A 55,552-nucleotide genomic window follows, 5' to 3' on the forward strand; every position below is an offset into this window, starting at 1 on the left:
GTTGTGTACGGCCTTGCCCGCTTATTTGCGCAGAGGGATGGCCATGGCCCGGTCCACCGGCACGGCGGTCACGCTGTTCTGCGGCGAGCCGTCGATGAGTTTTTCGGAGTAGGTGAGGTAGACCAGCGTGTTGCGGGCCGGGTCGACCATGCGCACGATGCGCAGGCGCTTGAACAGGATGGACATGCGTTCGCTGAACACCTCTTCCTGCTTCTTGAGCGGCTCGGGGAAGCTGATAGGCCCCACCTGGCGGCAGGCGATGGAGGCTTCGGCGCGGTCTTCGGCCAGGCCCAGTGTGCCCTTGATGCCGCCCGTGCGTGCGCGCGAGACGTAGCAGGTCACGCCCAAAACGCCGGGGTCGTCATAGGCTTCCACGAGGATGTCGTGGTCGCGGCCGATCCACTGGAAGGCGGTGTCCACCGTGCCGATTTTTTCGCCGGGCGCTGCCTGCGCACTGCCAGCCACGCCCATCCAGGCGGTGGCTGCGGCCAGGGCCAGCAGCGCCGAGGTGGCCGCTTGCTTGAGGGCCATCACGCAGCGGCCCTGGCTTCGGTGCAGCGCTGGGACAGGTGGGCGAGGGCTTCTTCGACCTGGTCCACCAGTACCAGGCACAGGTCGCCGGGCTGCAGGCGCGCCAGGGCGGCGTCGATGGCGATGAACTCACCACGAATCTCTTCGACGTGTGTGGTGCGCGATGCGCCCGCCAGGCCCTCACGCAGCAGGGCCATCACCTCGCCATCGGCGCGGCCGCGCTGGGCAGCGTCCTGGTACAGGATCACGTCGTCAAATGCGGCGCCCAGGATCACGGTCTGGTCGCGGATATCTTCGTCGCGGCGGTCGCCCGCGCCGCTGATCACCACGCTGCGGCGCTTGGCGGGCAGGGCGTCCACGGCACCCACCAGGGCGCGCATGGCGTCGGGATTGTGGCCGTAGTCGGCAATCACGGTGGCGCCCCGGTAGTCCATGATGTTGAAGCGGCCGGGCGCGTTGTCGCTGTCGTTCACAAAGCCTGACAGGCCCCGGCGGATGGTCTGCCAGGGCATGCCCACACCCCAGGCGGCGGCCACGGCCGCCATGACGTTCTCGACCTGAAAACCGATCTTGCCGTTGCGTGTGATAGGTACGTCGCGCAGGTGGATGGTCTCGCGCCACGAGCCTTCCGAAGCCACGATGGAGTCGCCATCCACATACACGGTGCGGTGGCCCTGCGCGCGGTGCGTGGCCATCACGGGATGGTGGCGGTCGCTCGCAAAGAAGATGATCTTGCCAGGGCAGGCGGGCGCCATGGCGGCCACGATGGGGTCGGCCGCGTTGAGCACGCCGTAGCCTGTGGTGGCCACGTTCTGCACGATCACGCGCTTGAGCACCGCCAGGTCTTCCACCGTGGTGATGTAGTTCAGGCCCAGGTGGTCGCCCGCGCCGATGTTGGTCACCACGGCCACCTGGCAGCGGTCAAAACCCAGGCCTTCGCGCAGGATGCCGCCGCGTGCGGTTTCAAACACGGCTGCATCCACCTCGGGGTGCAGCAGCACGTTGCGGGCGCTCTTGGGGCCGCTGCAGTCGCCACTGTCGATCTGGCGGCCGTTCACGTACACGCCGTCGGTGTTGGTCATGCCCACGCGCAGGCCCTGGGCGGTGAACAGGTGGGCGATGAGGCGGGCCGTGGTGGTCTTGCCGTTGGTGCCAGTGACGGCCACCACCGGGATGCGCCCATCGTCGCCATGGGCGTAGAGCTTGTCCACCATGGCCTGACCCACGTTGCGGGGCTTGCCGTAGCTGGGCGCCAGGTGCATGCGCAGGCCGGGGGCGGCGTTCACTTCCACAAAGCCGCCGCCTTGCTCTTCGAGCGGGCGCAGCACGGTCTCGGCCACCATGTCCACGCCGCAGATGTGCAGGCCCACCATCTGGGCGGCGGCCACAGCGCGTGCGGCAACCTCGGGGTGCACATCATCAGTCACGTCGGTGGCGGTGCCACCCGTAGAGAGGTTGGCGTTGTTGCGCAGGACGACGCGCTGGCCCTTGGCGGGCACCGAGTCGGGCGTCAGGTCTTGCATGGCCAGGCGGGCCACGGCAATGTCGTCGAGCCGGATCTTGGTGAGCGAGGTGGCATGCCCCTCGCCCCGGCGTGGGTCGAGGTTGACCTGGTTGACCAGCTCACGCACCGTGTGCTGGCCGTCGCCCAGCACCTGGGGCGGCTCGCGGCGTGCAGCGGCCACCAGTTGGTCGCCGACCACCAGCAGGCGGAAGTCATGGCCCGGCAAAAAGCGCTCGACCATCACGGTGCCGTATTCGGCGGCGTTTTTGTAGGCTTCTTCGAGCTGGGCGCGGTCAGTGATGTTGACCGTCACACCCTTGCCCTGGTTGCCATCCTGTGGCTTGACCACCACGGGCAGGCCCACCTTCAAGGCCACTTCCCAGGCTTCGTCCACGCTTTCGACCGGCTTGCCCAGCGGCACGGGCACACCGGCCGCATGCAGCAGGCGTTTGGTCAGGTCCTTGTCCTGGCCGATGGATTCGGCCACGGCGCTGGTCGAATCGACCTCGGCCGCCTGGATACGGCGCTGCTTGGAGCCCCAGCCAAACTGCACCAGACTGCCACGCGTGAGGCGGCGGTAGGGGATGCCGCGCGCCACGGCGGCGTCCACGATGGAGCCGGTGCTGGGGCCCAGGCGCTCGTCTTCATCGAGTTCGCGCAGCTCGGCAATCACGGTGTCGGCATCAAAACTGCCTTCGCCTTGCGCTGCCTTGATGAGTTGCTGCGCATACTCAAAGGCTTTGCGGCCCACGGCCTCTTCGCTGTATTCCACGACCACCTGGTACACACCCGCATCGGTGGTGGCGGTGGTGCGCGCAAATGTGACAGGGCAACCTGCCTGAGCCTGCAATGCCAGGGCGGCAGTCTGCAGCACATGGGCCAGCGAGACATCGCCGCCCCCGGTTTCGGGGTGCAGCGCGCCGATGGCGGGAAACAGGGCCCGCAGGCGGGCTTCGAACCCGGCCATCTGGCCCACGGCGCGCTCGTTTTCGGCGCAGGTCACCACGGCCTCGATGGCCATGTGGCGGCTCCAGAGGTTGGGGCCACGCAGGGCCCGGGTGCGGGATACATCCATGGAAGTCTCTTTCAGTGGTCCATCAGGGCGCTGAGGCCCTGTTCAGGTCGTGGGATGCGAGGTCAAACAACAAACTAAAGCTAATGCGCGAGGTGCCATCACGACCGCAGTGCAGCGGTGGGGACCAGTTCGGGCTCAAAGGTCTTGATGCCAGCGCCGATGAGGTCGGGGGCAATGTTCAGCGCCCAGGCCGTGCCGATGGCAGCCAGCAGGGCGTCGGTGTCGGGCGCCACGGCATTGCGGCCAAAGGTCAGGTCTGCCAGCGAACCGAGCACATGTTCTGCACTGCCCGTGGCCAGCACCACGCGGCCGTTCTTCACGACCACGGCGCGGCCGTTGTCCTTGGCGCGGTGTTCCACGATGACGGGCAGGGTGGCGTCCTGGGCATACAGCACCACGGCACCGTCCGACAGCGGCGCCAGGTCGGCCACTTGCGGGATGGCAGCGTTGAGCACCGCTGCTCCTTCCGACAGCACCACGTCCACCTGGGTGCGCATCACCTTGGTCATCTGGTCCTGTTCGTGCACGTCGAATTCGGCCAGCGTTTCCACGCCGTCCATGTCGGTGACCACACCCACCTGGCAGCGGTCGTAGGCCAGGCCGTCGCGCAGGATGGTGCGCGCGTCGCTTTCGATCACGGCGGCCTGCACGGTCTTGTTCATCAGCAGGCGGTGGGCGGCTTCCCAGTGCGCGCAATCGGTCGATTCGACGCAGCGGCGGTCCAGGAACAGCCCTTCGCGACAGGCCAGGCCCGTGTGGTGGCCGCTCAGGTGCAGCAGCCAGGCCACGACCCGTGCGATGGTTGACGTGCCACGCGTGCCCGCCACGCCCACCAGCGGAATGCGGCCTGCCTGGCCCGCATCGTCTTCCGACGGGAACAGATGCTCTGCAATGGCCTGGCCCACAGGGCGCGGTGCACCCACGGCGGGCTTCAGGTGCATCAGCAGGCCAGGGCCTGCGTTCACTTCGACAATGGCACCGCCCTGGGCGTGCAGGGGTTTGGAGATGTCCTTGGCCACCAAGTCGATGCCGGCGATGTCCAGCCCCACCACCTTGGCCGCCAACTGGGCGATGTAGGCCACCTCGGGGTGCACGTCGTCCGTGCAGTCCACGGCCACGTTGCCGTTGCGCTGCACCACCACCTGGCGGCCAGCGGCGGGCACCGAGTCGGCGCCGAGGTCCTGGCGCTTGAGTTCGAGCTGCACCTTGGTGTCAGTGGCCAGGTCGATGATTTCGAGCGGGTACTCTTCTTCGTAGCCACGGCGCGGGTCGGAGTTGAGCTGGGTGTCGATCAGCTCCTTGACGGTGGAGCGGCCGTTGCCGGTGATGGTGACCACTTCACCACGTGCCGCTGCGACCACTTTGCCGCCCACCACCAGCAGGCGGTGCTCGTCGCCGGGGATGAAGCTCTCGACCATGACGTCGCTGCCCTCGGGGTAGGCCACGTGGTAGGCGGCCTCGATGTCTGCCTGCTTGTGCAGATCCAGCGTCACACCCCGGCCGTGGTTGCCGTCAGAGGGCTTGACCACCACAGGCAGGCCAATGTCCTGGGCGGCTTCCCAGGCTTCCTCGGGGCTGTTGACCACCTGGCCCTCGGGGATGGGCACGCCGCAGGACTTGAGCAGGCTCTTGGTCAGGTCCTTGTCGCTGGCGATGCCTTCGGCGATGGCGCTGGTGAACTCGGTCTCAGCCGTCCAGATGCGGCGCTGGCTGGCGCCATAGCCCAGTTGCACCAGATTGCCGTCGTTCAGGCGGATGTGCGGGATGTCCCGGTCGGTGGCGGCTGTGACGATGCAGGCGGTGCTGGGGCCAAGGTACTGGTCGTCCACCTCGGTGCGCACACGGGCCACGGCGGCAGCCACGTCAAACGGCTCATCGTTGATGGCGGCCATGATGAGCGCGTGGCCCTGGGCCAGCGCCACGCGCGCCACGCTTTCGTCGCGCGCCCGGAACACCATGCGGTATACGCCACGCTGGCTGGTGCTGCGGGTCTGGCCAAAACCGGTGGGCATGCCCGACAGGTTGAGCAACTCGATCACGATGTGCTCCAGCACATGGCCGCACCAGGTGCCTTCCTGCAGGCGCTGCAGGAAACCACCGCGTTCGCCCACGCCGCAGTGGTGTTCGATCAGTGCGGGCAGCCAGGCGGTAAGTCGGTCGTTGAAACCGGGCAGCAGGTTGGAGGGGTAGTCCTCCAGCTCGCCCAGGTCCAGCCAGACTTCCAGTACAGGCCGGTAGGTCCAGATATTGGGGCCGCGCAGGTAGTTGATGCGAAGCAGTTGGATGTCGTTGAGTTTCGCCATGGATTGCAGCGGGTGAGTTGGTCCGGCCGGGTAAGGGCTATGGGCTATGCGGGAGAGGAAGAAACTGTGAAAGGAAACTTTTGTGGACGAGGATTGTGCTCCAGTCCTGGGGCTGTGCGCAGTGTCAGCCAAATGAGCGTCAGAGGCGTTAAATGAGGATGCCGTCGCACCGTGGCATGCAGTATCGGGGAGAATTCGCGCTTTCGCGAGATCGGTCACCGCAGGCAGCCGGGGGCGGAAAACCCAACCAAAAATGCAACATCACCATTCTGTGGACGCCTCGGGTGTCTTTTCTGGCCCTTTGGGGGCCGATTTGCGGGCCATGCTCGCTTCCAAGGAAAACGTACTGGCAGCGCTTCAGGTTGACCTGAGCACGGCGCTGCGCTTTGCGGCAGGCTGGGTGGTGGTGACGTCTGAACGGCTGCTGGCCTGTGATGCGGGCACCACGGCCTGGCGCAGCTGGCCCCTGGGCGATGGCCTGGCGCTCAAGCTGCAGGACCATGGCGGTGTGGGCTCGCTGGAGCTGCACAGCCCTTCCGAGCGCTTGGCGCTGTGGCGCTTTACCCTTGCGCACCACGCCCAGGCCCTGCGTCTGCTGCAGCGTTTTGAGCAGCAAAGCGCCCGGGGTGACAACGGCGCCGAGGACGAGGCCGACGAACCCGCCTGTCCCACCTGCCACACGCCCCTGCCGCCCGACACCGATGAATGTCCGGCCTGCGCCCGCGCCCAGCCGCCCCAAACTTCCACCTGGGTGCTGCTGCGCCTGTGGCGCTTTGCCCGGCCTTACCGCAAGCAACTGGCCGCCGGTTTTGCGCTGACGCTGGCGTCCACCGCCGCCACACTGGTGCCGCCGTATCTGACCATCCCGCTGATGGATGACATCCTGATCCCGTTCCAGAACGGCAAGCAGATCGAACCCGGCCTGGTGCTGCTGTACCTGAGCGGCCTGCTGCTGTCGGCGCTGGCGGCCTGGGGCCTCTCCTGGGCGCGCACTTACATATTGGCGCTGGTGTCCGAGCGCATCGGCGCCGACCTGCGCACCACCACCTACGAGCACCTGCTGCGCCTGTCGCTGGACTACTTTGGCGGCAAGCGCACGGGTGACCTCATGGCGCGGATTGGCTCGGAGACGGACCGCATCAACGTCTTCCTGTCCCTCCACGCCCTGGATTTTGTGACCGACGTGCTCATGATCATGATGACGGCGGCCATTCTGTTCTCAATCAACCCATGGCTGGCGCTGGTCACGCTGGTGCCGCTGCCCTTCATTGGCTGGATGATCCACACCGTGCGCGACCGCCTGCGCACCGGGTTTGAAAAGATCGACCGCGTGTGGTCCGAAGTGACCAACGTGCTGGCCGACACCATCCCGGGCATCCGGGTCGTGAAAGCCTTTGCGCAAGAAAAGCGCGAAGCCCAGCGTTTTCGAGACGCCAACCAACACAACCTGGAAGTCAACGACAAGCTCAACAAGACCTGGAGCCTGTTCACGCCCACCGTGTCGCTGCTCACTGAAATTGGCTTGCTGGTGGTGTGGGGCTTCGGCATCTGGCTGGTGTCGCGCAACCAGATCACGGTGGGTGTGCTCACGGCCTTCATCGCCTACATCGGCCGTTTCTACGGGCGGCTGGATTCAATGAGCCGCATTGTCTCGGTCACGCAAAAGGCCGCCGCTGGCGCCAAGCGCATCTTCGACATCCTGGACCATGTGAGCAACGTGCCCGACCCGGCCCAACCCGTGAAGGTGGACAAGGTTCAGGGCGCGATCACCATGCAGGGCGTGGGCTTTCGCTACGGCAGCCGCGCAGTCATCAAGGGGCTGGATCTGGATATCCGCCCCGGCGAGATGATCGGCCTGGTGGGCCACAGCGGCTCAGGCAAGAGCACGCTGGTCAACCTGATCAGCCGTTTTTATGACGTGAGCGATGGCTCCATCCAGGTCGACGGCATCGACATCCGCCGTTTCGCTGTGGCCGACTACCGCCGCCACATCGGTCTTGTGCTGCAGGAGCCCTTCCTGTTCTTCGGCACCATTGCCGAGAACATCGCCTACGGCAAGCCCGAGGCCACGCGCGAGGAGATCGTGGCGGCGGCCCGCGCTGCGCACGCCCATGAATTCATCCTGCGCTTGCCCCATGGCTACGACTCACTCGTGGGTGAGCGTGGCCAGGGCCTCTCGGGCGGCGAGCGCCAGCGCATTTCCATTGCCCGCGCATTGCTGATCGACCCGCGCATCCTGATCCTGGACGAGGCCACCTCGGCCGTGGACACCGAGACCGAGAAGGAAATCCAGAAGGCGCTCGACAACCTGGTGCAGGGCCGTACCACGATTGCCATCGCCCACCGCCTGTCCACCCTGCGCAAAGCCGACCGCTTGGTAGTGATGGACCGGGGCGAAGTGGTGGAGGTCGGGCCGCACGACGAACTCATGGAGAAGCAGGGCGCCTACTGGCGGCTCTACGAAGCCCAGGCGCGCCGTGCCGAAGAAGACGCCCAGGCGGCCGGCGTCATCATCGACAGCAGCCTGCTGCACCCCGCCCACCCTGCGGGCAACCCGTGATGACTGCACTGCAGGAAAACGCCATGAACACCCCTTCCTTCCCGCAATCGCCGTCCACCGCCTCCGCCACGTTCACCTTGGCGCGCAATCCACACAGTCGGCTGGTTCTGACCCTGGCCGACGGCACGGCCCACGAGGGCGTCACGCCTGTGCGGGCCTTCCCCATCGCGGCACCCGCCGAAGGGCTCTCGCTGATCGGATCTGACGGCCACGAACTGCTGTGGATCGACCGGCTGGACCAGCTGCCAGCCCCCGCCCGCCAGCTCATCGAAGAAGAGTTGGAAGTGCGAGAGTTTGTGCCCACTATCGAAAAAATCATTGCAGTATCGAGCTTCTCCACCCCCAGCACCTGGCAGGTGGAGACGGACCGGGGCCCTGCCAGCCTCGTCCTCAAGGCCGAGGAAGACATCCGCCGCTTGGGCGGACGCACCCGCCTGCTGATTGCCGGGGGCGACGGCGTGCAGTTCCGCGTCAAAGACACCACGGCGCTGGACCGGCATTCGCGCCGGTTGCTGGAACGCTTTCTCTGATCTGACCCTGTACGGGGTCCTCCCGGTGTCTCCACCGGCAAGGCACAACGGCAGTGCCAAGCCCTGCCGTGCCCGCTCCCCCCACAAGCCAGTAGCTCCAGACCCGGTGCGGGAATGAGTGCAATCGGTCGGCTGTGAGCCGATCCGGCCCCCGCATGCACCCAAAAGGGTGACAAAGATTAGGGAAAACCCTAAATTTGAGCCAATCGGTGAAAAAGACCTAAATTTCCCCTTCTTTTTGCCGTAATAGATTACGAAGACGGCGAAAAATCCTCTGCACTTCGAGCATATCTATTCATCAACCATTGGGGCCACTGCCATGCAAATGCCACCTGTCGACCGATCGCCGAGTTGGCGTCCTCAGGGCGCTGATTTGTATTCCACTGGCGCCTCTGGCGCGCCGCCGGTGCGGCCCATCAATGCATCCAATCCCGTCGAATCCATGGACCGGCTGGGCGAGGGCGCCATCGTGCGCGAGCCCGACAAGCCCTCAGCGCCCGATGTATCAAACCGGGACTGGACCGAGGTCAAGAAAAAAGACACCGTGGAAGAACCGCCCGAGCCCCCCAAGGAGCCGATCTACAAACAACTGCTGGAGCTGATCCAGTCGATGTGGCGGGCCAGTGGCAGTGCGGTGGAGGTGGCGCAGGACATCAACAAGATGACCCTGCAGGAGCGCATGGCCCAGCAGGTCAAGAACGAGCCGCTGACCTACTCCGACCCCAAGATCAAGCGCACTGGCGGCTTGTGAGGGTTTTGCTCCTAAAATTATAGCTGTTTGCGCATAACTGATAAGCGCTGGAGCCTTATTTCATTCAATTTCCCCCCCATTCTGGCCTCAAGGCCGGGGTGATGAAGCGGGAGCCGCCTGGGCAGCCCGCTGTTGATCCCGCTCCGCGCGGTACTTGGCGGCAAAGGCCCGCACTTCCTCGTACGACACATAGCCATCCTTGTCTGTATCCGCATCGTCGAATGCGGCGGCCAGCCGGGGAAAGAGCTTGACCTCGGTGCGGCTGAGCTTGCCGTCCCCATTGAAGTCCAGCATCTTGAACTCGCGCATGGCCTTGATCTCGCCTTTGGTCAGGGCTGCCTGGGATTCAGTGGGGGCGCTGGCGGCGGGGGCTGGTGGCGCTGGCGCAGTTGCAGGGGGCATGGCCAGTGCAGTGGTGCCCAAGGCTGCCCCCAGGGTGCTCATCACGCAGGCGGCCAGGGAAAATCTGATGCGCAAAACAGGCTCCTTCTGTGGACTGGCAACGATGTTGGCACAGCTGGGCGTGCGTGGGCGGAATGCAACCCAAGGCTTGCAGTTTTCACCGGGAGTTGCAGGGGATTGCAAAACTTTTCGAAGGAACGCGGGTCCGTGCCCGGCCCCGGGTTAATCGCCGGCAGGGCGCAGGGGGTTGGAGATACCGCTGTTCACATGGCCGGCTGGCACATGACGGGCGGCTGAGGTCACATGGCCTGTCTGGTCGTCGAAGAAAAAGTCGGGTTCGAATTCGCGCAGGAATTCGCCCTTGGGAAGGCCACCCAGGAACATGGCTTCGTCCACATCGATGTTCCAGTCCATCAGCGTGCGGATCGCGCGTTCGTGCGCCGGGGCGCTGCGCGCCGTGACCAGTGCGGTGCGGATGCGCATGCCGGTGGTGCCGCCGGCCTCTCCGGCGGATTGCAGTCGGTGCAGCGCCGCCAACAGGGGCTTGAACGGGCCATCGGGCAGGGGCAGGGCGGCCTTGTCGGTTTCGTGCTGCTGGAAGGCGGCCAGGCCTTCGGCCTGGTACACACGCTCGGCCTCATCGGAGAACAGCACGGCGTCGCCGTCAAAGGCAATGCGCACTTCCTGCGGGTTGGCGTCGCCTGCCTGTACCGATTCGGTGATCACCCGCGCGGCCGGGTAGCCCAGGTGCAGCGCCTCGCGCACATCGGCCTCGTTGGCAGACAGGAACAGGTGTGCGCCCAGCGGTCGCAGGTAGCGAAAAGGGTCACGCCCCTGGGTGAACACGCCGCGCTGGATGGTGGGCAGGCCATGGGCGTTGCAGGAGCGGAAGACGCGCATCCCACTGACCGGGTCATTGCGCGAGAGCAGCACCACCTCCACCCGCTGGTGCTCCGAGGTGTTGAAGGCGAGCAGCTTGCGCACCAGAGAGAACGCCACGCCGGGTGCGGCGGGCACGTCCAGGCGCTGGCGCTGCAGGTCCACATAGGCGCGGTCATCCCTCTCGTGCTCGAAGACGCGGTTTTCCTCCTCAAAGTTGAACAGCGCCCGCGATGAGATCGCCACCACCAGCTTGTCGTCCAGGGTCACGGCCATAGAGTCACTTCACGAACTGGTTGAGCTGGATGATGGGCAGCAGCACGGCCAGCACGATCAGCATCACGATCAGGCCCATGCCCACGATGAGCAAAGGCTCCAGGATGGTTGCCAGCGCCATGGCGCGGCGCTGGACCTCGGTGGAAAGCTGCCTGGCGGCGCGCTGCAGCATCACCGGCAGTTGCCCCGTCTGCTCGCCCAGGCGCGCAAACATCGACAGCAGGCCGGGGAAGCGCTTTTTCTGCGCCAGCGCCGAGGCCAGGGGCGCACCTTCGCGCACCAGCACCAGCGCTTCGAGTGCATCGGCGCGCAGGGCGCGGTTGTTCAGCGTTTCGGCGGCGGCCTGCAGCGCCTTGAGGATGGGTACGCCCGCACCCGCCAGCATGGCCAAGGTGCCCGCAAAACGCGCTGCGTTGTAGCCGCGCGCCAGCTTGCCCACCAGCGGCAGGTTGAGCCAGGCGGCATCGAATTTTTCGCGAATATGCCCGATGGTCAGCGCCCAGCGTGTGCCAAAAGCGATCAAAACAGAAGCAATCAGCATCATCCAGCCATAGCTGCGCACAAAAGCGCTGATGCCCAGCATGGCCACGGTCAGAAACGGCAGCGCCCGCTTGGTGCCCGCAAACACGCTGGCCACCTGGGGCACCACGTAGCCCACGAGGAAGAGCACGATCACGATAGCGACGACGGTCACGATGGCGGGGTACAGCGCAGCGCCCACCAGCTTGGCCTTGAGCGCCTGGCGTTCTTCCAGGTCGTCGGCCAGGCGCTCCAGCACCAGGCCCAGGTTGCCGCTGTGCTCGCCCGCGCCGATCACCGCGCAGTAGATATCGGAAAACTCGCGCGGGTGCTGCGACAGGGCGCGCGCAAACGTGGCCCCGGCATTGACCTCAGCGCGCAGTGCGGCCACCAGGTGGCGCTGGCGTTCGTCGTCGGCTTCTTCAGACAGTGCCGTGAGGGCGCGCTCCAGCGGCAGGCCGGAAGACACGAGCCCGGCAATCTGCCGCGTCCAGATCGACAGGCCCGTGGCGCTGAACACGGGCCGCGTGAACAGGCGCTGGCTGAGGCTGGCCGAGCTGCCATCCAGCGACTGGCCGGTCTGCACCAGCTCTACCGCCAGGGGCACCAGGGCCTGGGCTCGCAGCAGGCTGCGCGCGGCCTTGGCGGTGTCGGCCTCCATGAGGCCCTTGCGGGTCTGGCCCTGGGCGTCCAGGGCTTCAAAGGAAAAAGCAGGCATGCGGGTGCGGGCGGTATGGCGGTGGCGTGGAAATCAGGCGGTCACACAACAGGCTGATGCGGGCGAAAACCTTGCAGCCCCTGATGGTAGCCGGTACCCAAGGCCCATGGCTGTGGGCCAGTACCCTTGCCAGCGGGATGACCCAGGTCAAGGCGCTGACGCATTGGGCGCGCAGAATGAAAAGCGATCTGTGGCATCGGGTTGCAGGTGTTCTGAATGAACAAGGAGTCTTTCATGCTGAAGAACAAGGTTGCGTTGGTCACCGGGGCATCGTCGGGCATTGGGCGTGCCATTGCGCTGGTGTGGGCGCGCGAAGGCGCCAATGTGGTGGTGTCGGATGTGAATGTGCAGGCAGGTGAGGAAACGGCGGCGCTGGTACGCGCAGCCGGGGGCGATGCCATTTTTGTGGCTGCCGATGTGGGCAAGCCTGAGGACTGCGAAGCGCTGGTGAACCGCACCGTGGCCCACTACGGCCGGCTGGACATCGCCTGCAACAACGCGGGCATCGGCGGCCCGCAGGCGGCCACGGCCGATTACCCCCTGGATGGCTGGGCCCAGGTCATCAACATCAACCTCTCCGGCGTGTTTTACGGCATGAAATACCAGATCGCAGCCATGCTCAAGAATGGCGGCGGCTCCATCATCAACATGGCATCCATCCTGGGATCGGTGGGTTTTGCCACCGCCCCGGCCTACACCGCGGCCAAACATGGTGTGGTGGGGCTGACCAAGGCGGCTGCGATTGAATACAGCGCCCATGGCGTGCGCATCAATGCCGTCGGGCCTGCCTTTATCCATACGCCCATGATCAGCGGGCTGGAGCAGGATGCTGGCATCAACGCGATGCTGGTGGGCGCCCACCCCATCGGTCGCCTGGGGCAACCTGAAGAGGTGGCCGAGCTGGTGACCTGGCTGGCGTCCAGCAAGGCGTCGTTTGTGACCGGGGCGTATTACCCGGTGGATGGCGGCTACCTGGCGCGATAAAACACCGGCGCGGCGTTAGAGCCATGGAAACTGGATGGCTGGAAAGGGTGGCTGCCTCTGATGAAGTTCTCCTCGAACCCGATGTGGCGTGGGTGAGACGGCCCGCCACCGCATGCCATTTTGCCCTGTGCCGCTTGCGGTGCCTGCGCTTAAGATGCGGCAGTTGGGGCCGCGCCATGGCGCAGCCCCCCAGATTTGACTCACAAAGGAGAAGAAAGTGAATAAGACGACTGCCCTGGGAGGACTGGTTGCCGCTTTGGTGTTATCTGCTTGCGGCGGAGGCGGGGATGATGTGGCGCCACCTGCGCCAAAGCCTCCTGCGACCGTGGTCACCGGCGTGGAAGGCCTGTGGACCGGGGCGACCACCGACCCTCTGAATGTGCAGGGTGTGGTGCTGGAGAACGGCGAATCCTGGAGCATCCTGACCGATGCAGTGGGTGCCGTGGTGGGCATATCGCAAGGCGCCGTTCAGACATCGGGCCCAGATGTTGTCTCTGGCACCGGGCGCTATCTCAATGTGGTGGATGAGGCAAACCTTGCCAGCCGGACGACGGTGGCGGTCAGCTATAGCGGCAAGTACGCGGTGCGGGATTCGGTGCAGGTCACGGATTCCAAGGGCGTGAAGTTCACCGGTACCTATGGCGTGCTCTACGAGCAGCCTGCTGTCGTGAGCGAGTTGCTGGGTACATATTCCGGCACCGGCATTGGCAACCAGGTGCGGGAGCCCCTGGTGTCGGTTTCCATTTCCACCGGTGGATTGGTGTCGATTCCCTCCTACCCGGGTTGCTCCATTCGCGGCACCGTGGTGCCCCGCGCCAGCGGCCGGAACGTGTTTGATCTGCCGCTCACCTTCAGCGGGGCCGCCTGCCCTGTGGGCGATGGCGTGGTTGTTCAACACGTTGTTCTGTACAACGACACCACCCAAGCGATCGTGATCATGGGGCAGAGTGCGAGCAAGGCAGAAACTTTCGTCTACACCGGACAGAAGACCTAAGCTCTTTTATCAAGGCACTCAGCGGCTTTCCCACGCTTCGGCGTGGGCCTGTGCCGCAACATCCAGCGAGCGCAGGCGCAGTGCTGGGTCGTAGACATCGCTCACCAGCATCAGCTCATTGGCCCCGGTGGCTTCGGTGAGCTGTGCAAGGCCCGCGCGCACCGTGTCCGGCCCGCCGATCACGGCAGCGGCCAGAAAGTCGCCAATCGCGGCGCGCTCCTGGGGCTGCAGCTGCGCGGCGTAGTTCTCAACGGGCGGCAGCAGGCGGCGCCGGTCGCCGGTCAGAATGCCCAGCACCCGCTGGTAGGTGCTGCTGGCCAGAAACTCCGCTTCTTCATCCGTGGGCGCTGCAATCAGCGGCACCCCGATCACCACATAGGGCTGGGGCCAGGCGGCGGACGGCCGGTACAGGTTGCGGTACAGGTCAATGGCCTGGTGCAGGAGGCGCGGGGCAAAGTGCGAGGCAAAGGCATATGGCAGCCCGCGCTCCGCCGCCAGTTGCGCCGAAAACAGGCTGGAGCCCAGCAGCCAGATCGGCACGTTGGTGCCCGCACCGGGCATGGCGATCAGGCGCTGGCCTGGTTCGGCCGGGGCCAGCAGGCGCTGCAACTCTGCGACGTCCTGCGGAAAATCATCGGCTGTCTCTACCCGGCTGCGGCGCAGTGCGCGCATGGTGGTGGGGTCCGTGCCCGGCGCGCGCCCCAGTCCCAGGTCGATGCGGCCCGGGTACAGCTCGGCCAGGGTGCCAAAGGCCTCGGCCACCACCAGAGGCGCGTGGTTGGGCAGCATCACGCCGCCAGAACCCACACGGATGCGCGAGGTACCGCCGGCAATGTGGCCCACCAGCACGGCGGTGGCTGAGCTGGCAATGCCCGCCATGTTGTGGTGCTCTGCCAGCCAGTAACGGGCAAAACCCAGCTTTTCAGCATGTTGCGCGGTGCGCAGGGCAATCTGCAGCGCATCGGCTACGGTGCCGCCCTCCCGGACGGCGACGAGGTCGAGCATGGACAGGGCGGGGCGTTGAGCAGTGGAAGTCATCCGTGCATTGTCTGGCCCTGGCCACATTGCTGCTGGCTACCGGGGCAGAGCTGGCAGGGCCAGAAGGGTTGACGCGCACGGTTTTTACCAAGAGGTCATTTTTTGGTAGCCAAAAGCGCGCGCGCCCCACAGAATGTTTCAAGGCATTTCCGGCAGGACCATTCCTGGTGCTGGCGGACGGGGTGCCTCCACAGGGACCAAGCATGGGTTTTTTCAGTCGTCTGTTCAAGATCCGGGAGCAAGATCCCACCAGCCCTGACACCACCTGGGCCATGGAAGACAACGGCAGCGAATTGGTGCTGGACGCCGAGTACGCCTCCATGCTCATGACCGAAATCGATATCGACGCGGCCATTGCCAGCCATGAGCGCTGGCGCCTGCAGCTGCAGGACATGGTCAATGGCCGCTCGCAGGAAGTGATGCGGCCCGAACGCATCTGCCAGGACGACCGCTGCGACCTGGGCCGATGGCTCTATGGCACGGGGCGCGTGCGGCTGGGGCATTACCCCGCGTTCGACATGCTGGTGGCCCGGCACAAATACTTTCACCAGCAGGCGGCCGATGTGGTGACTGCGTTCCAGGCGGGCGAGCAGCAAAAGGCCGTGCAACTGCTCAACAGCAGCTGCCGCCATGCGTCCAACCAGGTGCTGTTGCTGCTCAAGGAACTCAAGCGGGGCCTGGGGCGCTGATACCTTGGGGCGCGGTGTACACAGGCACGGCCAGGGCCAGTCGGCGCTGTGTGAATGGTTGCTCTGTTTTTGATAGCTTAAAACGCTTTATGCACAAGCGCTAAGGCCATTTTTTTCTGAATTCTGCGAAGATTTCCGGCGCCGCAACCTCGCCCAGTCCCCACCGTTTCGGCCCGCCCGCCAGCATCGGCACACAGTTCTTACATCTGAAGACACGGCCGCCAGCGAGAAACGCCGTTGGCGTGGCTATCCTTCGGCGCGCGCCAACCATTGCTTGCAGTTGGTTGCGCAAAAACACAATCGACCCATCGATTCAAGACCAATCAAGAAGCTGACCACGTCAGAGAGGGAACCCCATGGACCGCCGTAAATTGTTGACGCTCGTAACCCTGGCTTCCGGCGTGAGCGCCGTATCGCCCGTGTGGGCGCAGTTTGACCTGGGCAAGATGCTGGATGCAGGCAAGGACCTGGCCAAGTCCGAGAGCCTGTCGGACGAGGAACTCAAGAGCACGTTCGACCAGATGTCCGCCGAGATGGACAGCCAGAACCAGGTGGCCCCGGCAGGCAACCCCTATGCCAAGCGCCTCACGAAGCTCACCTCGGGCCTGGGCACCCACGACGGCCTCAAGATGAACTTCAAGGTCTACCTCACGCCCGAGATCAACGCCTTTGCCATGGCCAACGGCACCATCCGGGTGTATTCGGGTTTGATGGACAAGTTCACCGACGATGAAGTGCGCTATGTGATCGGCCACGAGATCGGCCACGTCAAGGCCGGCCACACCAAGGCCCGCATCCAGACCGCCCTGCGCACCAGCGCGCTGCGCAATGCCGTGGCGTCGAGCAACGGCAAGGCCGGTGCCATTGCCAGCTCGCAGCTGGGTGACCTGTTCGAGAAAGTGGTGCGCGCACAGCATTCGCAAAGCAACGAGCGCGAGGCTGACGACTACGCCATGGGCTTCATGAAGGCCAAGCGATACCAGCCCGCCGCTTGCGTCACTGCGCTGGAAAAACTCGCCGCCATGTCGGGCGGGGATTCGACCAGCTTTTTGTCTACCCATCCGTCACCCAAGGAGCGGGCGGACCGGATGAAGACGCAGGTTGCCTGACCTGAAGGCCCGAAGGCCTGAAGGTGGGCCTGCGGCTTTAGCTTGATACCTGGTGGGGCCGCGCCTTCGGGCGCGGTTTTTTTACGTGGGACCGTTGCGGATGTACCTCGGTGCTTGCGGATGACCTCGGAAATCACCATACACCTTTGCGTCAGGGTAGTACTCCGCCCCAAACTGCACCTTGCCTGCGGCTTCTTCGCCGCCTACATGGGCGATGAACGCCAGCATCAGGTCAATGCCTGCTGATACCCCGGCGGACGTCCACACCGACCCATCGCGTACCCAGCGCTGCTCCACAACCTCCACATCGCCCAGTGCGCGCAGGCGGTCCAGGGACCCCCAATGTGTGGTGGCGCGCTTGCCGCCCAGCAGACCAGCCGCGTGCAGCACAAAAGCACCCGTGCAGACGGACAACACGGCCTGGCAGGTTTGCGCCTGCCGCGCCACAAAATCGCGCATGGCCGGGTTGTCCACTTCACGCCGCGTGCCCTGGCCACCGGGGACGAGCAGGTAGTCCAGCGGTGGGCAGTTGTCGAAAGCGTGGTGGGGGTTGACCGAGAGCCCCTTGGCGCAGGTGATGGGCGCTGCCGTCTGCGCGACAGTCATGCAGTTTTGGGGGCCATCGGCGTAGCGGCTCCACATCGTGAGCATTTCCCAGGGGCCGACGAAATCGAGTTCCTCGACGTCGGGGAACAGAACGATGCCGAAATTCATGCGCAGGCTCCTTGCGTTGTGGCGGCTCATAAGGCCAATGGCTCAGTAACTCCGCCCACCCTTGTACATCGCATGCTGGCGCCGGTTCAGCGTGGCGGCTTCGCCCAGCCGCCCCATGGCAGCACCCGCATGCGCATGCGTGATGGCCATGCCCAGGCCATCGGCCGCGTCGGTGCCTGGCACGCCGGGCAGGCTGAGCAGGCGCCGCACCATCTCCTGCACCTGGCTCTTGGCGGCGCGGCCGTGGCCGACCACGGCTTTTTTCATCTGCAGCGCGGTGTATTCGGCCACCGGCAAATTGCTCGCCACCAGGGCCGTGATGCAGGCGCCCCGTGCCTGGCCCAGCAGCAGGGTGGACTGGGGGTTGACGTTGACGAACACGATCTCGACTGAGGCCACATCGGGTTCATAGCGGGCCGCCACTTCGGTGATGCCGTCGAACAGGATCTTCAGGCGCCCGGGCAGATCGCCCAGCGCCAGCGTGGTGGTGCGGATGGTGCCGCTGGCCACGTAGCTGAGCTTGTGGCCGTCCATGTCTACCACGCCAAATCCGGTGGTCTGCAGGCCGGGGTCGATGCCTAAGATGCGCATTTGCTCACTATTTGATAGCTGCCATCGCTTGTTGGTAAAGCGCTAGGTGCCAATTTTATTGAAAACTTCTGGGTCGGTTCATTTACAGACCGAAGTACCAGCGCACCGAATGGAAAAACACCGGCGCCGCAAAACACAGCGCGTCCACGCGGTCGAGCAGGCCGCCCGCGCCGGTGACCGACATGCCCTGCATGCCCCAGCTGGTGATCCCGCGGTCGCGCTTCAGGGCCTTCATCACCAGGTGCCCCAGGCTGCCCGCCACGCAAGCCAGCAGCGCCATACCGAGCGCCTGGCCGGGCTTGAACGGGGTGATGAACGTGAGCAGCCCGCCGGCCAGCCCCCCGGCCGCCACACCGGCCAGCCAGCTCGTCCACTGAAAACTCTGGCTCACCTGCGGCGCCACGGGCTTGTGCGGAAAGCGCCGCCCCAGCAGATGCTGCACCAGCATGCAGGTCTGCACCACAAACACCAGGAAAAACACCAGAAACGCGCCCTTGTCGCGGTAGCCCGGAAAGTCCAGCAGCAGCAGCGCGGGCACGTGGCTCATGCCGTACACGCAGACCATGATGCCCCACTGCAGCTTGGCGTTGCGCTCCAGAAAACGCTGCGGGTCGTTGGCCAGCGCACTCACCACGGGCAGGGCGAGGAACACGTAGACGGGGATGAACACCGTGAACAGGTCAAAGTGCTTGCTGCCCACGATCCAGAACTGCAGCGGCAGCACCACAAAAAACGCCAGCACCAGGCTGCGGTGGTCGCCACGCCGTGTGGGCGAGAGCGTGATGAACTCGCGCAGCGCAAAAAACCCCACGATGGCAAAGAGCACGGTGGCTACCGTGTCGCCCAGCACCCAGCCAATCCAGAAGACGGAAGCCATCATCCAAGATGTTTTGAGCAGCCCCCAGAAACGCTTGGCTTCGAGAATGCGGGCTTCGGACTCAGGGTCGTCGCTGGCGTGTTCGCGCAGATTGCGTACGAAGGCCCAGATGGTGACGACGGACAGGATGCCAAACATCACCAGGAACAGGGCACCGACCTGCTGAGTGGCAGTCAAATTGCGGAGGAAGTTGTTCATGTTCAGACTTCCCTGAGCGCGATGACTGCACGGCGTGCCCGGTCGAGGAACGGGCGACGCTCTTCACCCGCTTCCAGCTGTACAGGCGCCCCAAAGGTCACCGAACACAGGATGGGCACCGGCACCACTTCGCCCTTGGGCATCACGCGCTGCACGTTGTTGATCCAGGCGGGCACCAGCACCACCTGCGGGAACATTTGCGCCAGCTTGAACAGGCCTGACTTGAACGGCTGCGGCTCGTCGCCATGGCCGCGCGTACCTTCGGGAAAGATCACGATGGAGTCGCCGCTTTCCAGCGCACGCACCAGCGGGGCCAGCGGGTCGGACTCGGGCAGGGCTGCGCGCAGCTCCTCGGGGGTGGGCGCGCGGGGCGGGGCTTCGGGCGACGGATCGGGGCCGCCCGCCATGGCGGTGTCCGCGTCGCTGGCGGCGGTGGCCAGGGCCTCCAGCACGCCCACGGGCTCAGCCGCCAGGGGAGCCGGGGGCCGCGCAGGCGTGGCCTGACGGTCCACATACACGGCGTTGAACACGGCGGTGGTGATCCACTGGCGGAACGGCGTCTTGGTCCAGTAGTCCTTGGCGGCAATGGGCCGCGTGATGCTGCGCAGCTCCTCGGGCAGCGCCGCCCAGATCAGCACCATGTCGGCGTGGCTCTGGTGGTTGGCGAAATAAATGCGCTGCTCGGCCTTGGGCGGGCAGCCGTACCAGCGGGCCTGGGAACCGGTCAGAAACCGCACGATCCCCAGCAGAAGGAAACTCATCAACTTGGCAAGCATGGCGGGGATGATACGTGGCGGGTGTGCCCTGTCGGGCGTGTACTGTGGCGGGCCGCAGCCGGGCGGCTGCAGCTACCCTGGCCACTACACCCAGATGCGATATGCCCAAAACGCCTCGTCGCCGTAGATGCCGTCATACAGCGCCTGTGGGGCATAGCCGGTGATGCGCCGCGTGACGCGGCACAGGTGCGACTGGTCCGAGAAGCCCGCGCCTGCCGCCACGTCGGCCCATTTCACGGTACCCTTCGCGGCGTCCGAAGCGATGGTGTCGAAAAACGCCTGCTCGGCCTTGCCAAAGCCGCGCAGCTCGCGCAGCGGCAGCCCGGCCCAGCGCTTGATGCGGCGCTCCAGCTGGCGCAGGCTGCGGCCTGGAGCCGACACGGCGGCGCGTTGTGCCAGGTGCATGGCCCAGTCGCCGTAGCGCTGCACCTGCAGCGCCTGCGCGGGACGGCAGGCTTGCCAGCGGGGTTCCAGAAACGCCTCCAGGCAGTCCATGCGGGCGGCATCGCCCGGCTGGTGCTGCACGGCTTCGCACATCGCAATCCAGTCGGGTGGCAGCACGGTTTGCGCATCCACGAAACGGTCAGTCAGCGCCTCAGGCTCCAGGCCGGTGAGCTGGTGCAGCGCGTCGGGCATGAACATCACCATCATGGCGTGGGTGGGCGCTGCGCAATAGCTGGCGCTGGGCCGGGTCTGGGGGCCCGCCAGCACCCAGCGGCCGGGATACGCCTCGCGCGGGCTGTGCAGGCCGGGCAGGGTGTCGGGGCGGTCTGCCACCAGGGCTTCGCTGCGGCCTTCAAACCACCAGCTCAGGCTGCAAAGGGGCGTGGCCGGAAAGCGGTTGATGCGTTGCGCATCCGTGAGCGTGTAGCCGAGTGTGCTGCGCACCATTGTGCCGCGCAGGCAGGCCGACAGGCTGGCGCGCGGCAGCCACAGCTGGCCCGAGGGGATCAGCCCCTGCGGATGCCGTGCGGAAGGTGGGACCAGGGTTGCCATGGGGCGCGAGTGTAGGCCAGGGGCGATGTCGAATTCGTTCAATACCTGCCCGCTGCTGCACCGCACCATCCGCACCATGAACCACGCCATCACCACTGCCCCATCGAAGCCCGCAACACCTTCCCCCTCTGCGCAGCTTGCGCCAGCCCGGCTCCCCGAGCCCGGTGGCCCGCCCAGCCGCTGGTGGGGCCTGCCCTTGCTGTGGGAGATGCGGGCCGATTACCTCGGTTTCGTCACCCGTCTGCAGCGTGACCATGGCGACCTGACTCGCATGCGCCTGGGTAATGAAGATGCCTGGGACCTCCTGTCGCCCGACCTCGTGCGCGAGGCGCTGGTTACCCACGCAGACCACCTGATCCGCTGGGAGCGCGGCATCGCCGTGTTCGAGCAGGTGTTCGGCCAGAGCGTGCTGGTGACCGAGGGCGACACCTGGCAGCGCCAGCGCCGCATGTTGATGCCTGCTTTTACCCCCAAACGCGTGGCGGGCTACGCGCAGCTCATGACCGATGCCGCCCGCAGCGCGCTCGATGCTGCCGTGCCCGCAGGCCAGTCCGAAGCGCTGGTGGCCATGGACACGCTCTGGACCGATGTGGCCATGGACGTGATCCTGCGCACGCTGTTCAGCGAATCGGCCCAGGCCGACGCGCGCGATGCCGCCTGGGCCACGCAGACGCTGTCGGAGACAGCCTTCCGCGAAATGTTCATGCCCTTCACGCTGCCCGACTGGCTGCCCCTGCCCGGCAAGGCCGCCAAGCGGCGCGCGCTCAAGGCACTCAAGGGGCTGGTGCAGCGCCACATCGGTGCGCGCAGCCGGGATGCGGCAGATTCAGCAGGCGCCCCGCCACGCACTGACCTGCTGCACATGCTGCTGGCGCTGCGCGACGAATCCACCGGCGAGCCGCTGTCGCCGCAGGAAGTGTTCGACCAGTGCATGGTCAGCTTCCAGGCCGGGCACGAGACCAGCGCCACCACGCTGCTGTGGTGGAGCCGCCTGATGGCCGAACACCCCGAGGCCGCGCAACGCGCACAGGCCGAGGTGGACAGCGTGCTCCCCCCAGGCCAGACGCCCGGCCCCGAGCACTTGGCGCAGCTACCCTTTCTGTCCGCCACGCTCAAGGAGGCGCTGCGCCTGTACCCACCCATTGCCGCGCTGATGACCCGGCGCACCACCGCACCCATCACGCTGGGCGGCGTGGAGGTGCCCCAGGGCGCCATGCTGCGCATCACGCCCTGGGTGCTGCACCGGGATGAACGCTGGTTTGCCCAGGCCGACCGCTTTGTGCCGGAGCGTTTTCTGGATGACGCCCCGGCCATCCCCAAAGGCGCGTGGATACCGTTTGGGGTGGGGCCACGCGTCTGCATCGGGCAGCACTTTGCGATGCTGGAGATGACGCTGCTGGCGGCGATGTTGTTGCAGCGGTACCGGCTGCGGTTGCCGGAGGGGGCGGCGGTGTGTGTGCCGAAGCTGCGGGTGACCTTGCGGCCCGATGCCCCCGTGGTGCTGCGGCTGCAGCGGCGCTGATCAGCACCTTCTGAATGCGCGCAAGTATTCCGCTTGGCAGGCTTGGCATGGCGCCAGCCGTGCCGGTCTCCGAACGCTGACAGGCCCTGTCAGGGCAGTTCGGCACTCCCCATCCGCGCCAGGATGGTCCGCGTCCTTCCCGCCAGATACGCCGACCCCGGTGTCTTCTCAAACCGCTTCGGTGCAGGCAGCATTACCGCCAGCCGCGCGGCTTCCGTGGCGCTCAGGCGCGAGGCGCTTTTGCGGAAGTAGTGCTGCGCGGCCGCCTCGGCACCGAACACGCCTTCGCCCCATTCCACGCTGTTCAGATAAACCTCCAGGATGCGCTGCTTGCTCAGCAGCTGCTCCAGCAGCAGCGTGAGTACAAATTCCTGCCCCTTGCGCAGCAGCGTGCGTTCGCCGGATAGCAGCAGGTTCTTGGCCAGTTGCTGCGTGATGGTGGAGCCACCCCGGATCTTGGGGGCGCGCACGGGGCGGTCGGGGGCACGGGCCTGGGCTTTGTTGGCCAGGGCCTCGGCCTTGGCGTTGCGCTCCCAGGCTTTTTCGATGGCATTCCAGTCCACGCCGTCGTGGCTCACAAAGCCATCGTCTTCCGAGGCGATCACGGCGCGCTTGAGCTGGTCGGAGATGCTGGCGTAGGGCATCCACTGCTGGCGCCAGGGGACGTTGCCTTTGGTGGTGAGCAGCGTCCAGGCCTCGGAGCGCTGAAAGCTGGTGGATTCGGGGTCGATGACCACCATGGCAGCGATACGGACCACAAAGAACAGCTGCAGCGCCACGAAGGCGAGCACCACCAGTCCCAGCCAGCGCAGCACGGCTTTCATCGCGGTGTGTCTCCTCGTGTGGGGTGTTGTTATTTGGATGAGTTGGCCTGCTGCATTTCCTGCAGCACCTGGGCCGACGGCGGGCGCACGCCGCGCCACTGCAAGAAGGCTTCGGCGGCTTGCTCGACCAGCATGCCCAGGCCGTCACGCGGAACGGCGCCGTGCTGGCGGGCCCAATCCAGAAAACCCTGCGCGGCGGGGCCATACATCATGTCGTAGGCCAGGCAGCCGGGGCGCAGCACGCTGGCGGACACCGGCACTTCGGCACCGGCCAGGCTGCTGGCTGTGGCATTGATAATGACATCAAAATTGGCCTCTAGCGCTTGTGGAGTAAGCGCAATAAGCTCTGATTTTTGTAGCAGTGCAAGCGCACTGTGCGACTGCACCAGGGCCTGCGCCTTGGCCAGCGTGCGGTTGGCCACCGTGATGTGGCGGGCTCCTGCCAGCAACAACGGGCCCAGCACGCCCGCAGCGGCGCCACCGGCGCCTACCAGCAGCACATCGCGCCCCGCCAGCGACACACCCGCGTTGCGCGTGATGTCGGCCACCAGGCCCAGGCCGTCGGTGTTGTCGGCATAGATGCTGCCGTCGGCGCGGAAGGTGAGGGTGTTGGCCGCACCGGCCAGCTGCACGCGCTCGCTGCATTCGGTGGCGAGAAGTGGTGCGTCGGTTTTGAACGGCACCGTCACGTTGCAACCGCGCCCACCCTGGGCCACAAAGTCCCGCACGCCCTGGGCAAAACCATCCATGGGCACCAGGCGGCGTTCGTAGGCGATGTGCTCACCCGTCAGTTCGGCAAAGCGGGCGTGGATGGCGGGGGAGCGGCTGTGCGCCACCGGATTGCCCATCACGCAGTACAGGTCGGCGGCTTGGCTCATGGGTAAAAAATCGTGCGGTATGAAAAAAGGCGGGTTGGCAGGGCCGCCGCGGGCAGGGGCTGGTGGCGACTAGCGGACGCTGGTCTCCAGCGTCTGATCGCGCGTGAACTTGAAGCGCGCCACCATGGCGATCTGGTCGGCCTTCTTGCGCATGTCGGCGCCAAACGCGCCAAACGGGCCGGCAGCCCGGGCAATCGCCTCGGCGCGCCGGTCCAGCGTGGGGTTGCCCGAGCCTTGCACCACCTCGGTGTCGAGCACGCGGCCGTCGTGGTTGACGGTGACGATCATGGTCAGCTCGCCATACAGCTTCTTGCCGCCCTGTTCGGGGAAGTTTTCGGTGCCCTTGTCTTCCACCTTGCGGCGCAGGCCGTCGTAATAGATGGCGTAGGCCTCTTCGCGCGTGGCGGGGCTGATGTAGCGCTTCTTGGGGCGCGAGTTTTCTTCATTGATGCGCTTTTCGATCTCGGCGAGCAGCTTGACGAGCTGGCGGCGCTTTTCCTGCTCGTTGGCCTGCTCGGCGCTCTGGCTGGCCTGGCGCGGATCGGGCTCGGGCATGGTGGCCAGCTGCTTGCGCAACTGGGCCAGCAATTGCGCCTGCTGCTCCTGCATCGCATCCATCTTGCGCTGGGCTTCTTCGTAGTCGTCGCCCACCGTGGTCAGCGCGGTGTAGGGCAGGGGGCTGGTGGCGCGGCCCTTCTCGGCATCGCCGCCGCCAGCCAGGTTGGCCTGGGCAATCGCCTGGGCCTTGTCGGGGCGTTCGTTGGACTTGGCGTTGACCAGGATGACTTCGAGCGGCGTGTCCTGGAACACGCGGTTGAAGCCCTCGGGGTCGATGAAACGCACCGAGATGAGCGCGGCATGCACGGCCACCGAGATGCCCAACGCGAGCTGCAGCGTGCTGAAGGTGCGGAGGAAGGCAGGGAGTTTCATCGCCAGCAATTATCAGGGGCTGTCAGAGGGAATCAGGCGGCCGGTGCTGCTGCAGCGGCTTCGGCGGGTGCCTCGTTCACGTCCACTGCAATGGCAATCGGTCCGGCCACGGTATCGTCGTCCTCGGCATCGTCCACCGGGCCGTCGTCGCTGGTGTCGGCCGGGTCATCCAAGCGCTCGATCACGGTGCCATGGATATCGAGGGTGATCTCGTCCACCTCGCCCAGCTTGACCTTCAGGCGCGCGCCGCGCGGCAGGTTCTGCGCGCCCAGCACGGGGAAGACAAGCGGAATATCGTCTGCACGAACGAGGAAGCTGCCGCCCGGGCCTTCCTTGAAGACGGTGACGTTGAGCTCGGTGATGCCGTTCTGCTCTACATATTTGAGCGTCCAGAACCGTTCCATGCCCGCCTGGTAGCCGTTGTAGGCGCTGTAGGCGCCGTCAAAGCTGCTGATGATGGAGAACAGGTCGGCATCCTTGGGCTTGAAAGGCGCGGCCAGCGCAGCGGTCTTGCCGTGGCGGGCGCAGGCAATGATTTGCCACTGGTTGACCAGGTCGGTGTAGCGGCGCAGGGGCGACGTGGCCCACGAATACGCTTTGACGCCGATGCCCGCATGCGGCAGCGCCTTGGTGCCCATCCGCACCTTCACGCCCGGCGCCATGCTGGCCTGGCTGCGGTAGATGCCGGGCACTCCCAGCTCGGCCATCCAGCTGCCCCAGGTGCTGTTGGCCACGATCATGGCCTCCGCCACGATGAGATCGAGTGGCGCGCCGCGCTGGCGTACGCTGATCTGCACTTGTTCATCGCCCGTGGGCTCGGCACCGTTGTTGCCGACCAGGCGGAAGTTGTAGTCCGGTCGGTTGAAGTTCTCGGGCTTGCCACGCACCACTTCGCGGCGGGCTTTGAGGTCCTTGGCAAGGCGGTGCAAAAATGATAGCTGGGGGCGCAGGTCAGACAAGCGCTGGGGGTCGTTTTGATGCTCGAACGCCGGGTTGGAGAGCCATTCTTCGGTCACCACGCTGTCGAGCTGGTCGTGGCGCAGGTTGGCGACCACGTGCACGCGCTCCAGTTTGGTTTCGGAACTCTTGAATTCCAGCGTGGCTTCGTCGATGGTGACGTACAGCGACACGGCCGGGTTGGCGCGGCCTTCGTCCAGCGTGTAGGTCTGCACCACGTCATCCGGCAGCATGGTGATCTTGTAGCCCGGCATGTACACCGTGGACAGGCGCGCACGGCCCAATTGGTCGATGGCGCTGCCCGGCTGGATGGCCAGACCCGGCGCGGCGATGTGGATGCCCAGCACCACGGTGCCCGTGCCCAGGCCCTGCACCGACAGCGCATCGTCGATTTCGGTGGTCTGCGAATCGTCGATGGAATACGCCTGCGCGGTGGACAGCGGCAGCTCGTCCGCAATGGCGGGTGCGGTGACGGCGGGAAAGCCTGTGCCCTTGGGGAAGTTCTCGAACAAGAAGCGCTTCCAGTGGAACTGGTAGGCCGAATCGATGGCGCCCGCCTTTTGCAGCAGGTCGAGCGGCGCGGTGTGCGTGGCGCGGCTGGCGTCCACCACGGCCTTGTACTCGGGCGCGTTCTTGTCGGGCTTGAACAGGATCTTGTAGAGCTGGTCGCGGATGGGCTGCGGGCATTCGCCCCGTCCCAGCGCGGCGGCCCATTCGTCGATCTGCGCGAGGATGGCCTTTTTCTTCTCGATGGCGGCCAGCGCCTGCTGCAGGATCTCGGCCGATGCCTTCTTGAACCGGCCCTTGCCCGCACGGCGGAAGTAGTGCGGGGCGTCGTACAGGCGGAACAGCGCACCGGCCTGCTGGGCCAGGGTGGCGTTTTCAGAGAAATAGTCCCGCGCCAGGTCGGCAAAGCCGAACTCGTCTTCGGGCGCGAATTCCCAGGCCAGGTCCAGCTCAATGGTTTCGGCCACGGCCTGGGCCTGGGCGATCAAGTCGGCAGGCGAGGGTTTCTCGAATTTCAGGAGGATGTTGGCGGCCTTGACCTTGACCCGCTTGCCCGAGTCGAGCTCAACCTGGGCGGATGTATCGGCTTCGGACAGGATACGACCGGCCATGAACTTGCCGGCTTCTTCAAACAATGCGTGCATGGGCGGCATTGTCCCATGGGTGCCGCGCCGGTCCGACGGCCCCGGGCCTGCCCCTATGATCCAGGGCTTTGCACGATGGCCCGGTTCTTTCGACATGTTTTTTGATGCCATTGCCGTTCCGCTGGCCATGCTCGCAGTGGCTTTGCCGTTTCTGTTTGCCGTCACTGACTCCCCAATCGCCAACTTCTGGCCGCTGATCGCGTCCTGGGTGTGTGGGGCGGTGCTTTTGCTGCTGGCAGCCGGGTGGGCACGCGCCGGGGTCGCGCAGCGCAGGGGGCCTGCGGGCTGGGGTTGGCTGCTGGCGGGTGGGCTGGGGCTGGCCGCGCTGGTGGCCAGCGTCATCGGGCTGGTGCAGTACCTTGCTGGCGATGTCGGCCTGAGGCCCTGGATTCATGCCTCGGTGCCGGGCCAGGCGGTGGGCAACCTGCGCCAGCGCAACCAGCAGGCCACCCTGCTCAGCCTGGGCGCGTGGGCCTGGCTGTGGTGGACGCTGCATGCCCGTCCACAAGGCAACGCGGACTTGGCCGGGGCGGCCAGCCCAGGCTGCCCACCTTCCTCCGGCGTGTGGGGCGTGCTGACCGCCGTGGCGCTGATGTGGATCGCCGTGGGCGGGGCCGCCACAGCGTCGCGGACCGTGGTGGTGCAGTGGCTGCTTGTCCTGGTGCTTCTGGCCATGTGGCGTGGCGCTGGCCGTGGGGAGGCGCTGCGCCTGGGTATCGCAGGGTTTGCGGTTTTTCTGGTGGCCGCCTGGGTGCTGCCGGAGGCGCTCTGGAAGTTTCAGGGCGTGCGCGCAGATGCCTTGTTCCACCGTTTTACGGACGGATCGCACACCTGCACCAGTCGGCGGGTGCTGTGGTCCAACGTGCTCACCCTGATTGCGCAGAAACCGTGGCTGGGCTGGGGCTGGGGCGAACTGGACTACGCACACTACATCACGCTGTTCCCGGGCGAGCGCTTTTGTGTGCTGCTGGACAACGCGCACAACCTGCCCCTGCACCTGGCCGTAGAGCTGGGCCTGCCCGCTGCCGTGGCGTTGTGCGGGGTCGTCGTGGCAGGGTGCCTGTGGGCCCGGCCTTGGCGCGAAACCGAGCCCGTGCGCCAACTGGCCTGGGGCGTGCTGGCGATCATCGGACTGCACAGCATGCTGGAATACCCGCTGTGGTACGGGCCGTTCCAGGTGGTGGCCTTGCTCTCGGTGGCGATCCTGGTCTTGCCCCGGCGCGACGAAGCATCGGATGGGCGCGCGTGGCCTGCGGGGGCTGCTGCGCTGGTGGCCGCCCTGGCAGTCCTGGGTGCCTGCGGCCTTGCCGCCTGGGACTACCACCGCGTGAGCCAGCTTTACAAGCCCGGTGCGCAGCGGGCTGCCGCGTACCGTGAGGACACGCAGGCCAAGGTGTCCCATTCGCTGCTGTTTTCGGGCCCGCTGGACTTTGCGCGCCTGACCACCACGGGGCTGACCCGCGACAACGCAACGCGCATGAACGCCCTGGCCCAGGAGCTGCTGCATTACTCCCCCGAGCCCCGCGTCATCGAAGTGCTGGTTGAAAGTGCCGTGATGCTGGGCAAAGACGACGAAGCGGCTTTCCACATGAAGCGCTACCGTGCAGCCTACCCGGACGACTATGCCCGCTGGATGGGGGCGGGCGGCACCCGGGGATCCCAGGCACGTTGAAGAGGTTCTGATGCGCTGGTGCCCCTGGCGCCCCTGGCGCCCGGGTGATATCAGGCCAGAGCCAGGAATTCCGTGACCTGGGGCAGGTAGTCGCTGAAATTGGCGAGGGCGTGTTCTCCCCCCTCCTGCACCACCAACCGTGCCTGCGGGTAGCGCGCCACCATTTCACGCCAGTCCAGCACCTCGTCGCCCTTGGCAATGATGGCCATCTCGGGCGCTGCGGGCGGCTGGCCTGTGGTGTCCAGCGCGCGCAGCTCGTCAATGTATTCAGGCTGGAAGTAAAACCGCTCCGCTGGGTCGTGCCAGGTGGTCTGCTCGCCGATGTACCGCGCAAGGTCACGCGCCGGGTGCACGGCCGGATTGAGCATCACGCTGGGGCAGCCCTTGTGCTGCGCCACCCAGCTGGCGTAAAAGCCACCGAGCGAGGAGCCGATCACCGCCATTGCTGCTCCGCGCCACGGGGCAATGCCCTGCGCGACCAGTTCCATCGCCGCTTTGGGGGAGGGCGGCAGCTGGGGGCACCAGAAGGTGACACCCGGGTGGTGCTGCGCCACATGCGCGGCCATCTGCCGCGCCTTGGCAGACTGGGGCGAAGAGCGAAAGCCGTGCAGGTACAGAAGGTGGGTGGTGGTCATGGAGGGGGAAAACGACAGGGCAGGGGAATCACTGCTGCGAAAGGGGTGGCCGAGACATAAGATGCATGGCATGGGCACCACGCGGTGGGCCCGCTGCCTTGATCCCCACCATGACTGATTTTGCCCCGCTTTCCACCGCCAAACGCTGGGCTTTGGGATCCACCGACAAGCCTCCCACGTCGCTGGGCCGCTTTGAACTGAAAAAGCTGCTGGGCCGGGGCGCCCAGGCCACCGTGTGGCTGGCGCTGGACCCGCGCCTGCAGCGCGAGGTGGCCATCAAGCTCATGCGCCCCGTGGAGGACCAGGACCCGTCGGTGCTGGAGCACTGGCTGCGCGAAGCCCGGCATGTGGGGCGCCTGGCGCACCCCTTCATCGTTCCGGTGTTTGAGGCCGATGTGCAGGGCCGCCAGCCCTACATCGTGTTCGAGTACGTTCCAGGCAAGACGCTGGCCGAGCATCTGGCGCAGCAGGGGCGCTGCACGCCGCACGACGCAGTGGCGCTGATGGTGGATGTGCTGGATGGCCTGCAGGCCGCACACCAGGCCGGCATCGTGCACCGCGACCTCAAGCCTTCCAACATCATGATCGACACCCAGCGCCACGCGCGGGTGATGGACTTTGGCATGGCGGCACCGGTGCAGGCTGTGCCGGATTCGCAACTGGCCAGTGGCACCCCGGCGTACCTCGCGCCCGAGGCGGCGGACGGGGCGGCCCCTGCAGCGGCCATGGATGTGTATTCGGCCGCCCTGGTGCTGGTGGAGCTTCTCACGGGCCGGCCACTGATCCACCAGAAGGACGCCTGGCAGGCGCTGTACCGCGTTGCCAACGAAACCCTGGTGCTGCCGGAAGACCTGGGGCCGGGCGTGGACGACGCCCTGCGGGCCATTTTGCAACGTGCGATGGCGCGCGAGCCGGGCCAGCGCTATCCGTCGGCGGCGGAGTTTCGCGATGCCTTGCGTGCCTGGGCAGCTCCGGCCAGCGCGCCCACGGCCGCCAGCAATGCCACGCTCGACTTCCTGCTGCGGCGCATGCGCCACAAGAGCGACTTTCCGGCGCTGTCGGACTCGGTGGCGCGCATCCAGCGCGTGGCCAACTCCGAGGACGACAGCATCAGCGATCTCACACACGAGATCCTCAAGGATGTGGCGCTCACCAACAAGTTGCTGCGCCTGGTCAACAGCGTGCATTTCGCGCATGCGGGCCGGGGCACCATCAGTACCGTGTCGCGGGCCGTGAGCTTGGTGGGCTTCAACGCCGTGCGCAACATGGCACTCAGCCTGGTGCTGCTGGACCACATGCAGGACAAGGCCCATGCAAGCCAGATGCGCGAGGAGTTTTTGCGCGCCATGATGGCTGGCTCGGTGGCGGCGGAGCTGTGCGAGCCCGGCCAGGCGGCTGAAGAGGCCTTCATTGGCGCGATGTTCCAGAACCTGGGCCGCATGTTGTGCGAGTTCTATTTTCCGGAAGAGGCGCGCCAGGTGCGCGCCCTGATGGAGACTGGCCGCGTGGAGGGGGGCGAAGAGTCGGCCGCGCTGCAGGTGCTGGGCCTGGGCTTCGAGGACCTGGGGGTGGGCGTGGCCCGCGTCTGGGGGCTGCCCGAGAGCCTGCAGCGCTGCATGCGCAAGCCCCTGGGCTCGCCCATGCAACGCGCGCCGGAGCAGGGGGTGGAGCGCCTGCGCTGGGTGGCGATGGCTGCCAATGAGGTGGCCAGCACCTTGCTGGCGAGCGATGCCGCGTCGCTGGAAGCCCGCCTGGGCCAGATCGGCACCCGCTATTCCCGTACGCTGGCGCTGTCTCCCGCAGCGATTTCGGAGGGCACTTTGCGCGCCCGCCACAAGCTCGTGGCGCTGGCCGAGGCGCTGGACCTGCGCGTAGCCCCCGGCACGCCTGCGGCGCGGCTGCTGCAGCTGCCCCCGGCGGCCGGTGCCGGGCCCGCGCAGGATGACGCCCTGGGCTCGCACGAGCTGCGGGCCAGCGAAACCCAGCCCTTGCCAGCGGTGCTGGAGTCGCAGGCCAGCGGCGCCGTGTCGGTCGCGCAGGTCAACGAAGTGCTGGCAGCGGGCATCCAGGACATCACCAATGCCATGGTCGAGAGTTTTCAGCTCAACGACGTGTTGCGCATGATCCTGGAGACCATGTTCCGCGCGCTGGGGTTTCGGCGCATGGTGTTTTGCCTGCGTGAGGCACGCACCGATTTGCTGACCGGCCGCTTTGGCCTGGGCGAGGGCAGCGAGGCCGCCGTGCGTGCCATGAAAGTCCCGCTCAAGGCGCCGGGCGACCTGTTTGCCGCCGTCTGCCTGCGCGGCGCCGATACGCTCATCAACGACGCGACGGAGCCCAAGATGCAGGCCCGCCTGCCCGAGTGGTACCGCGCGGGGCTCAATGCCCCCTCGTTCCTGCTGCTTCCGCTGCAGATCAAGGGGCAGACGTTTGCGCTTATCTATGCCGACCAGTCCGCGGCAGGGGGCATCGTGGTGGACGACAAGGCCCTGGGCCTGCTGCGCACCCTGCGCAACCAGGCGGTGATGGCCTTCCGCCAGGCGGGGTGACGGTGGCGCGGCCCCAAGGGCCGCGATAATCCCGCGATGGCCGTTGTTTTTGAAAAGCCCTCGCTCGCCCAGCGTTTTCTTCCCCTGTTTCGCGGGTTTGACCTGCCGCTCATGCTGGTGGTGGCGTTGCTCGCCTGCGCCGGGCTGGTGGCCATGTATTCATCGGGCTACGACCACGGCACACGGTTTTCGGACCATGGGCGCAACATGCTCATTGCGGGTGCCATTTTGTTCATGGTGGCCCAGGTGCCGCCCCAGAAAATCATGCTGTTCGCTGTGCCGCTGTACGCGGCTGGCGTGGCGCTGCTCTTGGCGGTGGCGCTGTTTGGCATCACCAAAAAAGGGGCGACGCGCTGGATCAATGTGGGCATCGTCATCCAGCCCAGCGAGATCCTGAAAATTGCCATGCCCCTGATGCTGGCCTGGTGGTTCCAGAAACGCGAGGGCACCTTGCGCCCGCTCGACTTTGCGGCGGCAGGGCTGCTGCTGGCCGTTCCGGTGGGGCTGATCATGAAGCAGCCCGATCTGGGTACGTCGCTACTGGTTCTGGCAGCTGGCCTGTCCGTGATCTTCTTTGCCGGGCTCTCCTGGAAGCTGGTGCTGCCACCGGTGGTGCTGGGGGGCGTGGGCATCCTGGCGCTGGTGTTGCTGGGGGACCAGTTGTGCGCGGACGGCGTGCGCTGGTCGGTGCTGCACGACTACCAGCAGCAGCGCATCTGCACCCTGCTGGATCCCACACGCGACCCGCTGGGCAAGGGGTTCCACATCATCCAGGGCATGATCGCCATCGGCTCGGGGGGCATGTGGGGCAAGGGTTTCATGGCGGGTACGCAGACGCATCTGGAGTTCATCCCCGAGCGCACCACTGACTTCATCTTTGCCGCGTTCTCCGAGGAGTTCGGGCTGGCAGGCAACCTGTTTCTGCTGGTCTGCTTTTTGATGCTGGTCTGGCGCGGCCTGGCCATCGCCGCAGGGGCCACCAGCCTGTTCGGGCGCCTGATGGCCGGGGCGGTCTCGATGATCTTTTTCACCTATGCCTTTGTGAACATGGGCATGGTCAGCGGCATCCTGCCCGTGGTGGGCGTGCCGCTGCCTTTCATCAGCTATGGCGGCACCGCCATGGTCACCCTGGGCCTGGCGCTGGGCATCCTGATGTCGGTGGCCCGGGCCCAGAAGCAGGACCCCAAGGACGCTCGGCCTGCCCTATAGCCATAGGCTCCGCTGGGAGATCAGGAACACCTTCCAGGGTCTTTACCCAGGCGTTGCGTGCAGGGCGGCAAGAGGGTACAAACCGGCAGGCCAACTGTGCCTTGGCCCATGCAACCGGAGGGATTCCCTATGGCGGCGAAGTTCGAGCTGAAGAAGTCGAAGAACGATAAATTTGTCTTCAACCTGTTGGCCTCCAATGGCCAGATCATCCTCACCAGCGAGATGTACGAATCACGGGCCAGTGCACTGAACGGCATCGAATCCGTGCGCAAGAACGCTCCCGATGATGGCCGGTTCGGTCGCTTGAGCGCCAAGGATGGATCGCCCTATTTCACGCTCAAGGCGGGCAATGGCCAGGTGATCGGCCAAAGCCAGATGTATTCCGGTGCCAAGGCGCGCGATGCCGGTATCGAGTCGGTGCAGACCCATGCACCCCAGGCCGCGCTGGACGACCAGACGACGGCCTGACGCTTTGCGTGGGCGCGTTGTGGCATAGGGCCATGTGCCCCCTTGTCCGGCAGGGTGGGGCTGCGCGCCTAAAATGCCCCGATGACTTTCCGCTCCACCACTGCCGCGCCCCAGCGTGCGGCCACCAGCCAGCGCATCGATGTCGCTCGCGAATTGTTGCTGACCCCTTTCGGGCTTGACGAAAGCCATCTGGCACGGGCACTGGCCGAGATCCGCACCCACAAGGTGGACGATGCCGACCTGTACTTCCAGTACACCCGCAGCGAGGGCTGGAGCCTCGAAGAGGGCATCGTCAAGACTGGTTCCTTCAGCATCGACCAGGGTGTGGGTGTGCGCGCGGTGAGCGGCGAGAAGACGGCGTTTGCCTATTCGGACGACATCTCCGAGGCGTCCTTGCTGGACGCAGCCCGAACTGTAAGGTCTATTTCGGCCGCAGCGCAGGCGGGTAAAGCGCGAGTAGCTCCTAAAAAAGTAGCGGCAGGCCGCAGCCTGTACCCCGGCGTGGACCCCATTGCCTCGCTCGACAGCACCGCCAAGGTGGCCTTGCTGGAAAAGCTGGAGCAGCGCGCCCGCGCCAAGGACCCGCGCGTGGCGCAGGTCATGGCCGGGCTGGCGAGCGAATACGACGTGGTGCTGGTGGCCCGTGCCGACGGCACCCTGGCGGCCGATGTGCGCCCGCTGGTGCGCCTGTCGGTCACGGTGATCGCCGAGCAGAATGGCCGCCGCGAAATGGGTTCGGCGGGCGGCGGTGGTCGTTTCGGCCTGGCCTATTTTGACGACGAGCAGATGGGTAAGTACGTGGACGAGGCCGTGAATGCGGCCCTGGTCAACCTCGAATCGCGCCCCGCCCCTGCGGGCGAGATGACGGTGGTGCTGGGGTCGGGCTGGCCCGGCATCCTGCTGCACGAAGCCATTGGCCACGGGCTGGAAGGCGACTTCAATCGCAAGGGCTCGAGCGCATTCAGCGGCCGCATCGGCCAGCGCGTGGCGGCCAAGGGCGTGACGGTGCTGGACGACGGCACCATCGCCGACCGCCGTGGATCGCTCAACGTGGACGACGAGGGCCACGCCAGCCAGCGCAATGTGCTGATCGAGGACGGCATCTTGAAGGGCTACATCCAGGATTCGCTCAACGCGCGCCTGATGGGTGTGGCACCCACTGGCAACGGTCGGCGTGAGAGCTATGCCCACATTCCCATGCCGCGCATGACCAACACGTACATGCTGGGCGGCGACAAGGACCCGCAGGAAATCATCGCCAGCATCAAGAAGGGCCTGTATGCCAGCAACTTCGGCGGCGGACAGGTGGACATTACCTCGGGCAAGTTCGTGTTCTCGGCCAGCGAAGCCTACTGGGTGGAAAACGGCAAGATCCAATACCCCGTGAAAGGCGCGACCATCATCGGCAGCGGCCCCGAGTCGCTCAAGAAGGTCACCATGATCGGCAACGACATGCGCCTTGACAGCGGCGTAGGCACCTGCGGCAAAGAAGGCCAGAGCGTCCCCGTGGGCGTGGGCCAGCCTACGCTGCGTATCGAGGGGTTGACGGTGGGTGGGACGGCCTGAAGAAGGCGGATGCGAAAAGTTGGTGTGGCATTCCGGCAACCCACTCTCCGCCTGCTGTGCAGCATAGTCTGCTTGTGGGGGCTGGCATGTGGGAGCGGCAGCAGCTTCGCTCAGCACTGTCTGGCGGTAGATGCCAACCCATCGGCTCCAGTTCGCAAGCTTTTTGTCATCGCAGGACAATCCAACGCGGTGGGCTTGGCGTCCGTCAGGGACATTACCAGTGGTCCCAATAATTATGTTGAGAAAGATACCGTTTTTCCGAACGTGAAGATCTATGGCGTCTTTAACGCTGGACCTGAAATTGCCGGAAAGGATGATGCAACACATTCCAGCACAGTAAGCTGGAGTCGTTTTGCATCATGGCAGGTGGCACGGCCTGGTTTCGGCTACAAAAATGTGACCCATTACCCGCAGTATTTCCCACAGGGCTCGGGTGCACAAGACATGTTTGGACCTGAACTGTACTTTGCCCGCTACTTGAATGATCGGCCGCCGAAAGACCATTACATTGTAAAACTGGCTGTTTCAAATACTTCGCTGAATACCACGACCAATGCTGATAGCTGGTCCCCTGGGGGACGATTGTATAAAGAGCTTATGAAAATGATTGCTGAAGCTCACAATACCAAGCGAACGGAAGTGAATTTGAAGGTGGCTGGCATTTTTTTTATGCAGGGCGAAACCGACGCAATGCATAAAGAATGGGCAAGAAATTACGAAAAAAATCTCAAGGAATTCGTACAACGCTTCCGAGAGGATGTTCAAAGTATGAACTGTGCAGAGGCAAAAAATGTCCCAGTCGTCCTTGGAAGAATTCAAAATAATTCTGCGTGGGTGCATGCAAAAATCGTGCGACTTGCTCAGAAAAAGGTGGCTCGCGACGTCCCGCACGTCAGTATTGTGAATACGGATGATCTTTCGGGGTGGCTTGACAAGAGTGGTTTGCACTTCAACGAGTATGGTCAGGCCCAGTTGGGTAAGAGGGTTTATCAAGCCTTTTTTCCTCCTTCGTAAAACTTTGAGCAAAACGGAAACTTCGAAAATTTTCGGATGTGAGCGATATTTTCGTTTTTACGATTAAATAAGATTATTTTTGTGGATTGCAATGAATATATTGGGAATATCTGCGTACTATCATGACAGCGCGGCGGCGCTATTGCGATCAGGCAGAATCATCGCTGCGGCACAGGAAGAGCGTTTCACGCGGAAAAAGCATGATGAACGATTCCCAAGAAATGCAATCCATTACTGCCTAGCGGAGGCAAATGTTCGTGTCCATGAACTGGACTCGATTGTTTTTTATGACAAGCCCATCCTCAAGTTCGAGCGCTTGCTCGATACCTATTTGAGTTATGCGCCCCGCGGCTTTCATTCTTTTGTAATGGCTGTACCCGTTTGGCTCAAGGAGAAGCTGTATCTGAAGAGGACACTCAGGCAAGAGCTTGCCAGCTTGCTTTCCTGCAAGGAGTCGGAACTTCCTCCAATTTTGTTTGCCGAGCATCATGAGTCGCATGCGGCGTCTGCCTTCTATCCGAGTCCCTATGAAACTGCCGCCGTTTTATGTCTGGATGGCGTAGGAGAGTGGGCAACCACATCGGCATGGCTGGGGCAGGGTTCAGAATTGACCCCTTTATGGCAAATCGATTTTCCGCACTCACTGGGGTTGTTGTATTCGGCGTTTACCTATTATCTAGGTTTCAAGGTGAACTCGGGAGAGTACAAGCTCATGGGCCTTGCGCCCTATGGAAAGCCTGTTCATACCCAATTGATCTGGGATCATCTTATCGACGTCAAGGAGGACGGGAGTTTTCGCCTGAATCTGGATTATTTTGATTATTGCGCTGGATTGCGGATGACCAACCAGAAGTTCTCCGATCTATTCGGGGGGGCGCCCCGAGATCCAGAGAGCGTACCGACCCAGCGCGATATGGATCTGGCAGCGTCCATCCAGGTGGTGACGGAAGAAATAATTATAAAATTGGCTCGGCAGCTCAAAAAAGATACCGGCGCCGATTATTTGTGTTTGGCCGGGGGGGTGGCTCTGAATTGTGTAGCGAATGGGCGCCTTTTGCGAGAGGGAATTTTCAAAGACATCTGGATTCAACCCGCCGCTGGAGATGCAGGTGGTGCATTGGGGGCCGCTTACGCTGCCTACCATACCTATCGCAAGCAACCCAGGGTGTATGTGCCGGGCGTTGACCAGATGCAAGGCTCCTTGCTGGGGCCGCGCTATGAACAAGCTGATATCGTTGCGAAGCTTGATCAACTGGGGGCGCACTACACAGTGGTTGAGCCTAGTAGGCTGTCTGATACCGTTGCAGATCTGTTGGCCAATGAAAAGGTTGTAGGCTGGTTTCAAAATCGGATGGAGTTCGGTCCCCGGGCGCTGGGTGCGCGGTCGATCATTGCGGATCCGCGTTCGAGTGCCATGCAGTCCCAGCTGAACTTGAAAATAAAATTCCGCGAGTCGTTCAGGCCTTTTGCCCCGGCCGTCAAAGAAGAGGCCGCTGCTCGGTACTTCCACTTGGATAGGCCCAGCCCCTATATGCTCTTGGTGGCACAGGTCCACGAGGACATTCAGACCCAGCCGGATGAGTCCTTGCACGGTTTGGCGCAGTTGCATCAGGTGCGTTCGTCGATCCCTGCCGTGACACATGTGGATTATTCTGCGCGCGTACAAACCGTGAGTGAACAAAGTAACCCAGAGTTTTATCAGCTATTGAGTGCCTTCGAACGAAAAACCGGCTGTTCGGTACTGGTGAATACATCGTTCAATGTGCGCGGCGAGCCTATTGTCTGTACGCCGGAAGACGCATTCCGTTGTTTCATGGGAACGGATATGGATTGCTTGGTATTGGGTAACGTACTGCTGTCGAAGGACGCACAAAAGAACGTCAATATTGCCCATCGCAAAGGTGCCTTGGCACTGGACTGACGAAAATGATGAAAAATAACACTGAAGCCGTAGTCGATGCACGTGAACTGCGTAAATTCGGCTATGTCATGGCAGGGTTTTTTGCCCTGGTTTTTGGCCTTTTTGTGCCTTGGTGGTGGTCTCTAAAATGGGCTTATTGGCCATGGGGCGTCGCTGTGGTCTTTCTTGCGTTGGCCCTTTTGAAGCCCTTGGCTTTAGGTATTGTTTACAAATGCTGGATGCGACTGGGTCGAGTGCTTGAATGGGTCAATGTCCGGATTGTTCTGGGTGTTGTCTTCTTTCTGGTTTTTATGCCGTTGGGAATGATCATGCGGCTGCTTGGAAAGGATACGCTGAAAAAAAAATGGGATAAGCAGGTGGCTACCTACAGAGTCAACAAGGTATCTAGAAAAAATAATCACATGGAGCGGCAATTCTGATGTTGGAGCTGATCAAAGAGCTTATTCTTTTCTTCCAGGAGCATAAACGCTACGCACTGATTCCTGTGCTCTTGGTCTTGCTGCTGCTGGGAGCCCTCATTGTGTTTGGGCATGGCTCGGTGTTTGCCCCCTTTATCTATACGCTGTTCTAGATCGATGAAGAAGCTCATTTACATTCTTCTTCCTTCACTAGTACTGTGCGCACTTGTGGCTTTGGGGTACTGGGCTGGGCTGTATACGGTGGCTGGCCGGTTCGATAAAGTCATCCGGTGGGTGGAGCAAGGGGAGACTTTGGCTGGAGTGCTGGCAGTGACTCCTTTGAAGGATGAGCAGCGCAATCATTACGCACGCGCTTACACCAGTTCTGCGTTGGATATCGGCTCCATTAGTTGGTCTGTCCCTAATCAGCCAACTCCTTTTGTAGGTACTGCCCCATCACCAGGGCAACACCAAAATGCACATATCAACTCTTGGCAGATGCGCAACAGCGAGGAGCTCCAGATGCCGAAGCCGGCTGGGGTTTATCGCATTTTTCTCACCGGTGGCTCCACCGCATATGGATCTGGTGCTCCGAGTCAGGAGCAGACGATTGGCAGCCTGCTGAACGATCTGCTCAACAAGAACCTGTCAAAACCTGGCCTGCGTTACGAGGTGTTTACTTTTGCCAATCCAGCTTGGGCGTCCACACAAGAGCGTATTGCCATTGAAAACTATCTTTCTGAGCTTCAGCCGGATCTGGTGATTTCACTGTCTGGAAATAATGATGTTTTTTGGGGGGATGCGGGTCGAAATGTCCTGTGGTTCAGTGCATTTTCAGATGATTATTTTAAAACACTGGCGAATACGGGTTTGAAGATAGCTGGCAGAAAGGAATTGCAGGACTTGCCGCAGGCCCGTCCTCTGCCTCAGCCTGTACCCTCGCAGACTGTCGCTTATCGACTCGAAAAGAATATTCGATTAGGAGCACATGCTCTTCAGGGTGTAGCTTGGGTATTTTTCCTGCAGCCTACTCTTTCTGTGTCTAAAAAGTCTTTGAGTTCACGTGAAAAAGATTTTCTCTCCAATTCTAAAGAATATTATGTGCAGTGCTATCAGGCAATTAAAGCCAGTCTGTCGGGCGTCAGCTTGAAGAACTTCAAGTTTATCGATCTGTCTGGCGTCTTCGACCGCTACGGGGCAGAGGACGACATGTTCCTGGATCAGTTTCATTTTGGGGATAAGGGCAATGCTGTCATTGCTCACGCCATCCTCACCTCATTGACTCCGCAAATAGAAGGCAGTCTGCGCAAGCCTTAGCCTTGAGTTGTGATATTTGCGTATGGAAGCGGCTGCTGTGGCTCCATGTCTTGCTGCTTCCGCGCGCGCTAAGGGCTGAAGAGGGTGTGGCGTAGAGCTACGGAGCGCACAATATGTGCCATGCCCGCCACGCTTCCGAGCCAGCAGACCCTTCAGTCATTTGGCGACATCAGCCGCTTTCTGCGTGAAGGCGTGGCCGATGAGGAATCTCGCCAACTGCGCGATAGCTTGAGCGCGCTCTCAACGCAGATCGACGAGGCAGTGCGGATCCGCCGCACCAGCACCGATACCACAGCCATCACCCGGCGTGTGTTGACTTTGTCGCATTGCGCCCGCGAGCACCAGTTGTTCCTGACGGGCCTGGGATCGGCCTGGCACGCGTTGTACGAGTTCGGGGCCTATGAGCGTGCGCTGAGGGAGTTGCGCAATGCGATCGCGGACTGGCAGCAGATGCTGGAGCGGCGCAGCCCGAAGGAAAGTGCAAGCTTCGACCAGTTCGAGCTTCTGGCCTGGCGCACGCTGGGCGAGGCGCTGCTGCTCATCGACATGTACGAGCACCAGAGCGATCCACCCAGTGACCTGCAGGATCGGGCGCCGCCGCGCAAGCTGTCCGTCCTGCAGCGTGCGAGCGCTTGGTTTCGTCGCTGGAGGCGTTGAATCAGGGGGTTGGAAGTGGGGCCTGGTAGGCATCCGGATTACCATTGCTGTCGCGCAATCGCAACAATCCGGGGGTGCTGCACTGCCGCACTCCTGTGCTACATTGGCTGCCATGCAAGTTCGCAGCACGTTTTATTTTTGGTTTTTTATCTCGGTCCCCGGCGGATGAGAGGAAAACGCGCAAGCAAACACAACCTTCCCATACCAACCGCCGACGCTGCAAAGCCCGGCGGTTTTTGTTTTTCTGCCCTCTCGTTTTTTCATCCCTCCCACTACTTTTACTCCACGAGGAAGCAACCATGACGGCCGCCACCACCCCGACCAGCGATGCCTGGTACCGCAGCGTCGAGAAAACCAGCCAGACCGACGACGAACGTATCAAGGACATTACCGTGTTGCCTCCTCCCGAGCATCTGATCCGCTTTTTCCCGATCCGTGGAACGCCGGTCGAGACGCTGATCACCCAGACCCGCAAGAACATCCACAACATCATGGCCGGCAAGGATGACCGCCTGCTGGTGGTGATCGGCCCATGCTCCATCCACGATCCGGCTGCCGCTGTGGAGTACGCGCGCCGCCTCATGGCCGCGCGCACGCAGTACGCCGACACCCTGGAAATCGTGATGCGGGTGTACTTTGAGAAGCCACGCACCACGGTGGGCTGGAAGGGCCTCATCAACGACCCGTACCTCGACGAAAGCTACCGCATCGACGAAGGCCTGCGCATTGCGCGCCAGCTGCTGATCGAAATTAACCGCCTGGGCATGCCCGCCGGCAGCGAGTTCCTGGATGTGATTTCGCCCCAGTACATCGGCGACCTCATCAGCTGGGGCGCCATTGGCGCCCGCACCACAGAAAGCCAAGTGCACCGCGAGCTGGCCTCCGGCATCTCGGCGCCCATCGGCTTCAAGAACGGCACGGATGGCAACATCCGCATTGCCACCGACGCGATCCAGTCGGCCAGCCGGGGCCACCACTTCCTGTCGGTGCATAAAAACGGCCAGGTGGCCATCGTCAACACCAAGGGCAACAAGGATTGCCACGTGATCCTGCGCGGCGGCAAGACGCCCAACTACGACGCTGCCAGCGTGGCCGCTGCCTGCAAGGACCTCGAAGCCGCCAAGCTGCCCGCCACCCTGATGGTGGACTGCAGCCATGCCAACAGCAGCAAGCAACATGAAAAGCAGCTCGACGTGGCGCGCGACATCGCCGCTCAGCTCGCCGGTGGCTCGCGCAGTGTGTTCGGCCTCATGATCGAGAGCCACCTCACCGCCGGTGCCCAGAAGTTCTCACCGGGCAAGGACCAGCCCGGCGCGCTGGAGTATGGCAAGAGCATCACGGACGCCTGCTTGGGCTGGGACGATTCGCTGACGGCGCTGGCTGAGCTGTCTGACGCCGTGAAGGCGCGCCGCGCGCGGTGATCCGCGCCGCTGGCCGAAGGCCCTAAACTGGAAGCCCGTGGCGGGCCGTGCAAGGGAGCACTGCAGTCGCTGCCACGGTTTCAGTAGATAGAAAGGCAAACCATCATGCACAGCGAAGTGTCGGTCCGTCTGGCCGGAAACCAGGAATTCCGTTTTGATCTGGAGGGCGCCGAGCCCATGGGCCACGAGGCTGGCAGGCGCTGGCTGGATGATCAGTTCACCGCGCTCGATTGCGAACCCCTGCGCGCCAGCGGCAAGGTGCTGCTGGCGGACAAGGTGCTCACAGTGGCCCGCGCTGCGGGGGCTTCGTTGCTGGCCGACCCGGCATGGTCCCGTGACTTTGCTCGCGCTGCCAGCGCGGCGCTCGCCAAGCCCGTGGTGCGCGTGGACGTCCCGGGCATGGCGGTATCGTTCTGATTTTTGAAGAAAATCAGGCCCTGGCGCTTGCCTGGTAAGTGTTGGCAGCTATTTATTTTGTAGCGATTCCAGCAGTTTGGCGTGGATGCCGCCAAATCCCCCGTTGCTCATGCATACGATGTGATCCCCCGGGCGGGCTGCCGCTGTGACCTGTTGTACCAGGGTGTTGATGTCGGCAGCGGTTTGCGCCCGCAGGCCTGGGCCCACGCCCAGGGGGGCGAGGGCCTGCGCTGCGTCCCAGTCCAGCCCGGCCGTGTGGCAGAACGCGAGGTCGGCAGGCTCCAGCGCCCACGGCAGTTGGGCCTTCATGGCGCCCAGTTTCATGGTGTTGCTGCGGGGCTCGAACACCGCCAGGATGCGCGCACCCTGGCCCAGGCTGCGGCGCAGGCCGTCCAGCGTGGTTCTCAGGGCGGTGGGGTGGTGGGCAAAGTCGTCATACACCGCAACGCCATTCACGGTGCCGCGCAGTTCCATGCGCCGCTTCACGTTCTGAAAGGTGGCCAGTGCCGTAGCGGCCTGCTCGGGGCTCACGCCCACATGGTGAGCGGCGGCAATGGCCGCCAGTGCGTTGAGCTGGTTGTGCACGCCGGTCAGCGCCCACTCCACCCGGGCGGCCTTGCGCCCCTGGTGCAGCACGTCGAATGCCTGGGGATCGCCTTCGGCGGAAAAGTCGCTGACGGCTTCGCCGAAGCTGGCCACTTCGCTCCAGCAGCCCGTGTGCAACACGCGGGTGAGGCTTTCTTCGAGACCGTTGACCACCACACGGCCCGATGGCGGCACCGTGCGCACGAGGTGGTGAAACTGCCGCTCGATGGCGGCCAGGTTGTCAAAGATGTCTGCGTGGTCGAACTCCAGGTTGTTCAGCACCGCAGTGCGAGGGCGGTAGTGCACAAACTTGCTGCGCTTGTCGAAGAAGGCGGTGTCGTATTCGTCAGCCTCGATCACGAACAGCGGCGCGGCCCCCAGCGGCGCACTGCCGGGTGATGGTCGCCGGGGCGCCCCCAGGCGGGCGGACACGCCGAAATTCAGCGGTACTCCGCCAATCAGAAAACCTGGCTGCTGCCCGGCGCTTTCCAGAATCCAGGCCAGCATTGAGGTGGTGGTTGTCTTGCCATGGGTGCCAGCAACCGCCAGCACATGGCGGCCTTGTAGTACATGCTCGGCCAGCCACTGCGGGCCGCTGGTGTAGGGCAGGCCTGCGTCCAGGATGGCTTCCATCAACGGAAACTTGGGCGAGCCGTCAGGCAGGCGGACGCGGCTGACCACGTTGCCGATGACAAACATGTCGGGCTGCAGGGCCAGTTGGTCGGCGCCAAAACCTTCGATCAGATCGATGCCCAGGGCCCGCAATTGGTCGCTCATCGGCGGGTAAACGCCAGCGTCGCAACCCGTCACCTTGTGGCCTGCCTCGCGCGCGAGCGCGGCCAGGCCGCCCATGAACGTGCCGCAGATGCCCAGTATGTGTATATGCATGGGCGCAGATTCTAAGGTTCAATAAATAACAGGCCCCCAGCGCTTGGTGGATAAGCGCGAGAAGCTATGAAAAATATAGTGACCCTGGGCATATCTAGGGGTAACCCGTAGTCCAGGCAGGTGCTTCGGGCCACAATGCGGTTTCTTTCCCTGCCACCACCATCCCCTACCGCCATGCACACACCTTTGAGCGACGAAATCGCCCACACCACGGCCCGGCTGGTGGTGGAAGAGGGCCTGGAATGGGGCCCGGCCAAGCGCCGTGCGCTGCGCCAGATGGGCCTGCCTGCCCGCACGCCCCTGCCGAGCAACGACCAAGTCGAGGCCGCCGTGCGGGAGTACATCCAGCTCTTTTGTGCCGATACGCAGCCGCATGAGCTGCGGGCGCTGCGCCAGCTGGCCCTCGTGTGGATGGAGCGCATGGCGGCCTTCCGTCCCCATCTGGCGGGGGCTGTATGGCATGGTACAGCCACGCGCCTGTCCGACATTTACCTGCAGTTGTTCTGCGATGACTCCAAATCTGCAGAAATAGCGCTCATCGATCACCATGTGGACTACGAGCCACGCACGGTCACCGGTTTTCATGGTGAGTCGGTCGAAGCGCTGAGCCTGGGCAGCAAGTCGCCCGAACTCAATGAGATGATCGGGGTGCACTTGATGATCTATGACCTCGATGACCTGCGCGGCGCATTGCGCCCGGATGCCCAAGGGCGTGTGCCGCGCGGTGACATGACCGCCGTTCGGCGCCTGCTCCAGGAAACCCCTGCCCCATGACAAGCCCTTCCGATCGCCCTGAGTCCATCCCTGCCACCAGCGATGCGCAACCGTCGGCCGCACGTAGGCGACTGCTGTACGCCGGGGTGGCAGGCGCTGCAGCGTTGGGTGGTGCCGGCCTGGCATGGTGGAAGTTCCAGCCCCATGCCATGGAGCATGGGGTGGAAGAAGCGCTCTGGGCGATGGAGTTTGAAAAGCCTGAAGGGGGCGTGGTGGCGCTGAAGTCTCTGGCTGGCAAGCCGCTGCTGCTGAACTTCTGGGCCACCTGGTGCCCGCCCTGTGTGGAAGAGCTGCCCATGCTCAATGCTTTCTATCGCCAACAGGCGCCGAACGGATGGCAAGTTCTGGGATTGGCCATCGACCAGCCCTCTGCCGTGCGCAAGTTTCTGCAGCGTATTCCGCTGGAGTTCCCCGTGGGCCTTGCCGGACTGGGCGGTACCGACCTGGGGCGATCACTGGGCAACCTTACCGGTGGCCTGCCGTTTACCGTGGTGCTCGGGGGCAATGGACGTGTCCTGCACCGTAAAATGGGGCAAATCACCCCGCAAGACCTCCAGCTGTGGGCGCCTCTGCGCTGATCGACCAAACCTTCTGTTCGGCATTTTTGTAGGCCCCGGCTGGGTATCGACATGATGTAGTTCATCAAAAATACCTGTGGAAGACGGAGATAGGCTGAAATTGGAGTAAATTCGCGCCCTATTCAGTCATGACTTGCGCAAAGCAGGGCTCAGGCAGGCGGCTCGCCCAACGCGAGGCGGCTACTGCGTCCCGATTGGCGTAAGTCCTATCAGTTTTATAGCCGTTGGAGCTCCCATGGATCTGCGAAAACTCAAAACCCTCATCGATCTCGTGTCCGAGTCGAACGTATCTGAACTCGAAATCACGGAAGCCGAGGGCAAAGTCCGCATCGTCAAGAGCGTGGGTGGTGTCGTTCAGCAGTACGTCCCCGCCCCGATGCAAGCGCCTGCGCCCCCTGCGTCTGCCGCCGCCCAAGTTGCCGAGTTGCCTGCGCCCTCGGCCCCTGCAGTCCCTGCTGGCCACATCGTCAAGTCACCCATGGTGGGCACGTTCTACCGTTCGTCCAGCCCTGGCGCCAAGGCTTTTGTTGAAGTCGGCAGCCAGGTCAAGGAAGGCGAAACCATCTGCATCATCGAAGCGATGAAGATCCTCAACGAAATCGAGGCTGACAAGTCGGGCACCGTCACCCGCATCCTGGGTGAAAACGGTCAGGCCGTGGAATACGGCCAACCTTTGTTCGTCATCGAATAAGGCGCGCATGTTCAAGAAAATCCTGGTCGCAAACAGAGGGGAGATCGCCCTTCGTATCCAACGCGCCTGCCATGAACTGGGTGTCAAGGCCGTGATGGTCTACTCCGAGGCCGACCGCGACGCCAAATACGTCAAGCTCGCCGAAGAAGCGGTGTGCATCGGCCCAGCGCCCTCGCCGTTGTCCTACCTGAACATGCCAGCCATCATCTCGGCCGCCGAGGTGACCGACGCCGAGGCCATTCACCCCGGCTATGGCTTCCTGTCTGAGAACGCAGATTTCGCCGAGCGCGTGGAAAAGAGTGGCTTCCAGTTCATCGGCCCCACCCCCGAGTCGATCCGCATCATGGGCGACAAGGTGTCGGCCAAGCAGGCCATGATCCGCGCAGGCGTGCCCTGCGTGCCGGGCTCCGAGGGCGAACTGCCCGATGACCCGGTGCAGATCCGCCGCATCGCCAAGGCCGTGGGCTATCCGGTGATCATCAAGGCCGCAGGCGGCGGTGGTGGCCGTGGCATGCGCGTGGTGCACACCGAAGCTGCCTTGGTCAATGCGGTGCAGATGACCAAGGCCGAAGCGGGCGCTGCGTTTGGCAATCCTGCGGTGTACATGGAGAAGTTCCTCCAGAACCCGCGCCACATCGAAATCCAGATCCTGGCCGACAAGCACCGCAATGCGGTGTATTTGGGCGAGCGCGATTGCTCCATGCAGCGTCGCCATCAGAAGGTCATCGAAGAGGCTCCAGCCCCCGGCATCCCCCGCAAACTGATCGAGAAGATCGGCGAGCGCTGCGTGGCCGCGTGCAAGAAGATCGGCTACCGTGGCGCGGGCACGTTCGAGTTCCTGTACGAAAACGGCGAGTTCTACTTCATCGAGATGAACACCCGTGTGCAGGTGGAACACCCCGTCACCGAGTGGATCACCGGCGTGGACATCGTGAAGACGCAGATCATGGTCGCGGCGGGCGAGAAGCTGCCGTTCACCCAGCGCCAGATTGAGATCCGGGGCCATGCCATCGAGTGCCGGATCAATGCGGAAGACCCTTACAAGTTTATTCCGTCGCCCGGGCGTATCACCACGTGGCATCCACCAGGCGGCCCCGGCGTGCGTGTGGATTCGCATGCGTACACCAACTACTTTGTGCCGCCCAACTACGACTCGATGATCGGCAAGATCATCGTGCACGGCGACACGCGCGAGCAGGCCCTGGCCCGCATGCGCACGGCGCTGTCCGAGACGGTGATCGAAGGCATCAACACCAACGTGCCGCTGCACCGCGAGCTGATGGTGGACGCCAAGTTCATGGCCGGTGGCACCAACATCCATTACCTGGAAGAGTGGCTGTCGCAGCACAAGCGCTGACATCGTATTGCGCAGTCATTCACATGCTGGCTCCTGGCAACGGGTGCCAGCATTTCACTTTTTCTGAGAGGCTTCTATGTTTGAGCTGAGTCTGATGTGTCCCGAGGACCGGATCGAGGCGGTCAGCGATGCGCTGGATGCGCTGGATGCGCTGAGCGTTTCGGTGGAGGATGCTGATGCCCAGACCGACGCCGAGCAGGCCTTGTTTGGTGAGCCTGGCATGCCGCCGCCCAAGGACGGCTGGCAGCGCAGCAGGGTGGTGGCGCTCTTTCCTTCGGAGGTGGCAGCCCGGGAGGCCCAGCAACTGCTGGTGGTGCAGGACTTTTTTGCGGGCTGCCAGGTGCTGGGGGTTGCCCACGTGCCCGAGCAGGACTGGGTGCGGCTCACGCAATCGCAATTTGCGCCCGTGGACATCACACCGGATTTTTGGATTGTTCCTACCTGGCACGAACTGCCGGCCGAGGCAAAGCGCAGCATCCGGCTGGATCCGGGCCTGGCGTTTGGCACCGGCACCCACCCCACGACGCGCATGTGTCTGCGCTGGATTGCCCGTAACGGTGCCACCGAGTCGTCCATGGGCAACCCGCTGGGCCGGGTTCTGGACTATGGCTGTGGCTCTGGCATCCTCGCCATTGGTGCGGCCAAGTTTGGTGCCACGGACATCGATGCGGTCGATATTGATCCTGCGGCGGTCGAGTCCACCGCGCTGAATGCACAGGCCAATGACATGCGGCTCCACGCGGGACTGCCCGACAAGGCACGGGGTGAATACCAGACGGTGCTGGCAAACATTCTTGCCACCCCCTTGCGCGTGCTGGCGCCCCTCTTGTGCAGCCACGTCGCGCCCGGCGGGAATCTGGTGCTGGCAGGCATTTTGGAACGCCAGGCTGAGGAGTTGAAAGAGGCATATGCTCCCTGGCTTCAGCTCGATGTGGCGGATACAGAAGATGGCTGGATATTGATGACCGCCCGACGCTAAGACGGGGCCGAAGCCCGCTTCGCCGGGGTCGCACGCGCCTCTACAATCCATCGCTGATGAGCCAGATCACTCGCTGCCCGTCCTGCTCTACCTCATTCAAGGTGGTGGCGGACCAATTGCGCATCTCGCAAGGGTGGGTGCGTTGTGGTCAATGCAAAGAGGTGTTTGATGCTTCGGCGCACCTGCTTCCAGCGGCTCCACCAGCGTTGTTGCCCGATGTCTCGTTGACCGACATACGTCCGCCATCCATGCCGGTGGCGCGCAAGGCAGAGACGGGGCGGTCATGGGGTGAGCCGCCTTCTTCGCCACCGGTTGCCCCATCTGCGGAGACGCTATCGCCAGCCTCCGAAAAACCAGCGTTTTCGCTGTTCCCCACAGGTGCTTCCGACGTAATGGCGGGGTTACCGGATGCACAGGCCCAGGTGGTGGCTCCGGTTCTGGAGGTTCCTCAGCCTGCGGTGCCCGCGTTTCTCTCTGCGGCGGCCGGGGCGGTGGCACCCGGTGCCGATGCGGGAATCGGCCCCCTCACTCCTTTTGCCTGGCGCCCGGACTCCGTGCGCAATGTGCCAACAACGGGCGGGGATGTTGCAGGGATGCGGAGCGATGCCGTCGCCTTGCCTCCTTTGGCCTTTCCCGAGGTGGCTGCTGATAGGCCATCCTCTTTGCCCAAGGGGGATCACCCCACTGCCTCGTTGTCAGCCGTCTTGCCCGGTGCAGGCGATGGAACATCACTCCCTGCAGGGTATGAGTTACCTGCTGCTGCTCTTCGAGACGGCGAAGAGGTGGCTGCCGATCCAGCTGCAGCCGTGGCGTTGACCCCGATGGGATACCCTGCACTGGAGTTGCCTACCAAGACGGCGTTGCCGGTGGAAGGTGCGGAGCCGGAAGAGCGGGCTGAAGAGACCGTGCCGCCGGTGGGTTTTGCGCAGCCCGCGACGCCTGAACCCGAGCCGGAGGCACTTGCGCTGGTGGAAGACCATTCGCCCGCAGCCGTGTTGCAGGCATCGACTCGCAAGCGATCCTCGGTCCGAAAGGCGTCGGATGCCGTTGACGAGGACGATGACCCTGAGGCCGGACAGGAAGTCAGCTTTGTAGTCGCTGCGCGGCGCAAGGCGTTCTGGCGCAGGCCGATGGTGCGCACGGTGCTTGGAATGCTGCTTTTGATGTCTGTGGCGGGGCTTGCGCTGCAGTTCGCTGTTCAGGAGCGTGACCGCCTTGCCGCGATGGATGCGCGTGCCAGGCCATGGTTGATGGCGTTGTGCGCTCCCTTGCACTGCGAGATCGCGCCGCCGCGCCAGATTGCGGATGTGGTCATCGACAGTTCTTCGTTCAACAAGGCCCGAGGTGATAGCTATCAACTCGCGCTGACCATGAAGAGCAAGGCCTCGATACCTCTGGCCATGCCCGCCGTCGAGTTGACGTTGACCGATGCGCAGGACCAGCCAGTGCTTCGGCGTGTGCTTTTGCCCACCGACATGGGGGCTCCCATGGAGTTGACTGCAGGGGGCGAGTGGAGTGCGTCCGTGTCAGTGATTGTGACCACCGGCGGAGCGCGTGTTGCTGGCTATCGGTTGCTGGCGTTTTATCCCTGATTTTTTACCAACCTACTTCTTTGATATGGCTGCCCTCATTTGTGGTTCTCTGGCGTTCGACACCATCATGACCTTCGAGGGCCGTTTTGCCGAGCAGATACTGCCCGACCAGCTGCACATCCTGAACGTCTCTTTCCTGGTGCCTTCGTTGCGGCGCGACTTTGGTGGTTGTGCGGGCAACATTGCGTATAGCCTCAAGTTGCTGGGCGGTGAGCCATTGCCAATGGCCATGCTGGGCAGCGATGGCGCAGACTATCTGCAGCGCCTGGAATTGCTGGGTATCAGTGCGCGCCATGTGGGGCAGGTCCAGGACACCTACACCGCACAAGCCATGATCATGACGGACCGTGACAACAACCAGATCACCGCCTTCCACCCTGGGGCGATGATGCAGGCACATGTGAACCGCATCGAGGCAGATGTGGGGGTGAGCGTGGGGATCATCGCGCCGGATGGTCGTGACGCCATGCTTGAACACGCGGCCCAGTTTGCGGCGGCCGGTATTCCTTTTGTATTTGACCCGGGCCAGGGCTTGCCCATGTTCAATGGCGAAGAGCTGGCGCGGTTCGTGGACCAGGCTTCCTGGGTGACGGTCAATGACTACGAGGGGAAAATGCTTTGCGACCGCACGGGCTGGACGCTTGCAGAGATTTCGAACAAGGTAAAGGGGCTTGTGGTGACGCTGGGGGCGGAGGGTTGCGAGGTCTGGGTGGATGGTCAGAAAACCCATGTACCCGCCGTGGTGCCAGCCCAAGTGGTGGATCCTACGGGGTGTGGTGATGCTTGGCGGGGCGCGTTGTTGTTCGGCCTGGAAAAGGGCTGGCCGCTGGTGCGTTGCGCCGAGCTGGGCAACCGGGTGGGAGCCCTCAAGATTGCGCAGCGGGGCCCGCAAAACTACACACTGGATTTCATCCCCGCGTAATTGGGCCAGCTTTCCATGAAGTCACGGGGCGCCATTGCTGCCGGCTTCTTGTGTTGCACGGCGTGTGGTGTGCAACACGAACAGGCACAAAAAAACCCGGTGCGCAGGCACCGGGTTGAGCGTGTGATACGCCAGGATTAAGGCTTGTTGCCCGTAGGGAAGGGCCAGGCTGCCTGAGGATTCAGGGTGGTCTGTGCTGCTGGAGCAGCTGCCGCAGGGGCAGGCGCCTTGGGGGCCTTCTTGGCCGGTGCAGCTTTTTTTGCAGGCGCCTTGGCGGGAGCGGCCTTCTTGGCAGCCGTTGCCTTCTTGGCGGGAGCCGCCTTCTTGGCTGGGGCGGCAGGCTTCTTCGCTGCTACTGCCTTCTTGGCGGGAGCGGCTTTCTTTGCCGGTGCTGCTGCCTTCTTGGCAGGTGCGGCCTTCTTCGCTGCTACTGCCTTCTTGGCGGGAGCGGCTTTCTTTGCCGGTGCTGCTGCCTTCTTGGCGGGTGCGGCCTTCTTCGCTGCTACTGCCTTTTTGGCGGGAGCGGCTTTCTTTGCCGGTGCTGCTGCCTTCTTGGCAGGTGCAGCCTTCTTCGCTGCTACTGCCTTCTTGGCGGGAGCGGCTTTCTTTGCCGGTGCTGCTGCCTTCTTGGCAGGTGCAGCCTTCTTCGCTGCTACTGGTTTTGCAGGTGCAGCTTTTTTCGCTGGGGTCGCCTTCTTAGCGGCTGGTTTTTTCGCAGTTGCCATCATGTTCTCCTTGGGTCAATTTGCAAAGAGCACTTCCTGTCTGCAGTGGACACGAAGCGATCCATGGCGATGGAGAAATCCCCATCGCCATGAACACGGGAACGCCCTGCACCGCAACGCACTGCAGCGCTGCTTGTGGTGGTGGGCGTGGTGTAAAAATCCATGGTGGTGTGTTGCGAAAAGGCGCTAGTCCCAGGACAGCGCACCACCGGACTGGTATTCAATAACCCGGGTCTCGAAGAAGTTGCGTTCCTTCTTGAGGTCAATCATCTCGCTCATCCACGGGAACGGGTTTTCTTCATTGGGAAACAGCGTCTCCAGCCCGATTTGTGTGGCACGGCGGTTGGCGATGTAACGCAGGTATCCCTTGAACATCGATGCATTCATGCCCAGCACGCCGCGCGGCATGGTGTCTTCCGCGTAGCGGTACTCGAGTTCAACCGCCTTGAGGAACAGCGCCTTGATCTCGGCCTTGAATTCAGCGGTCCACAGATGGGGATTTTCCAGCTTGAGCTGGTTGATCAGGTCAATGCCAAAGTTGCAGTGCATCGACTCGTCGCGCAAGATGTACTGGTACTGCTCGGCGGCGCCAGTCATCTTGTTCTGGCGGCCCAGTGCAAGGATCTGTGTGAAGCCGACGTAGAAGAACAGGCCTTCCATCAGGCAGGCAAACACGATCAGCGACTTGAGGAGCGTCTGGTCGGTTTCGGGCGTGCCAGTGTGGAAGTTCGGATCCATGATCGCCTCGATGAAGGGGATCAGGAACTGGTCTTTGTCGCGGATGGACTGGACTTCGTTGTACGCGTTGAAAATCTCGCTCTCATCCAGCCCCAGCGATTCCACGATGTACTGATAGGCGTGCGTGTGGATAGCTTCTTCAAAGGCCTGGCGCAGCAGGAACTGGCGGCACTCTGGCGCCGTGATGTGGCGATAGGTGCCCAGCACGATGTTGTTGGCAGCCAGCGAGTCTGCCGTGACAAAGAAGCCCAGGTTGCGCTTGATGATGCGGCGTTCGTCATCGGTCAGGCCATTGGGGTCCTTCCACAACGCGATGTCGCGCGTCATGTTCACTTCCTGAGGCATCCAATGGTTGGCGCAGGTGGCCAGGTATTTTTCCCAGGCCCACTTGTATTTGAACGGGACCAGCTGATTGACATCCGTCTGCCCGTTGATGATGCGTTTGTCGGCAGCGTTCACGCGGCGTTGCGTGGCTGCGGCAGGTGTTGCGTGCGGTGCTGCAGAGGCAGTCATCGATGCGTGCACTTCCTGCAGTGAGGGGGTTTGGAAAGGCAAAGGCGGCTGTCCCGCCGGGTGGCTTTGGTTCAGTCCACCGTCCAGTTGATTTTGCGATGAGGGCTTGACTTCTTCGTCCCAGGTCAACATAGATTTTCCAGTGTTCGGATTATGAAAGCAGTGCTGCGAAAAGAAAAGCACTGAAGCGTTGTGCAGCAAGGATTTGTTGCTTCACAGCACATGCGCGACACCTCGGAAGAGCCCAAGGTGTCGCGTGTGAAGTTCTTATTGGCAGGCTTCGCAGCCGGGATCATCGATAGCGCAGAACTTGACGTCCGTAGCAGGCACTGCTGATGCTTGATGGGTGGCTTCAGCGGCCGCCGCATCGAGTGCGCTGGGTTTCGCTGCAACGGGCACCGACGCTGCCGATGCGCCACTGTCATTGCCCGACGAAACGGCATTGAGCTGGCGTGTATTCACGGTGCTCATCTCGACGTGTGTAGCGCTTTGTGTGCGCAGGTAATACGTGGTCTTGAGGCCACGGATCCAGGCCAGCTTGTAGGTGTCGTCGAGCTTCTTGCCCGATGCGCCGGCCATGTAGATGTTCAGGCTCTGCGCCTGATCAATCCATTTCTGGCGACGCGATGCGGCTTCCACCAGCCACTGCGGCTCGACTTCAAACGCTGTGGAGTACAGCGCCTTGATGTCCTGTGGCACCCGGTCGATGGGGTGCAGCGAACCCTTGAAGTGCTTGAGGTCCATGATCATCACGTCATCCCACAGGCCCAGGCGCTTGAGGTCGCGCACCAGCCCACCGTTGATGACCGTGAATTCACCCGACAGGTTGGACTTGACCGACAGGTTGCCGAACGAAGGCTCGATCGAGGCATCAACGCCGATGATGTTGGAGATGGTGGCCGTGGGGGCAATGGCGACGCAGTTGGAGTTGCGCATGCCGTCCTGCGCAATTTTCTTGCGCAGGGCATCCCAGTCCAGGGTGGACGAGCGATCCACTTCCACATATCCGCCACGGGCCTGCGAGAGCATGTCCAGCGTGTCGAAAGGCAGGATGCCGCGATCCCACAGCGAGCCCTTGTAGCTGGAGTACTGGCCGCGTTCCCGGGCCAATTCGGTGGAGGCCCAGTAGGCGTAGTAGCAGATGGCCTCCATCGACTTGTCGGCGAATTCCACGGCCTCCTGCGAGGCGTAGGGAATGCGCAGTTCGTACAGGCTGTCTTGGAACGCCATGACGCCCAGGCCCACGGGGCGGTGGCGCAGATTGGAGTCGCGGGCCTTCTTGACGGCGTAATAGTTGATGTCGATCACGTTGTCGAGCATGCGCATGGCAACCGTGATGGTCTTCTTGAGCTTCTCGTGGTCGATCTGGCCGTCCTTGATGTGCTGCAGCAGGTTGACCGAACCGAGATTGCAGACGGCGGTTTCGGTGTCGCTGGTGTTGAGTGTGATCTCAGTGCACAGGTTGGACGAGTGCACCACACCAGCGTGCTGCTGGGGCGAACGCACGTTGCAGGCATCCTTGAAGGTGATCCAAGGATGGCCGGTCTCGAACAGCATGGTCAGCATCTTGCGCCACATGTCGGTGGCCTGCACCGTCTTGGCGGGTTTGATCTCGCCGCGCGCGGCCTTCTCTTCGTAGGCCACATAGGCCTTCTCGAAGTCGGCGCCGAACAGATCGTGCAGGTCGGGCACGTTGGAGGGCGAGAACAATGTCCAGGTGCCCTTTTCCATTACGCGGCGCATGAACAGGTCAGGGATCCAGTTGGCCGTGTTCATGTCGTGCGTGCGGCGGCGGTCGTCGCCGGTGTTCTTGCGCAGTTCCAGGAACTCTTCGATATCCAGATGCCAGGTTTCCAGGTAGGTGCAGACGGCGCCTTTGCGCTTGCCGCCCTGGTTCACAGCCACGGCAGTGTCGTTGACCACCTTGAGGAAGGGCACCACGCCTTGCGATTCGCCGTTCGTGCCCTTGATGTGGGAGCCCAGGGCGCGTACGCGGGTCCAGTCATTGCCCAGGCCGCCAGCAAACTTGGACAGCAGGGCGTTTTCCTTGATCGATTCGTAAATGCCATCCAGGTCGTCGGGCACCGTGGTCAGGTAGCAGCTGGACAGCTGCGAGCGCAGGGTACCGCTGTTGAACAGCGTGGGGGTGGACGACATGAAGTCGAAGGACGACAGCACTTCGTAGAACTCGATGGCGCGGGCCTCGCGGTCGGTTTCATTGAGTGCCAGGCCCATGGCCACGCGCATGAAGAACGCCTGGGGCAGTTCGATGCGGGTTTTCTTGACGTGCAGGAAGTAGCGGTCATACAGGGTCTGCAGGCCGAGGTAGTCGAACTGCAGGTCGCGCTCGGCCTTGAGCGCGGCGCCCAGGCGGTTCAGGTCGTATTGCTTGAGCAGGCGCTCGTCCAACAGCTCGTTGTCCACCCCCTTCTGGATGAAGGCGGGGAAATAGTCCCTGTAGGCCTGGCCCATATCGCTCTGGGCGACCTCGCGTCCCAGCACTTCGCGCACGATGGTATGCAGCAGCAGGCGGGCCGTGGCATAGGTGTAGTCGGGGTCTTTTTCGATCAGGGTGCGGGCAGCGAGGATGGACGCCTTGTAGACCTCGTCCATGGGAACGCCGTCATACAGGTTGCGCATGGTCTCGGCGACGATGGGCGCGGCCTGGATGTCGGCGCCGAGGTTGGCGC

General features: G+C 63.5%; 50 protein-coding genes (1 of these 50 cut by a window edge). 28 read left to right on the forward strand and 22 right to left on the reverse strand.

Annotated features, from left to right (window positions below; all coding sequences use genetic code 11):
* Nucleotides 1-21: 21 nt before the first annotated feature.
* The 3 genes from ACSQ22_RS19475 to ACSQ22_RS19485 form a co-directional block, all read right to left on the reverse strand.
* Nucleotides 22-471: a CreA family protein gene (locus ACSQ22_RS19475; RefSeq protein WP_121422863.1), complete on the reverse strand. Its 450-nt coding sequence runs from the start codon at nucleotides 469-471 to the stop codon at nucleotides 22-24.
* Nucleotides 472-530: 59 nt separating this feature from the next.
* Nucleotides 531-3,110, reverse strand: coding sequence for a cyanophycin synthetase (cphA, locus tag ACSQ22_RS19480; RefSeq protein WP_436131282.1), 2,580 nt, complete (start codon nucleotides 3,108-3,110; stop codon nucleotides 531-533).
* A gap of 98 nt (nucleotides 3,111-3,208) precedes the next feature.
* Entirely contained in the window at nucleotides 3,209-5,413 is a 2,205-nt protein-coding gene (locus ACSQ22_RS19485; RefSeq protein WP_436131283.1) for a cyanophycin synthetase, read from the reverse strand.
* 253 nt (nucleotides 5,414-5,666) lie between these two features.
* On the opposite strand from ACSQ22_RS19485, the gene ACSQ22_RS19490 reads away from it, so the two are divergent.
* The 3 genes from ACSQ22_RS19490 (at nucleotide 5,667) to ACSQ22_RS19500 (ending at nucleotide 9,254) form a co-directional block, all read left to right on the forward strand.
* Entirely contained in the window at nucleotides 5,667-7,973 is a 2,307-nt protein-coding gene (locus ACSQ22_RS19490) for an ABC transporter ATP-binding protein (RefSeq protein ID WP_436131284.1), read from the forward strand.
* A 23-nt stretch (nucleotides 7,974-7,996) separates the two neighbouring features.
* Nucleotides 7,997-8,503 carry a DUF1854 domain-containing protein gene (locus ACSQ22_RS19495; RefSeq protein ID WP_121422862.1) on the forward strand — a complete coding sequence of 169 codons (507 nt, stop codon included), beginning with the start codon at nucleotides 7,997-7,999 and terminating at the stop codon, nucleotides 8,501-8,503.
* Between the two features lie 319 nt (nucleotides 8,504-8,822).
* Nucleotides 8,823-9,254 (forward strand): hypothetical protein, encoded by a 432-nt coding sequence (locus ACSQ22_RS19500; RefSeq protein ID WP_121421143.1) that lies wholly within the window; start codon nucleotides 8,823-8,825, stop codon nucleotides 9,252-9,254.
* Between the two features lie 87 nt (nucleotides 9,255-9,341).
* Here the strand turns inward: ACSQ22_RS19500 and ACSQ22_RS19505 are convergent, their stop codons facing one another.
* From ACSQ22_RS19505 to gspF, 3 genes are all read right to left on the reverse strand, one after another.
* Nucleotides 9,342-9,698: an EF-hand domain-containing protein gene (locus tag ACSQ22_RS19505; RefSeq protein WP_121421142.1), complete on the reverse strand. Its 357-nt coding sequence runs from the start codon at nucleotides 9,696-9,698 to the stop codon at nucleotides 9,342-9,344.
* A gap of 180 nt (nucleotides 9,699-9,878) precedes the next feature.
* Nucleotides 9,879-10,811: a 5'-nucleotidase gene (locus tag ACSQ22_RS19510; RefSeq protein WP_121421141.1), complete on the reverse strand. Its 933-nt coding sequence runs from the start codon at nucleotides 10,809-10,811 to the stop codon at nucleotides 9,879-9,881.
* Between the two features lie 4 nt (nucleotides 10,812-10,815).
* Nucleotides 10,816-12,048, reverse strand: a complete 1,233-nt coding sequence (gene gspF, locus ACSQ22_RS19515; protein ID WP_121421140.1) for a type II secretion system inner membrane protein GspF — start codon at nucleotides 12,046-12,048, stop codon at nucleotides 10,816-10,818.
* 234 nt (nucleotides 12,049-12,282) lie between these two features.
* Here gspF and ACSQ22_RS19520 point away from each other — a divergent pair, with 234 nt between their 5' ends.
* Both ACSQ22_RS19520 and ACSQ22_RS19525 read left to right on the forward strand, forming a co-directional pair.
* Nucleotides 12,283-13,032 (forward strand): SDR family NAD(P)-dependent oxidoreductase, encoded by a 750-nt coding sequence (locus tag ACSQ22_RS19520; protein ID WP_436131285.1) that lies wholly within the window; start codon nucleotides 12,283-12,285, stop codon nucleotides 13,030-13,032.
* Nucleotides 13,033-13,249: 217 nt separating this feature from the next.
* On the forward strand, nucleotides 13,250-14,026 hold the full coding sequence (locus tag ACSQ22_RS19525) for a hypothetical protein (RefSeq protein WP_218301696.1): 777 nt from the start codon (nucleotides 13,250-13,252) through the stop codon (nucleotides 14,024-14,026).
* 18 nt (nucleotides 14,027-14,044) lie between these two features.
* Here the strand turns inward: ACSQ22_RS19525 and ACSQ22_RS19530 are convergent, their stop codons facing one another.
* The gene (locus ACSQ22_RS19530) at nucleotides 14,045-15,064 is read right to left on the reverse strand and encodes an LLM class flavin-dependent oxidoreductase (protein WP_228896212.1); all 1,020 of its coding nucleotides are present in this window, start codon (nucleotides 15,062-15,064) and stop codon (nucleotides 14,045-14,047) included.
* Between the two features lie 203 nt (nucleotides 15,065-15,267).
* Between ACSQ22_RS19530 and ACSQ22_RS19535 the strand changes: the two genes are divergently transcribed.
* Entirely contained in the window at nucleotides 15,268-15,753 is a 486-nt protein-coding gene (locus tag ACSQ22_RS19535; RefSeq protein WP_055395973.1) for a CZB domain-containing protein, read from the forward strand.
* Nucleotides 15,754-16,109: 356 nt separating this feature from the next.
* Nucleotides 16,110-16,862 carry a M48 family metallopeptidase gene (locus tag ACSQ22_RS19540; protein WP_176887008.1) on the forward strand — a complete coding sequence of 251 codons (753 nt, stop codon included), beginning with the start codon at nucleotides 16,110-16,112 and terminating at the stop codon, nucleotides 16,860-16,862.
* A gap of 81 nt (nucleotides 16,863-16,943) precedes the next feature.
* On the opposite strand, the gene ACSQ22_RS19545 is transcribed toward ACSQ22_RS19540, so the two are convergent.
* From ACSQ22_RS19545 to ACSQ22_RS19565, 5 genes are all read right to left on the reverse strand, one after another.
* Nucleotides 16,944-17,576 (reverse strand): DJ-1/PfpI family protein, encoded by a 633-nt coding sequence (locus tag ACSQ22_RS19545; protein ID WP_218301698.1) that lies wholly within the window; start codon nucleotides 17,574-17,576, stop codon nucleotides 16,944-16,946.
* A 42-nt stretch (nucleotides 17,577-17,618) separates the two neighbouring features.
* Entirely contained in the window at nucleotides 17,619-18,167 is a 549-nt protein-coding gene (gene ruvC, locus ACSQ22_RS19550) for a crossover junction endodeoxyribonuclease RuvC (RefSeq protein WP_055395965.1), read from the reverse strand.
* An 82-nt stretch (nucleotides 18,168-18,249) separates the two neighbouring features.
* A complete protein-coding gene (locus ACSQ22_RS19555; protein WP_055395967.1) occupies nucleotides 18,250-19,242 on the reverse strand; it encodes a phosphatidate cytidylyltransferase in 993 nt (330 codons plus the stop codon).
* Between the two features lie 2 nt (nucleotides 19,243-19,244).
* Nucleotides 19,245-20,018 (reverse strand): lysophospholipid acyltransferase family protein, encoded by a 774-nt coding sequence (locus ACSQ22_RS19560; RefSeq protein WP_436131286.1) that lies wholly within the window; start codon nucleotides 20,016-20,018, stop codon nucleotides 19,245-19,247.
* 84 nt (nucleotides 20,019-20,102) lie between these two features.
* Nucleotides 20,103-21,014 (reverse strand): AraC family transcriptional regulator, encoded by a 912-nt coding sequence (locus tag ACSQ22_RS19565; RefSeq protein WP_228896224.1) that lies wholly within the window; start codon nucleotides 21,012-21,014, stop codon nucleotides 20,103-20,105.
* 25 nt (nucleotides 21,015-21,039) lie between these two features.
* On the opposite strand from ACSQ22_RS19565, the gene ACSQ22_RS19570 reads away from it, so the two are divergent.
* On the forward strand, nucleotides 21,040-22,536 hold the full coding sequence (locus ACSQ22_RS19570; RefSeq protein ID WP_436131287.1) for a cytochrome P450: 1,497 nt from the start codon (nucleotides 21,040-21,042) through the stop codon (nucleotides 22,534-22,536).
* 89 nt (nucleotides 22,537-22,625) lie between these two features.
* Here ACSQ22_RS19570 and mtgA read toward each other — a convergent pair whose 3' ends face one another.
* The 4 genes from mtgA to ACSQ22_RS19590 form a co-directional block, all read right to left on the reverse strand.
* Nucleotides 22,626-23,360, reverse strand: coding sequence for a monofunctional biosynthetic peptidoglycan transglycosylase (gene mtgA / locus ACSQ22_RS19575; protein ID WP_436131288.1), 735 nt, complete (start codon nucleotides 23,358-23,360; stop codon nucleotides 22,626-22,628).
* Nucleotides 23,361-23,389: 29 nt separating this feature from the next.
* The gene (aroE, locus tag ACSQ22_RS19580; RefSeq protein ID WP_436131289.1) at nucleotides 23,390-24,238 is read right to left on the reverse strand and encodes a shikimate dehydrogenase; all 849 of its coding nucleotides are present in this window, start codon (nucleotides 24,236-24,238) and stop codon (nucleotides 23,390-23,392) included.
* 69 nt (nucleotides 24,239-24,307) lie between these two features.
* Nucleotides 24,308-25,168 (reverse strand): energy transducer TonB, encoded by an 861-nt coding sequence (locus ACSQ22_RS19585; protein ID WP_055394913.1) that lies wholly within the window; start codon nucleotides 25,166-25,168, stop codon nucleotides 24,308-24,310.
* A 32-nt stretch (nucleotides 25,169-25,200) separates the two neighbouring features.
* Nucleotides 25,201-27,276, reverse strand: a complete 2,076-nt coding sequence (locus ACSQ22_RS19590; protein WP_121508978.1) for a ribonuclease catalytic domain-containing protein — start codon at nucleotides 27,274-27,276, stop codon at nucleotides 25,201-25,203.
* A 94-nt stretch (nucleotides 27,277-27,370) separates the two neighbouring features.
* On the opposite strand from ACSQ22_RS19590, the gene ACSQ22_RS19595 reads away from it, so the two are divergent.
* Nucleotides 27,371-28,948, forward strand: coding sequence for a Wzy polymerase domain-containing protein (locus ACSQ22_RS19595; RefSeq protein WP_436131290.1), 1,578 nt, complete (start codon nucleotides 27,371-27,373; stop codon nucleotides 28,946-28,948).
* Nucleotides 28,949-28,998: 50 nt separating this feature from the next.
* Here ACSQ22_RS19595 and ACSQ22_RS19600 read toward each other — a convergent pair whose 3' ends face one another.
* Nucleotides 28,999-29,583, reverse strand: coding sequence for a YqiA/YcfP family alpha/beta fold hydrolase (locus ACSQ22_RS19600; protein WP_436131291.1), 585 nt, complete (start codon nucleotides 29,581-29,583; stop codon nucleotides 28,999-29,001).
* A gap of 110 nt (nucleotides 29,584-29,693) precedes the next feature.
* On the opposite strand from ACSQ22_RS19600, the gene ACSQ22_RS19605 reads away from it, so the two are divergent.
* From ACSQ22_RS19605 to ACSQ22_RS19660, 12 genes are all read left to right on the forward strand, one after another.
* Nucleotides 29,694-32,132, forward strand: coding sequence for a protein kinase domain-containing protein (locus ACSQ22_RS19605; protein ID WP_436131292.1), 2,439 nt, complete (start codon nucleotides 29,694-29,696; stop codon nucleotides 32,130-32,132).
* A 36-nt stretch (nucleotides 32,133-32,168) separates the two neighbouring features.
* Nucleotides 32,169-33,341 carry a rod shape-determining protein RodA gene (gene rodA / locus ACSQ22_RS19610; protein WP_055394909.1) on the forward strand — a complete coding sequence of 391 codons (1,173 nt, stop codon included), beginning with the start codon at nucleotides 32,169-32,171 and terminating at the stop codon, nucleotides 33,339-33,341.
* Between the two features lie 129 nt (nucleotides 33,342-33,470).
* Nucleotides 33,471-33,809 carry a YegP family protein gene (locus ACSQ22_RS19615; protein ID WP_055394907.1) on the forward strand — a complete coding sequence of 113 codons (339 nt, stop codon included), beginning with the start codon at nucleotides 33,471-33,473 and terminating at the stop codon, nucleotides 33,807-33,809.
* A gap of 81 nt (nucleotides 33,810-33,890) precedes the next feature.
* Nucleotides 33,891-35,375 (forward strand): metalloprotease TldD, encoded by a 1,485-nt coding sequence (gene tldD / locus ACSQ22_RS19620; protein WP_121421130.1) that lies wholly within the window; start codon nucleotides 33,891-33,893, stop codon nucleotides 35,373-35,375.
* Nucleotides 35,376-35,384: 9 nt separating this feature from the next.
* Complete coding sequence (locus ACSQ22_RS19625; RefSeq protein WP_436131293.1) at nucleotides 35,385-36,389, forward strand: sialate O-acetylesterase; 1,005 nt, start codon at nucleotides 35,385-35,387, stop codon at nucleotides 36,387-36,389.
* Between the two features lie 91 nt (nucleotides 36,390-36,480).
* Complete coding sequence (locus ACSQ22_RS19630; RefSeq protein ID WP_218301710.1) at nucleotides 36,481-38,310, forward strand: carbamoyltransferase family protein; 1,830 nt, start codon at nucleotides 36,481-36,483, stop codon at nucleotides 38,308-38,310.
* A gap of 5 nt (nucleotides 38,311-38,315) precedes the next feature.
* Nucleotides 38,316-38,729, forward strand: a complete 414-nt coding sequence (locus ACSQ22_RS19635; RefSeq protein ID WP_436131294.1) for an SxtJ family membrane protein — start codon at nucleotides 38,316-38,318, stop codon at nucleotides 38,727-38,729.
* Complete coding sequence (locus ACSQ22_RS19640) at nucleotides 38,729-38,881, forward strand: DUF5989 family protein (protein WP_176886993.1); 153 nt, start codon at nucleotides 38,729-38,731, stop codon at nucleotides 38,879-38,881. Before ACSQ22_RS19635 ends, ACSQ22_RS19640 begins: the two co-directional genes overlap by 1 nt.
* 4 nt (nucleotides 38,882-38,885) lie before the next feature.
* Nucleotides 38,886-40,025, forward strand: coding sequence for an SGNH/GDSL hydrolase family protein (locus ACSQ22_RS19645; protein ID WP_436131295.1), 1,140 nt, complete (start codon nucleotides 38,886-38,888; stop codon nucleotides 40,023-40,025).
* A gap of 120 nt (nucleotides 40,026-40,145) precedes the next feature.
* On the forward strand, nucleotides 40,146-40,682 hold the full coding sequence (locus ACSQ22_RS19650) for a hypothetical protein (protein ID WP_436131296.1): 537 nt from the start codon (nucleotides 40,146-40,148) through the stop codon (nucleotides 40,680-40,682).
* A 299-nt stretch (nucleotides 40,683-40,981) separates the two neighbouring features.
* The gene (locus ACSQ22_RS19655; protein ID WP_436131297.1) at nucleotides 40,982-42,103 is read left to right on the forward strand and encodes a 3-deoxy-7-phosphoheptulonate synthase; all 1,122 of its coding nucleotides are present in this window, start codon (nucleotides 40,982-40,984) and stop codon (nucleotides 42,101-42,103) included.
* 105 nt (nucleotides 42,104-42,208) lie between these two features.
* The gene (locus tag ACSQ22_RS19660) at nucleotides 42,209-42,520 is read left to right on the forward strand and encodes a hypothetical protein (RefSeq protein ID WP_055395047.1); all 312 of its coding nucleotides are present in this window, start codon (nucleotides 42,209-42,211) and stop codon (nucleotides 42,518-42,520) included.
* A 48-nt stretch (nucleotides 42,521-42,568) separates the two neighbouring features.
* Here the strand turns inward: ACSQ22_RS19660 and mpl are convergent, their stop codons facing one another.
* On the reverse strand, nucleotides 42,569-43,993 hold the full coding sequence (mpl, locus tag ACSQ22_RS19665; protein ID WP_436131298.1) for a UDP-N-acetylmuramate:L-alanyl-gamma-D-glutamyl-meso-diaminopimelate ligase: 1,425 nt from the start codon (nucleotides 43,991-43,993) through the stop codon (nucleotides 42,569-42,571).
* 174 nt (nucleotides 43,994-44,167) lie between these two features.
* Here mpl and ACSQ22_RS19670 point away from each other — a divergent pair, with 174 nt between their 5' ends.
* The 7 genes from ACSQ22_RS19670 to ACSQ22_RS19700 all read left to right on the forward strand — a co-directional run bounded on the left by ACSQ22_RS19670 (nucleotide 44,168) and on the right by ACSQ22_RS19700 (nucleotide 50,886).
* Nucleotides 44,168-44,767: a hypothetical protein gene (locus tag ACSQ22_RS19670; RefSeq protein WP_121421126.1), complete on the forward strand. Its 600-nt coding sequence runs from the start codon at nucleotides 44,168-44,170 to the stop codon at nucleotides 44,765-44,767.
* Nucleotides 44,764-45,345, forward strand: coding sequence for a TlpA family protein disulfide reductase (locus ACSQ22_RS19675; RefSeq protein WP_121508592.1), 582 nt, complete (start codon nucleotides 44,764-44,766; stop codon nucleotides 45,343-45,345). The genes ACSQ22_RS19670 and ACSQ22_RS19675 overlap by 4 nt, the downstream gene beginning before the upstream one ends.
* Nucleotides 45,346-45,580: 235 nt before the next feature.
* Complete coding sequence (gene accB, locus ACSQ22_RS19680) at nucleotides 45,581-46,036, forward strand: acetyl-CoA carboxylase biotin carboxyl carrier protein (RefSeq protein ID WP_121421124.1); 456 nt, start codon at nucleotides 45,581-45,583, stop codon at nucleotides 46,034-46,036.
* Nucleotides 46,037-46,043: 7 nt separating this feature from the next.
* Complete coding sequence (gene accC, locus ACSQ22_RS19685; RefSeq protein WP_055395037.1) at nucleotides 46,044-47,393, forward strand: acetyl-CoA carboxylase biotin carboxylase subunit; 1,350 nt, start codon at nucleotides 46,044-46,046, stop codon at nucleotides 47,391-47,393.
* Nucleotides 47,394-47,469: 76 nt separating this feature from the next.
* Complete coding sequence (prmA, locus tag ACSQ22_RS19690) at nucleotides 47,470-48,372, forward strand: 50S ribosomal protein L11 methyltransferase (protein WP_436131299.1); 903 nt, start codon at nucleotides 47,470-47,472, stop codon at nucleotides 48,370-48,372.
* A 56-nt stretch (nucleotides 48,373-48,428) separates the two neighbouring features.
* A complete protein-coding gene (locus ACSQ22_RS19695) occupies nucleotides 48,429-49,964 on the forward strand; it encodes a zinc-ribbon and DUF3426 domain-containing protein (RefSeq protein WP_436131300.1) in 1,536 nt (511 codons plus the stop codon).
* A gap of 25 nt (nucleotides 49,965-49,989) precedes the next feature.
* Nucleotides 49,990-50,886: a carbohydrate kinase family protein gene (locus ACSQ22_RS19700; RefSeq protein WP_436131301.1), complete on the forward strand. Its 897-nt coding sequence runs from the start codon at nucleotides 49,990-49,992 to the stop codon at nucleotides 50,884-50,886.
* Between the two features lie 137 nt (nucleotides 50,887-51,023).
* Here the strand turns inward: ACSQ22_RS19700 and ACSQ22_RS19705 are convergent, their stop codons facing one another.
* The 4 genes from ACSQ22_RS19705 to ACSQ22_RS19720 form a co-directional block, all read right to left on the reverse strand.
* On the reverse strand, nucleotides 51,024-51,611 hold the full coding sequence (locus tag ACSQ22_RS19705; protein WP_055395059.1) for a hypothetical protein: 588 nt from the start codon (nucleotides 51,609-51,611) through the stop codon (nucleotides 51,024-51,026).
* Nucleotides 51,611-51,775 (reverse strand): hypothetical protein, encoded by a 165-nt coding sequence (locus ACSQ22_RS19710; protein ID WP_158603296.1) that lies wholly within the window; start codon nucleotides 51,773-51,775, stop codon nucleotides 51,611-51,613. Before ACSQ22_RS19710 ends, ACSQ22_RS19705 begins: the two co-directional genes overlap by 1 nt.
* 22 nt (nucleotides 51,776-51,797) lie before the next feature.
* Nucleotides 51,798-52,994: a ribonucleotide-diphosphate reductase subunit beta gene (locus ACSQ22_RS19715; protein WP_121508596.1), complete on the reverse strand. Its 1,197-nt coding sequence runs from the start codon at nucleotides 52,992-52,994 to the stop codon at nucleotides 51,798-51,800.
* 135 nt (nucleotides 52,995-53,129) lie between these two features.
* Nucleotides 53,130-55,552: the 3' portion of a ribonucleoside-diphosphate reductase subunit alpha gene (locus tag ACSQ22_RS19720; protein ID WP_436131302.1), read on the reverse strand. 517 nt of this gene lie beyond the right edge of the window; 2,423 of the gene's 2,940 nt are visible here — the last part of the coding sequence; the start codon falls outside the window, past its right edge; the stop codon is at nucleotides 53,130-53,132.

Source organism: Acidovorax sp. LjRoot38, assembly GCF_964252975.1.
GTDB lineage: Bacteria > Pseudomonadota > Gammaproteobacteria > Burkholderiales > Burkholderiaceae_C > Acidovorax > Acidovorax facilis.

What these genes read in the sequence shown, in the direction of transcription:
- ACSQ22_RS19475 (WP_121422863.1), bottom strand. Translation starts at nt 471, where the DNA reads ATGGGCGTGGCTGGCAGTGCGCAGGCAGCGCCCGGCGAAAAAATCGGC.
- cphA (WP_436131282.1), bottom strand. Translation starts at nt 3,110, where the DNA reads ATGGATGTATCCCGCACCCGGGCCCTGCGTGGCCCCAACCTCTGGAGC.
- ACSQ22_RS19485 (WP_436131283.1), bottom strand. Translation starts at nt 5,413, where the DNA reads ATGGCGAAACTCAACGACATCCAACTGCTTCGCATCAACTACCTGCGC.
- ACSQ22_RS19490 (WP_436131284.1), top strand. Translation starts at nt 5,667, where the DNA reads ATGCAACATCACCATTCTGTGGACGCCTCGGGTGTCTTTTCTGGCCCT.
- ACSQ22_RS19495 (WP_121422862.1), top strand. Translation starts at nt 7,997, where the DNA reads ATGAACACCCCTTCCTTCCCGCAATCGCCGTCCACCGCCTCCGCCACG.
- ACSQ22_RS19500 (WP_121421143.1), top strand. Translation starts at nt 8,823, where the DNA reads ATGCAAATGCCACCTGTCGACCGATCGCCGAGTTGGCGTCCTCAGGGC.
- ACSQ22_RS19505 (WP_121421142.1), bottom strand. Translation starts at nt 9,698, where the DNA reads ATGAGCACCCTGGGGGCAGCCTTGGGCACCACTGCACTGGCCATGCCC.
- ACSQ22_RS19510 (WP_121421141.1), bottom strand. Translation starts at nt 10,811, where the DNA reads ATGGCCGTGACCCTGGACGACAAGCTGGTGGTGGCGATCTCATCGCGG.
- gspF (WP_121421140.1), bottom strand. Translation starts at nt 12,048, where the DNA reads ATGCCTGCTTTTTCCTTTGAAGCCCTGGACGCCCAGGGCCAGACCCGC.
- ACSQ22_RS19520 (WP_436131285.1), top strand. Translation starts at nt 12,283, where the DNA reads ATGCTGAAGAACAAGGTTGCGTTGGTCACCGGGGCATCGTCGGGCATT.
- ACSQ22_RS19530 (WP_228896212.1), bottom strand. Translation starts at nt 15,064, where the DNA reads ATGACTTCCACTGCTCAACGCCCCGCCCTGTCCATGCTCGACCTCGTC.
- ACSQ22_RS19535 (WP_055395973.1), top strand. Translation starts at nt 15,268, where the DNA reads ATGGGTTTTTTCAGTCGTCTGTTCAAGATCCGGGAGCAAGATCCCACC.
- ACSQ22_RS19540 (WP_176887008.1), top strand. Translation starts at nt 16,110, where the DNA reads ATGGACCGCCGTAAATTGTTGACGCTCGTAACCCTGGCTTCCGGCGTG.
- ACSQ22_RS19545 (WP_218301698.1), bottom strand. Translation starts at nt 17,576, where the DNA reads ATGAATTTCGGCATCGTTCTGTTCCCCGACGTCGAGGAACTCGATTTC.
- ruvC (WP_055395965.1), bottom strand. Translation starts at nt 18,167, where the DNA reads ATGCGCATCTTAGGCATCGACCCCGGCCTGCAGACCACCGGATTTGGC.
- ACSQ22_RS19555 (WP_055395967.1), bottom strand. Translation starts at nt 19,242, where the DNA reads ATGAACAACTTCCTCCGCAATTTGACTGCCACTCAGCAGGTCGGTGCC.
- ACSQ22_RS19560 (WP_436131286.1), bottom strand. Translation starts at nt 20,018, where the DNA reads ATGCTTGCCAAGTTGATGAGTTTCCTTCTGCTGGGGATCGTGCGGTTT.
- ACSQ22_RS19565 (WP_228896224.1), bottom strand. Translation starts at nt 21,014, where the DNA reads ATGGCAACCCTGGTCCCACCTTCCGCACGGCATCCGCAGGGGCTGATC.
- ACSQ22_RS19570 (WP_436131287.1), top strand. Translation starts at nt 21,040, where the DNA reads ATGTCGAATTCGTTCAATACCTGCCCGCTGCTGCACCGCACCATCCGC.
- mtgA (WP_436131288.1), bottom strand. Translation starts at nt 23,360, where the DNA reads ATGAAAGCCGTGCTGCGCTGGCTGGGACTGGTGGTGCTCGCCTTCGTG.
- aroE (WP_436131289.1), bottom strand. Translation starts at nt 24,238, where the DNA reads ATGAGCCAAGCCGCCGACCTGTACTGCGTGATGGGCAATCCGGTGGCG.
- ACSQ22_RS19585 (WP_055394913.1), bottom strand. Translation starts at nt 25,168, where the DNA reads ATGAAACTCCCTGCCTTCCTCCGCACCTTCAGCACGCTGCAGCTCGCG.
- ACSQ22_RS19590 (WP_121508978.1), bottom strand. Translation starts at nt 27,276, where the DNA reads ATGCACGCATTGTTTGAAGAAGCCGGCAAGTTCATGGCCGGTCGTATC.
- ACSQ22_RS19595 (WP_436131290.1), top strand. Translation starts at nt 27,371, where the DNA reads ATGTTTTTTGATGCCATTGCCGTTCCGCTGGCCATGCTCGCAGTGGCT.
- ACSQ22_RS19600 (WP_436131291.1), bottom strand. Translation starts at nt 29,583, where the DNA reads ATGACCACCACCCACCTTCTGTACCTGCACGGCTTTCGCTCTTCGCCC.
- ACSQ22_RS19605 (WP_436131292.1), top strand. Translation starts at nt 29,694, where the DNA reads ATGACTGATTTTGCCCCGCTTTCCACCGCCAAACGCTGGGCTTTGGGA.
- rodA (WP_055394909.1), top strand. Translation starts at nt 32,169, where the DNA reads ATGGCCGTTGTTTTTGAAAAGCCCTCGCTCGCCCAGCGTTTTCTTCCC.
- ACSQ22_RS19615 (WP_055394907.1), top strand. Translation starts at nt 33,471, where the DNA reads ATGGCGGCGAAGTTCGAGCTGAAGAAGTCGAAGAACGATAAATTTGTC.
- tldD (WP_121421130.1), top strand. Translation starts at nt 33,891, where the DNA reads ATGACTTTCCGCTCCACCACTGCCGCGCCCCAGCGTGCGGCCACCAGC.
- ACSQ22_RS19625 (WP_436131293.1), top strand. Translation starts at nt 35,385, where the DNA reads ATGCGAAAAGTTGGTGTGGCATTCCGGCAACCCACTCTCCGCCTGCTG.
- ACSQ22_RS19630 (WP_218301710.1), top strand. Translation starts at nt 36,481, where the DNA reads ATGAATATATTGGGAATATCTGCGTACTATCATGACAGCGCGGCGGCG.
- ACSQ22_RS19635 (WP_436131294.1), top strand. Translation starts at nt 38,316, where the DNA reads ATGATGAAAAATAACACTGAAGCCGTAGTCGATGCACGTGAACTGCGT.
- ACSQ22_RS19640 (WP_176886993.1), top strand. Translation starts at nt 38,729, where the DNA reads ATGTTGGAGCTGATCAAAGAGCTTATTCTTTTCTTCCAGGAGCATAAA.
- ACSQ22_RS19645 (WP_436131295.1), top strand. Translation starts at nt 38,886, where the DNA reads ATGAAGAAGCTCATTTACATTCTTCTTCCTTCACTAGTACTGTGCGCA.
- ACSQ22_RS19650 (WP_436131296.1), top strand. Translation starts at nt 40,146, where the DNA reads ATGCCCGCCACGCTTCCGAGCCAGCAGACCCTTCAGTCATTTGGCGAC.
- ACSQ22_RS19655 (WP_436131297.1), top strand. Translation starts at nt 40,982, where the DNA reads ATGACGGCCGCCACCACCCCGACCAGCGATGCCTGGTACCGCAGCGTC.
- ACSQ22_RS19660 (WP_055395047.1), top strand. Translation starts at nt 42,209, where the DNA reads ATGCACAGCGAAGTGTCGGTCCGTCTGGCCGGAAACCAGGAATTCCGT.
- mpl (WP_436131298.1), bottom strand. Translation starts at nt 43,993, where the DNA reads ATGCATATACACATACTGGGCATCTGCGGCACGTTCATGGGCGGCCTG.
- ACSQ22_RS19670 (WP_121421126.1), top strand. Translation starts at nt 44,168, where the DNA reads ATGCACACACCTTTGAGCGACGAAATCGCCCACACCACGGCCCGGCTG.
- ACSQ22_RS19675 (WP_121508592.1), top strand. Translation starts at nt 44,764, where the DNA reads ATGACAAGCCCTTCCGATCGCCCTGAGTCCATCCCTGCCACCAGCGAT.
- accB (WP_121421124.1), top strand. Translation starts at nt 45,581, where the DNA reads ATGGATCTGCGAAAACTCAAAACCCTCATCGATCTCGTGTCCGAGTCG.
- accC (WP_055395037.1), top strand. Translation starts at nt 46,044, where the DNA reads ATGTTCAAGAAAATCCTGGTCGCAAACAGAGGGGAGATCGCCCTTCGT.
- prmA (WP_436131299.1), top strand. Translation starts at nt 47,470, where the DNA reads ATGTTTGAGCTGAGTCTGATGTGTCCCGAGGACCGGATCGAGGCGGTC.
- ACSQ22_RS19695 (WP_436131300.1), top strand. Translation starts at nt 48,429, where the DNA reads ATGAGCCAGATCACTCGCTGCCCGTCCTGCTCTACCTCATTCAAGGTG.
- ACSQ22_RS19700 (WP_436131301.1), top strand. Translation starts at nt 49,990, where the DNA reads ATGGCTGCCCTCATTTGTGGTTCTCTGGCGTTCGACACCATCATGACC.
- ACSQ22_RS19705 (WP_055395059.1), bottom strand. Translation starts at nt 51,611, where the DNA reads ATGGCAACTGCGAAAAAACCAGCCGCTAAGAAGGCGACCCCAGCGAAA.
- ACSQ22_RS19710 (WP_158603296.1), bottom strand. Translation starts at nt 51,775, where the DNA reads ATGGATTTTTACACCACGCCCACCACCACAAGCAGCGCTGCAGTGCGT.
- ACSQ22_RS19715 (WP_121508596.1), bottom strand. Translation starts at nt 52,994, where the DNA reads ATGTTGACCTGGGACGAAGAAGTCAAGCCCTCATCGCAAAATCAACTG.